The organism is Streptomyces polyasparticus (genome assembly GCF_014493765.1).
Lineage (GTDB): Bacteria > Actinomycetota > Actinomycetes > Streptomycetales > Streptomycetaceae > Streptomyces > Streptomyces polyasparticus.
Genome location: NZ_JACTVJ010000010.1, coordinates 1 through 56525, shown reverse-complemented (window position 1 = coordinate 56525; position 56525 = coordinate 1). Strand labels below are relative to the sequence as shown.

General features: G+C 71.3%; 52 protein-coding genes and 3 pseudogenes (1 of these 55 running past the window's edge). 28 read left to right on the top strand and 27 right to left on the bottom strand.

Annotated elements, in window-relative coordinates; all coding sequences use genetic code 11:
* Window positions 1–97, top strand: the 3' end of a protein-coding gene (locus H9Y04_RS19640; RefSeq protein ID WP_187815686.1) for a hypothetical protein. Its footprint begins 452 nt before the window's first position; only the last 97 of its 549 coding nucleotides appear in the window; its start codon lies beyond the left edge, outside the window; the stop codon is at window positions 95–97.
* 114 nt (window positions 98–211) lie between these two features.
* A complete protein-coding gene (locus H9Y04_RS19635) occupies window positions 212–1057 on the top strand; it encodes a DUF6234 family protein (RefSeq protein ID WP_236071116.1) in 846 nt (281 codons plus the stop codon).
* Between the two features lie 45 nt (window positions 1058–1102).
* Here H9Y04_RS19635 and H9Y04_RS19630 read toward each other — a convergent pair whose 3' ends face one another.
* Complete coding sequence (locus tag H9Y04_RS19630; protein ID WP_187815239.1) at window positions 1103–2038, bottom strand: helix-turn-helix domain-containing protein; 936 nt, start codon at window positions 2036–2038, stop codon at window positions 1103–1105.
* 129 nt (window positions 2039–2167) lie between these two features.
* Between H9Y04_RS19630 and H9Y04_RS19625 the strand changes: the two genes are divergently transcribed.
* From H9Y04_RS19625 to H9Y04_RS19610, 4 genes are all read left to right on the top strand, one after another.
* Entirely contained in the window at window positions 2168–3211 is a 1044-nt protein-coding gene (locus tag H9Y04_RS19625) for a saccharopine dehydrogenase family protein (protein WP_187815238.1), read from the top strand.
* Between the two features lie 173 nt (window positions 3212–3384).
* Complete coding sequence (locus H9Y04_RS47775) at window positions 3385–4578, top strand: cytochrome P450 family protein (RefSeq protein ID WP_187815237.1); 1194 nt, start codon at window positions 3385–3387, stop codon at window positions 4576–4578.
* Between the two features lie 54 nt (window positions 4579–4632).
* Window positions 4633–5403: a crotonase/enoyl-CoA hydratase family protein gene (locus H9Y04_RS19615; RefSeq protein WP_187815236.1), complete on the top strand. Its 771-nt coding sequence runs from the start codon at window positions 4633–4635 to the stop codon at window positions 5401–5403.
* A 108-nt stretch (window positions 5404–5511) separates the two neighbouring features.
* Window positions 5512–5856, top strand: a complete 345-nt coding sequence (locus tag H9Y04_RS19610) for an STAS domain-containing protein (RefSeq protein WP_187815235.1) — start codon at window positions 5512–5514, stop codon at window positions 5854–5856.
* A gap of 444 nt (window positions 5857–6300) precedes the next feature.
* On the opposite strand, the gene H9Y04_RS46185 is transcribed toward H9Y04_RS19610, so the two are convergent.
* The gene (locus H9Y04_RS46185; protein ID WP_214661399.1) at window positions 6301–6636 is read right to left on the bottom strand and encodes a hypothetical protein; all 336 of its coding nucleotides are present in this window, start codon (window positions 6634–6636) and stop codon (window positions 6301–6303) included.
* On the opposite strand from H9Y04_RS46185, the gene H9Y04_RS19600 reads away from it, so the two are divergent.
* A complete protein-coding gene (locus H9Y04_RS19600) occupies window positions 6605–7102 on the top strand; it encodes a LysR substrate-binding domain-containing protein (protein WP_214661398.1) in 498 nt (165 codons plus the stop codon). The genes H9Y04_RS46185 and H9Y04_RS19600 overlap by 32 nt on opposite strands.
* On the opposite strand, the gene H9Y04_RS19595 is transcribed toward H9Y04_RS19600, so the two are convergent.
* Both H9Y04_RS19595 and H9Y04_RS19590 read right to left on the bottom strand, forming a co-directional pair.
* Complete coding sequence (locus H9Y04_RS19595; protein WP_187815233.1) at window positions 7083–7628, bottom strand: dihydrofolate reductase family protein; 546 nt, start codon at window positions 7626–7628, stop codon at window positions 7083–7085. The two genes, H9Y04_RS19600 and H9Y04_RS19595, sit on opposite strands and share 20 nt — an antisense overlap.
* Before the next feature lie 92 nt (window positions 7629–7720).
* The gene (locus H9Y04_RS19590; protein ID WP_187815232.1) at window positions 7721–8371 is read right to left on the bottom strand and encodes a DUF998 domain-containing protein; all 651 of its coding nucleotides are present in this window, start codon (window positions 8369–8371) and stop codon (window positions 7721–7723) included.
* Between the two features lie 129 nt (window positions 8372–8500).
* Here H9Y04_RS19590 and H9Y04_RS19585 point away from each other — a divergent pair, with 129 nt between their 5' ends.
* From H9Y04_RS19585 to H9Y04_RS19575, 3 genes are all read left to right on the top strand, one after another.
* A complete protein-coding gene (locus H9Y04_RS19585) occupies window positions 8501–8824 on the top strand; it encodes a YciI family protein (protein ID WP_187815231.1) in 324 nt (107 codons plus the stop codon).
* A 190-nt stretch (window positions 8825–9014) separates the two neighbouring features.
* Window positions 9015–11006 (top strand): RNA polymerase sigma factor, encoded by a 1992-nt coding sequence (locus tag H9Y04_RS47770; protein WP_187815230.1) that lies wholly within the window; start codon window positions 9015–9017, stop codon window positions 11004–11006.
* Between the two features lie 343 nt (window positions 11007–11349).
* The gene (locus H9Y04_RS19575; RefSeq protein WP_308801038.1) at window positions 11350–12558 is read left to right on the top strand and encodes a serine/threonine-protein kinase; all 1209 of its coding nucleotides are present in this window, start codon (window positions 11350–11352) and stop codon (window positions 12556–12558) included.
* Between the two features lie 51 nt (window positions 12559–12609).
* Here H9Y04_RS19575 and H9Y04_RS19570 read toward each other — a convergent pair whose 3' ends face one another.
* The gene (locus H9Y04_RS19570; protein ID WP_187815229.1) at window positions 12610–13497 is read right to left on the bottom strand and encodes a helix-turn-helix transcriptional regulator; all 888 of its coding nucleotides are present in this window, start codon (window positions 13495–13497) and stop codon (window positions 12610–12612) included.
* Window positions 13498–13936: 439 nt separating this feature from the next.
* Between H9Y04_RS19570 and H9Y04_RS19565 the strand changes: the two genes are divergently transcribed.
* Window positions 13937–14689: an SMP-30/gluconolactonase/LRE family protein gene (locus H9Y04_RS19565; RefSeq protein ID WP_187815228.1), complete on the top strand. Its 753-nt coding sequence runs from the start codon at window positions 13937–13939 to the stop codon at window positions 14687–14689.
* A 47-nt stretch (window positions 14690–14736) separates the two neighbouring features.
* Here the strand turns inward: H9Y04_RS19565 and ligA are convergent, their stop codons facing one another.
* The gene (gene ligA / locus H9Y04_RS19560) at window positions 14737–16815 is read right to left on the bottom strand and encodes an NAD-dependent DNA ligase LigA (RefSeq protein ID WP_187815227.1); all 2079 of its coding nucleotides are present in this window, start codon (window positions 16813–16815) and stop codon (window positions 14737–14739) included.
* Window positions 16816–16949: 134 nt separating this feature from the next.
* Here ligA and H9Y04_RS19555 point away from each other — a divergent pair, with 134 nt between their 5' ends.
* Window positions 16950–17495 (top strand): hypothetical protein, encoded by a 546-nt coding sequence (locus H9Y04_RS19555; protein WP_187815226.1) that lies wholly within the window; start codon window positions 16950–16952, stop codon window positions 17493–17495.
* A 63-nt stretch (window positions 17496–17558) separates the two neighbouring features.
* Here H9Y04_RS19555 and H9Y04_RS19550 read toward each other — a convergent pair whose 3' ends face one another.
* Complete coding sequence (locus tag H9Y04_RS19550) at window positions 17559–18191, bottom strand: hypothetical protein (RefSeq protein WP_214661396.1); 633 nt, start codon at window positions 18189–18191, stop codon at window positions 17559–17561.
* A 349-nt stretch (window positions 18192–18540) separates the two neighbouring features.
* On the opposite strand from H9Y04_RS19550, the gene H9Y04_RS19545 reads away from it, so the two are divergent.
* Window positions 18541–19596: an ArsR/SmtB family transcription factor gene (locus tag H9Y04_RS19545; protein ID WP_187815225.1), complete on the top strand. Its 1056-nt coding sequence runs from the start codon at window positions 18541–18543 to the stop codon at window positions 19594–19596.
* Window positions 19597–19626: 30 nt separating this feature from the next.
* Here H9Y04_RS19545 and H9Y04_RS19540 read toward each other — a convergent pair whose 3' ends face one another.
* On the bottom strand, window positions 19627–20136 hold the full coding sequence (locus H9Y04_RS19540; RefSeq protein ID WP_187815224.1) for a hypothetical protein: 510 nt from the start codon (window positions 20134–20136) through the stop codon (window positions 19627–19629).
* 179 nt (window positions 20137–20315) lie between these two features.
* On the opposite strand from H9Y04_RS19540, the gene H9Y04_RS19535 reads away from it, so the two are divergent.
* Complete coding sequence (locus H9Y04_RS19535; RefSeq protein WP_187815223.1) at window positions 20316–20492, top strand: hypothetical protein; 177 nt, start codon at window positions 20316–20318, stop codon at window positions 20490–20492.
* 43 nt (window positions 20493–20535) lie between these two features.
* Here H9Y04_RS19535 and H9Y04_RS19530 read toward each other — a convergent pair whose 3' ends face one another.
* From H9Y04_RS19530 to H9Y04_RS19515, 4 genes are all read right to left on the bottom strand, one after another.
* The gene (locus tag H9Y04_RS19530; RefSeq protein WP_187815222.1) at window positions 20536–20913 is read right to left on the bottom strand and encodes a hypothetical protein; all 378 of its coding nucleotides are present in this window, start codon (window positions 20911–20913) and stop codon (window positions 20536–20538) included.
* A gap of 197 nt (window positions 20914–21110) precedes the next feature.
* On the bottom strand, window positions 21111–21449 hold the full coding sequence (locus H9Y04_RS46815) for an ATP-binding protein (RefSeq protein ID WP_438818121.1): 339 nt from the start codon (window positions 21447–21449) through the stop codon (window positions 21111–21113).
* Between the two features lie 375 nt (window positions 21450–21824).
* Window positions 21825–22439 carry a YdcF family protein gene (locus tag H9Y04_RS19520; RefSeq protein WP_187815683.1) on the bottom strand — a complete coding sequence of 205 codons (615 nt, stop codon included), beginning with the start codon at window positions 22437–22439 and terminating at the stop codon, window positions 21825–21827.
* Window positions 22440–22605: 166 nt separating this feature from the next.
* Window positions 22606–24468 carry an APC family permease gene (locus H9Y04_RS19515; RefSeq protein ID WP_187815221.1) on the bottom strand — a complete coding sequence of 621 codons (1863 nt, stop codon included), beginning with the start codon at window positions 24466–24468 and terminating at the stop codon, window positions 22606–22608.
* A 252-nt stretch (window positions 24469–24720) separates the two neighbouring features.
* Between H9Y04_RS19515 and H9Y04_RS19510 the strand changes: the two genes are divergently transcribed.
* Entirely contained in the window at window positions 24721–25284 is a 564-nt protein-coding gene (locus H9Y04_RS19510; protein ID WP_187815220.1) for a hypothetical protein, read from the top strand.
* A gap of 17 nt (window positions 25285–25301) precedes the next feature.
* Here the strand turns inward: H9Y04_RS19510 and H9Y04_RS19505 are convergent, their stop codons facing one another.
* From H9Y04_RS19505 to H9Y04_RS19480, 6 genes are all read right to left on the bottom strand, one after another.
* Window positions 25302–25472, bottom strand: coding sequence for a hypothetical protein (locus H9Y04_RS19505; protein WP_187815219.1), 171 nt, complete (start codon window positions 25470–25472; stop codon window positions 25302–25304).
* A gap of 92 nt (window positions 25473–25564) precedes the next feature.
* Complete coding sequence (locus tag H9Y04_RS19500; RefSeq protein WP_187815218.1) at window positions 25565–26008, bottom strand: PaaI family thioesterase; 444 nt, start codon at window positions 26006–26008, stop codon at window positions 25565–25567.
* Window positions 26009–26086: 78 nt separating this feature from the next.
* On the bottom strand, window positions 26087–26632 hold the full coding sequence (locus H9Y04_RS19495; protein WP_187815217.1) for a molybdopterin dinucleotide binding domain-containing protein: 546 nt from the start codon (window positions 26630–26632) through the stop codon (window positions 26087–26089).
* 94 nt (window positions 26633–26726) lie between these two features.
* Window positions 26727–27398 (bottom strand): enoyl-CoA hydratase-related protein, encoded by a 672-nt coding sequence (locus H9Y04_RS19490; RefSeq protein ID WP_187815216.1) that lies wholly within the window; start codon window positions 27396–27398, stop codon window positions 26727–26729.
* Between the two features lie 66 nt (window positions 27399–27464).
* Window positions 27465–28079, bottom strand: coding sequence for a TetR/AcrR family transcriptional regulator (locus H9Y04_RS19485; protein ID WP_368858435.1), 615 nt, complete (start codon window positions 28077–28079; stop codon window positions 27465–27467).
* 213 nt (window positions 28080–28292) lie between these two features.
* Window positions 28293–28979, bottom strand: coding sequence for a TetR/AcrR family transcriptional regulator (locus tag H9Y04_RS19480; RefSeq protein ID WP_187815215.1), 687 nt, complete (start codon window positions 28977–28979; stop codon window positions 28293–28295).
* A 147-nt stretch (window positions 28980–29126) separates the two neighbouring features.
* Here H9Y04_RS19480 and H9Y04_RS19475 point away from each other — a divergent pair, with 147 nt between their 5' ends.
* The 9 genes from H9Y04_RS19475 to H9Y04_RS46180 all read left to right on the top strand — a co-directional run bounded on the left by H9Y04_RS19475 (window position 29127) and on the right by H9Y04_RS46180 (window position 40146).
* Entirely contained in the window at window positions 29127–30410 is a 1284-nt protein-coding gene (locus tag H9Y04_RS19475) for an MFS transporter (RefSeq protein WP_187815214.1), read from the top strand.
* An 11-nt stretch (window positions 30411–30421) separates the two neighbouring features.
* A complete protein-coding gene (locus H9Y04_RS19470; protein WP_187815213.1) occupies window positions 30422–32194 on the top strand; it encodes a glycoside hydrolase family 3 protein in 1773 nt (590 codons plus the stop codon).
* Between the two features lie 99 nt (window positions 32195–32293).
* On the top strand, window positions 32294–32992 hold the full coding sequence (locus H9Y04_RS19465; RefSeq protein WP_236071113.1) for an Lsr2 family DNA-binding protein: 699 nt from the start codon (window positions 32294–32296) through the stop codon (window positions 32990–32992).
* 121 nt (window positions 32993–33113) lie between these two features.
* Complete coding sequence (locus H9Y04_RS19460; protein ID WP_308801037.1) at window positions 33114–33644, top strand: GNAT family N-acetyltransferase; 531 nt, start codon at window positions 33114–33116, stop codon at window positions 33642–33644.
* Window positions 33645–33685: 41 nt separating this feature from the next.
* A complete protein-coding gene (locus H9Y04_RS19455) occupies window positions 33686–34159 on the top strand; it encodes a MarR family winged helix-turn-helix transcriptional regulator (protein ID WP_187815211.1) in 474 nt (157 codons plus the stop codon).
* 179 nt (window positions 34160–34338) lie between these two features.
* Window positions 34339–35916 (top strand): MFS transporter, encoded by a 1578-nt coding sequence (locus H9Y04_RS19450; protein ID WP_187815210.1) that lies wholly within the window; start codon window positions 34339–34341, stop codon window positions 35914–35916.
* Window positions 35917–36005: 89 nt separating this feature from the next.
* Window positions 36006–36638, top strand: coding sequence for a TetR/AcrR family transcriptional regulator (locus tag H9Y04_RS19445; protein ID WP_187815209.1), 633 nt, complete (start codon window positions 36006–36008; stop codon window positions 36636–36638).
* 48 nt (window positions 36639–36686) lie between these two features.
* On the top strand, window positions 36687–37595 hold the full coding sequence (locus tag H9Y04_RS19440) for an alpha/beta hydrolase family protein (RefSeq protein WP_187815208.1): 909 nt from the start codon (window positions 36687–36689) through the stop codon (window positions 37593–37595).
* 166 nt (window positions 37596–37761) lie between these two features.
* Window positions 37762–40146: an eCIS core domain-containing protein gene (locus H9Y04_RS46180; protein ID WP_236071110.1), complete on the top strand. Its 2385-nt coding sequence runs from the start codon at window positions 37762–37764 to the stop codon at window positions 40144–40146.
* A 10-nt stretch (window positions 40147–40156) separates the two neighbouring features.
* Here H9Y04_RS46180 and alc read toward each other — a convergent pair.
* Together alc and H9Y04_RS19425 are read right to left on the bottom strand one after the other, a co-directional pair.
* A pseudogene (gene alc / locus H9Y04_RS19430) lies at window positions 40157–41298 on the bottom strand (allantoicase).
* A gap of 222 nt (window positions 41299–41520) precedes the next feature.
* Entirely contained in the window at window positions 41521–42354 is an 834-nt protein-coding gene (locus tag H9Y04_RS19425) for a M23 family metallopeptidase (protein WP_187815207.1), read from the bottom strand.
* A gap of 97 nt (window positions 42355–42451) precedes the next feature.
* Between H9Y04_RS19425 and H9Y04_RS19420 the strand changes: the two genes are divergently transcribed.
* Window positions 42452–42583 (top strand): hypothetical protein, encoded by a 132-nt coding sequence (locus H9Y04_RS19420; protein WP_438818120.1) that lies wholly within the window; start codon window positions 42452–42454, stop codon window positions 42581–42583.
* 33 nt (window positions 42584–42616) lie between these two features.
* On the opposite strand, the gene H9Y04_RS19415 is transcribed toward H9Y04_RS19420, so the two are convergent.
* Window positions 42617–44416, bottom strand: a complete 1800-nt coding sequence (locus tag H9Y04_RS19415) for an amidohydrolase (RefSeq protein WP_214661394.1) — start codon at window positions 44414–44416, stop codon at window positions 42617–42619.
* Between the two features lie 134 nt (window positions 44417–44550).
* On the opposite strand from H9Y04_RS19415, the gene H9Y04_RS19410 reads away from it, so the two are divergent.
* The 3 genes from H9Y04_RS19410 to H9Y04_RS19400 all read left to right on the top strand — a co-directional run bounded on the left by H9Y04_RS19410 (window position 44551) and on the right by H9Y04_RS19400 (window position 49153).
* Entirely contained in the window at window positions 44551–45510 is a 960-nt protein-coding gene (locus H9Y04_RS19410) for a LacI family DNA-binding transcriptional regulator (protein WP_308801036.1), read from the top strand.
* Between the two features lie 194 nt (window positions 45511–45704).
* Complete coding sequence (locus tag H9Y04_RS19405) at window positions 45705–47408, top strand: ABC transporter transmembrane domain-containing protein (protein ID WP_187815206.1); 1704 nt, start codon at window positions 45705–45707, stop codon at window positions 47406–47408.
* On the top strand, window positions 47405–49153 hold the full coding sequence (locus tag H9Y04_RS19400) for an ABC transporter ATP-binding protein (protein WP_187815205.1): 1749 nt from the start codon (window positions 47405–47407) through the stop codon (window positions 49151–49153). Before H9Y04_RS19405 ends, H9Y04_RS19400 begins: the two co-directional genes overlap by 4 nt.
* A 90-nt stretch (window positions 49154–49243) precedes the next feature.
* Here the strand turns inward: H9Y04_RS19400 and H9Y04_RS46175 are convergent.
* The 6 genes and pseudogenes from H9Y04_RS46175 to H9Y04_RS19375 form a co-directional block, all read right to left on the bottom strand.
* A pseudogene (locus H9Y04_RS46175) lies at window positions 49244–50002 on the bottom strand (class I SAM-dependent methyltransferase); the annotation flags it as partial.
* 138 nt (window positions 50003–50140) lie between these two features.
* Window positions 50141–51313, bottom strand: a pseudogene (locus tag H9Y04_RS46170) (GTP-binding protein); the annotation flags it as partial.
* Between the two features lie 47 nt (window positions 51314–51360).
* Window positions 51361–51531 carry a 50S ribosomal protein L32 gene (gene rpmF, locus H9Y04_RS19390; protein WP_187815203.1) on the bottom strand — a complete coding sequence of 57 codons (171 nt, stop codon included), beginning with the start codon at window positions 51529–51531 and terminating at the stop codon, window positions 51361–51363.
* A gap of 79 nt (window positions 51532–51610) precedes the next feature.
* Window positions 51611–53518, bottom strand: a complete 1908-nt coding sequence (locus H9Y04_RS19385; RefSeq protein WP_236071108.1) for an ABC transporter ATP-binding protein — start codon at window positions 53516–53518, stop codon at window positions 51611–51613.
* Window positions 53515–55254, bottom strand: a complete 1740-nt coding sequence (locus tag H9Y04_RS19380) for an ABC transporter ATP-binding protein/permease (RefSeq protein WP_187815202.1) — start codon at window positions 55252–55254, stop codon at window positions 53515–53517. The genes H9Y04_RS19385 and H9Y04_RS19380 overlap by 4 nt, the downstream gene beginning before the upstream one ends.
* Window positions 55251–56402, bottom strand: a complete 1152-nt coding sequence (locus tag H9Y04_RS19375; protein WP_187815678.1) for a nitroreductase family protein — start codon at window positions 56400–56402, stop codon at window positions 55251–55253. Before H9Y04_RS19375 ends, H9Y04_RS19380 begins: the two co-directional genes overlap by 4 nt.
* Window positions 56403–56525: the final 123 nt, after the last annotated feature.

Here is a 56525-nt window from a genome sequence, read left to right as displayed (position 1 = left end):
GCACGACGCCCTCGTCCTGACCACCATGCCGGCCGCGGGCAACACCCTCGTCCCCTTCGAGGTGCCCTCCCCTACGCCGTGCTGTGCGGACCACTGAGGGGCGGTCTCGTTCGCGGCCGCGGGGGCCTGGAACAACTCCCTCCGGCCACTTGCGGATCTCGATCCGACGACTGCGCTTCCCGTCGCGTCCGCGCGCGGTGATCCTCTCCCCATGCCTGGACCTGGACTGAGTGCCACGTTTTCGCGCGCGTTCGAGCCGGACCCGGATCGGCTCGGTTGTTTCGCGGCCTGTTTTACGGCGGTGCTTGTCCTCGTCTCCAATGCGGTCGTTGCCGTGTTCGTAGCTTTCGCGTCAGGAGTGCTCGCGCTGTTCGCCCCCGCTTACGAGGGATGCCCGAAGGGAGGGCCGTGTCCGCAGCCTCAGCCCGCCATGGACTGGGTGCCGGTCCTCGCCTTCGGAGCGCTGACTGCGGTCGCGGTGCTGTTCGCGGTGATGTTCTGGCGCTTCGGGCCCCGCAGCACCGCCCTCACACAGGCTGCCTGCGCGGTCGCTCTGTGCCTCGTGGCGGTGAACGTGACCGTGACCGAGTGGCGCGAGGCCCACCCGCAGCCGGTGTCGGCCGAGGAGAAGCTCCCGTATGACGAGAACCGCGGCCCCCGCGATCCGGCCGAGATGTCCCCGTCCTCCGAACGCGCGGCGCGGGCCGAGGCCGAGCGCATCGAACCGGTGCTCGCGCGCATGTGGGCGAAGGGAACCTGGGATGTGGTCTCCGTCCGTGAGGCGCTGTTCGAACTCGGTTACCGGCAGCAGCAGTTCACGGACGACGGCCGCTACGGCAGCGGCAACCTCATCGTCAAGGAGATCCACCGTCGGGGTTCACTGTCGGGCAGCCGGCCCGCGACCGGCCGGGCCGACACATCTGCCGGCTCGGTCATCGGCCTGCGGGTCCGCCCCGATGCCTGCGTCTCCGCCTTCGTGCAGCGCACCGACTACGAAGTGAGGGTGACCGGACCGTACCCGGAATCGGGGTGCTTCGAGCCTCCGTTCGCCCACTGACCGGCCGCGCGGCCGTACACGGTCGGGCAGCCCCCTGCTGATCCCTCACGAGCGGAACGTACGCCGATACGTGTCCGGCGGTACGCCCACCGTGCGCTGGAAGTGGCGGCGCAGGGTGGTGGCCGTGCCCATGCCCGCGGCTTCCGCGATGGTGTCCACCGTGGCGTCGGTGGTCTCCAGCAACTCCTGGGCGCGGCGGATGCGTTGGGAGTGCAGCCACTGCAGGGGTGTAGTGCCGGTGAGGTGCTTGAAGTGGCGGGCGAGATGACGTGAGCTCAGGCCGGCTCGGCGGGCGAGGTCCTCGACGGTGAGGGGCTGGTCCAGGCGCTGGATGGCCCAGGGGAAGAGCTCGCCGAGGGGATTGTTTCCCGGTTCGGGGACGGGGGTGGCGATGAACTGGGCCTGGCCGCCGTCGCGGTGCGGAGGGATGACCAGACGCCGGGCGATCCTGTTGGCGTTGATCGAGCCGTGGTCGAGGCGGACCAGGTGCAGGCACAGGTCCATGGCCGCGGCCTTGCCCGCCGAGGTGAGGACATCGCCGTTGTCGACGTAGAGGACGTCCGGATCGACCTCGGTGGCCGGGTGGCGCCGGGCCAGCTCCCCGGTGTGGGCCCAGTGCGTGGTGGCGCGCCGCCCGTCCAGCAGGCCGGCGGCTCCCAGGACGAAGGCGCCGGTGCACAACGAGGCCACCCGGGCGCCAGCCGCGTGGGCCGCGCGTACCGCGTCGACGAGTTCCGCCGGCGGTTCGCGGTCGGTGTCGGCCCACCCGGGCACGATCACCGTGTCGGCGTGCGCGAGGTGGTCGAGTCCGCGCTCGGGCTCCAGCTGGAAGCGGTCGACGCGCACCGGGGCGGATCCGCAGACGGCGAACTCGTACCAGGGGTCCACGACATGGGTCAGGTCGGCTCCGAAGATCTCCAGGGCCACGGACATCTCGTAGTGGAGCATGCCGTCGGTGACGGCCAGGGCGACGCGATGCATGTCCGAAAGTGTATGCCGGACGTCGTTTCCGACACTCGTGCGGGGTGCTGCCGGAAGGACACGATGTGGGGGTCAGGCCGCCGGCGGATGAGCCGCGCAGCGGACAACCGAAGACGGAGGAACAGTCCCATGGGGTCGAGTCAGCAGGTAGCGGTGTTCGGCGCGTACGGGCACACCGGGCGGTTCGTGGTCGCGGAGCTCATCGCGCGCGGTTTCGTGCCGGTGCTGTCCGGGCGCAACGCGCAGCCCCTGGGCAAAGTCGCCGGAGAGCACGGGCTCGAAGCCCGGGTCGCGTCGGTCGACGATCCGGATTCTCTGGACCGCGCGCTGGCCGGTACGGCGGCGGTCGTCAACGCGGCGGGACCGTTCGCCGCGACCACCGGCCCGGTGATCGAAGCCGCGCTCCGCGCCGGCATCCCGTACCTGGATGTGGCCGCCGAGCTCGAGGCCAACCTCGACACCTTCGCGCACTACCGTGAACGGGCCCGCGAGGCAGGGGCGTTGATCGTGCCGGCCATGGCGTTCTTCGGCGGCCTCGGCGACCTCCTCGCCACCGCGGCGATGGGCGACTGGACCGCGGCCGACGAGGCCCATGTCGCCTACGCACTCAGCAACTGGCACCCCACCGAGGGCACCCGGCTCTCGGGCGCCGTCTCCCGCGAGCGCCGCGGCGCGTTCCGTCTGCGCTACAGCGGCGGCCGGTGGGAGCGCCGCACCGATGCCGCACCCGCGGCGGAGTGGACGTTCCCGGAGCCGGTGGGACAGCGGGCCGTGATCGCCGAGTTCACCATGGCCGACGTCGTCACCATCCCCCAGCACCTTTCCATCCCCGACGTGACCACCTACATGAACACCGAGGCGGCCCAGGACGTCGTCGCCCCCGACACACCCGCCCCGACCGCCACCGACGAGACCGGGCGCTCCGACCAGACGTTCGTCGTCGACGCGATCGTCCGCTCGGGTGGAGCCGAACGCCGCGCCACAGCCACCGGCCAGGACATCTACGCCGTCACCGCACCCCTCGTCGTCGAGGCCCTGGACCGCGTCCTCACCGGCCGCACCAGGACCGTCGGCGTCGCCTCGGCCGGCGAGATGTTCGACGCGCCCGACTTCCTGCGTGCGCTGGCGCCCCGTATCGCCTTTGAACAGCGCCTTCAGGAGGGGCTCGCCTGAATCACGAGGGGGTGCACGGCATCACCGTCGGGTTCGTGTCGGGCTCTGCAGACTCACCGCATCTTCCGCGCAAAACGGTCGTTATCGCGGTGTCCGTTCTGGCTGTCGAACCCGGAGCTGCAGTGCCCGTTCCCCCGGTGTCCTCCCGGCCCTCTGTGTCACCCCCTTCCTCCGTGCCGTCCCCGCCGCCCGACCTGCTCGCCGTACGCGTCCAGGATCCGTATCCGTATTTCGCGTGGTTGCGGCGGCATGCGCCCGCCCATCCGGACCGCAGGACCGGGCGCCCGACCGTGTGGCAGATCTCCCGCTACGACGATGTGCGTGCCCTGCTGACCGACGGGCGGCTGAGCAAGGATCCCGGCCGGGTGCCCGGTTACGTGGCGGGGCCCGCCGGGCTGAACCGGCACCTGGTCCATGCCGATCCGCCGGATCACACCAGGCTGCGGACTCTGGTGAACAGCGCGTTCGTGCCCCGGCGCATCGCGCAGCTGGAACCCTTCATCACGGACACCGCGCACGAGCTCCTCGACCGGGTCGAGGGACACACGCACGCGGACGTGATGGGGGATTTCGCGGCGCCGCTGACCTTCCGGATGATCTGCGCGATCCTCGGTGTCCCCGCGGAACTGGACAATGCGGCAACGCGGGACACCCTGATGGCGACCATCTCGCCCGGGCCTGGCCTGGACCCCGCCCGGGTGGAAGCCGAGCTGCACGCCCTCTTGGACGTCCTGATCGCGGGCAAACGCGCGGGCGGCGAGCAGGGTGGAACGGACCTGCTGGGTGCGCTGGTGCGCGCCAGTGACGACAGCGGGGTGATGAGCGAGGAAGAGCTGCGCTCCACCGCGTATCTGCTGCTCCTCGTGGGCCACGACACCACCATGAACCTCATCGGCAACGGGCTGCACGCACTGCTCCGCAACCCCGACCAGATCGCCCGGCTCACCGCGCCACAAGCCGGCCCGGGGCTGGTCGCCACCGCCGTCGAGGAGCTGCTGCGCTACGACTCCCCGGTACGGGATGCGACGTTCCGCTGCGCCGCTGAACCGATCAGCCTGCATGGGCAGTTGATCGGCGCGGGCGACATCGTCAGTCTCCTGATCGGTTCCGCCAACCGGGACGAGGGCCACTTCGCGGACGCGGACCGGCTCGATGTGGGCCGAACTCCCAATGACCACCTGGCCCTTGGCTACGGGCCCCACTTCTGCGTCGGCGCCGCCCTCGCCCGCCTCGAAGGCACCATCGCCATCCCTCTGCTCCTCGCACGCCTCGGTCCGCTGCGGCTGGCCAAGCCGAGCGACGAACTCCCCTGGCGGCCGGCCCGGGTGATGCGCGGACTGGCCGCGCTGCCCGTCGTACGGGACTGACCGCCCCGCCCGCAACGCCCTGCCCTGTCCCTTCGCCGACCAGGAGCTCTCCCGATGGACAGCCACGAACCCGTGACCGTGACCGAGCCACGCCCCGGCGTCCTGCTCATCACCCTCAACCGACCGCACGTCCGCAATGCCGTCGATCAGGCGCTGGCCGACGCCATGGACTCCGCCCTGACCCGTCTCGACGCGGACCCCGAGCTGGGCGTCGGCATCCTCACCGGAGCGGGCGGACACTACTGCTCGGGCATGGACCTCAAAGCCTTCCCCACCGAGGGCGTTCCGATCGTCGCCGACCGCGGACTCGCGGGACTGACCCGGGCCCGCGTCCGCAAGCCGCTCATCGCGGCCGTCGAGGGTGCGGCCGTGGCCGGCGGCTTCGAACTCGCCCTGGCCTGCGACCTCATCACCGCCGCCGACACCGCGTTCTTCGCCCTGCCCGAAGTCGCCCGCGGCCTCGTCGCCGCCGAAGGCGGTGCGATCCGCCTGCCCAGCCGCCTCCCGTACCACGTGGCCATGGAGATGCTGCTCACGGCGGCACCGCTGCCCGCCGCCGACGCGGTCCGGTACGGACTGGTCAACCAGCTGACCGCCGAGGGCAAGGCCCTCGACGCGGCCCTGGAACTGGCCGACCGCATCCTGAAGCAGTCCCGCGAGGCCGTCCTCGTCACCAAGAGAATCGTGCAGGACACCCGCGGCCTCGACGACCACACCGCCTTCACCGTCCAGGACCCGCTCAGCGCCCCCGTCTTCACCACCGCCGACGCGACGGAGGGCGCCCAGGCCTTCACCGAGAAGCGCCCGCCGGCCTGGCAGCGGTAGCACCGTCGGCGACGGATCGTCTACGCCGACCGCCGTCGTCGTCCGCGTTCTTCGGGGGACTTGGGGAGAGCGCGCTGCTCACCTCCGCGTTTCTGCCAAGCTGACGGTGTGCCCGAACTGCCCGGGGAGCAATTTCGCATCGATCTTGTTGCCGGCGTCGATCCCGTACTCGTCATTCTCAGCGGCGAGTTCGACCTGCTGGCTGTGCCGAGCCTTCAGGAGACGCTCGAGCCGCTGTCGTCGCGGAGGATCGAGATCGACTGCGCCGACGTGCGGTTCCTCGACTCCAGCGGCCTGGGCGCCCTCGTCGACCAGGTCAGACGCAGTCGGCTTGCCGGCGGCCACGCAGCCGTCATCCACGTACCGCCCGCCATGCTGCAGGTCCTGGAGATCAGCGGCTGCCTGGACTTCCTGACCGACCCGCCGGACGACCCGGCGCCAGGAAATATGTAACCAACCCCCCGAAGACAGCAAGCACTTGCCGCCGCCAGGAGTAGCGTCGTGCATGCTCGCTCGCAGGACTTGATACGACGCGAAACCCGCGCGGAATCCGCCGCAGCTCCTTCGCGTCACAACGGCCGAAACGGCGCGAGGAGCGAGGCTCCCCTCGACGATTCCCCGCAAGCGCCCTCCTCGGCGAGTGGGAGGCGGGAGGTCTCCGCACGCCGGGAGGGTGGTGGCTGGGGCCGCGTTGTCGGCGGCGCGGCCCCAACACACTGCACAACGCAGCGGCGGCAGCTCAGCCCGCACCGGCGGACGATGGTCGAGGGTTACGTGCCCACCTCCTCGACGCTCGTCCACGGCGAGCGCGATGCGGTCCGCGCGGGGACCGAGCCGACTCCCGCTCCCTGTGGGGCGGAACGACCGCCGCCGAAGTCCTCGCGGAGATCCCCTCCTTCACCACCTGACGCGCTCGGCCTCGCGTCCGCGCCGGATCGCCCGTACAGCCGACGCCACAACCGCCAGGAGCAGAAGCGCGAAGAGCGTTCCCGAGATCGGGCGGGTGAAGAATCCGCCGGGGTTGCCGTCGAAGAGCAGCAGCGACCGGCGCAGCGAGCTCTTCAGAAGCGATCCGAGAACGAAGGCGAGCACCATCGGGCCGGGGTCGAATCCGAGCTTCTTCATGAGGTAGCCGAGCACACCGAAGAAGACCACGAGCCCGATGTCGAAGACGCTGTTGTTCTCTATCGAGCTGTTCGAGATGGTGACGCAGGAGCAGATCGCGGCGCTCACGGCCGAGGATCTGGACCTGGGACTCGCCCGTCCGCCGTTCGGCACCGAGCACTTCGCGTCGCGCCTCATTCTGCAGGAGGCGCTGCTCCTCGCGGTGCCCACCGGCCACCGCCTGGCCGCCCTGGACCGGCCGGCGAACGCCGACGACCTGGCCGGCGAACCGCTGATCTTCCATTCCCAAGGCAAGGCGCGGTACTTCTACGACCTGATGGTGCGCATGATCCCGCTCACCCAGGAGCGCGTGGTGCACAGTGTGAGCCAGATCCTCACCATGCTGTGGCTCGTCTCCGCCGGCCGCGGCCTCGCCTTCGTCCCGGCATCCGCGACCCTGCTCGGCATCCCCGGTGTCACATTCGTTCCGCTGGCCACCCTTACCACAGCGGGCATGCCGCACCCCGCCCACGGCGCCGGTGGCGGTGGACGGGGTGCGGTTCTGCCGGGTCCGGCTAGGCCGGCCGGTAGGTGAGGTCCACCACGCCCGTGGAGAAGATGGCCGAGCGGGCGAGGCCGAGCGGCACCTGGGCGGTGCCTTCCGGGAACAGGCGCAGCCCGGTGCCCAGCACGATCGGGTGGACCAACAGCCGCAGTTCGTCGATCAGTCCGGCCTCGAGCAGGGTGCGGGTGAGGCCGATGCTGCCGGTCAGGGTGACGGTCCCGCCCGGCTGCTGCTTGAGGTCCTTCACCGCGCCGACGACATCCCCCTCGATGAGGGCGGAGTTGTTCCAGTCGGTCGCGGTCAGGGTGGTGGACGCGACCAGCTTGCGGATGCCGTTGATGCTGTCGGCCATCTCGCCGCTCCGCTGCGGCCAGACCGCGGCGAACGACTCGTAGGTCTTACGGCCGAGCAGCAGGGTGTCGGCCCCGACGAACATCTCGCCGACCGCGGCTGCCATCTCGTCGTTCATGTACGGGAAGTGCCAGGTGTCCGGCGCCTCCACGACGCCGTCGAGCGAGATGAAAAGACCGGCCGTGATCTTGCGCTGTGTGGTCATGCGAATGCTCCTCGGTAGTTGTTACGGGGTGATGCGGGGTTTGCGTCGTGAGGTGGTCGTCCGCCTCGGCGGAATTCGTGGCGGCCGTCGGTTCAGCGGTCCCGGCGGTAGCGGGCGGCGATCACCGAGATCCACGCCATGGCGGTCATCACTCCGACCGCGAGGGTCAGCGAGCCGCCCGTACCGCCGCTCATGGCCCAGCCGTTGCCCAGCAGCAGCGTCGTGCCGGCGATGCGGGAGCCGACCGCCAGGCTCCGGTCGCCTGCCCTGCGGAAATGCCGGCCGAGCAGGAAGCAGGCCGCGATCAGGGAGAGGAAGGTGACCGAACCGGCCGCCAGGTGGGCGTAGCCGTGCCAGGACATGGCGGCCGGTGCCCCGGCCGGTGCCCCGGCAGGGAAGCCGTCGGCCGGATCCAGGACGAACACTCCGGCGGCGATCATGCCGAAGCCCGCGACCCGGACGAGGCCGGCCACCCACTTGCCGTCCACGACGCGGCGCAGCCCGGCCGCCCCGGCCACGAAGAGTGCCCCGACCAGCAGGAAGTTGGCGATCTGCACCCAGCCGAGCGAGCCGTTGCTCAGCACGCTCAGGGGGTGTCTGGTGATGTCGTACCCGTCCCGGGTGGCCGCCTGGGCAAGTGCGACGGTGGCCCAGACCGGGGTGGTCAGGACGGCGCAGCCGAGGAGGGTGCGGGTGTCGATGGTGCAGCGTCGGCGGACGGTGGGGAGCTGGGCGGTGGCCATCTGGGGTTCCTCCGGGATTCGGTTGCTTGCCGGTACGTCGCTTCATCGATGTGACAGGGAATGCCATGCGTTCCCTGTCACATCGGCCCGTTCGACGTACGGGCAGGCAACGAATCCCGGAGGAACCCCATGCGCTACTTGATGACCACCGCCGCCAACGGCTCCGCCCCCGACGAGAAGCTGTTCGCAGAGATGGGGAAGTTCATCGAGGAACTGACCGCCTCCGGTGTCCTGCTTGCCACCGGCGGTCTCGACCCGGACAGCATCCTGGTGAGCTCATCGGGCGAGGAGATCACCGTGACGGACGGGCCGTTCGCGGAGGCCAAGGAGGCCGTGGCCGGCTTCGCGCTGGTGGAGGTCCGCTCGCGGGAGGAGGCGGTCGAGCTGGCCCGCCCGTTCCGCCGGATCGTCGGTGACGGGGAGAGTCGGCTGCAGCAGGTCTTCACCTCCTGAGAGGGGATGCCGGCTGCAGCTGGTCTTCGCCCCCTGAGAAGGGGATGCCGGCTGCAGCTGGTCTTCGCCCCCTGAGAAGGGGATGCCGGCTGCAGCTGGTCTTCACCTCCCGAGGGCCGCCCGCCCCACGCCCGGCCCCACACCCGCACGCACACCCGCCCCGGCACCGAGCCGCGGCGGGTGTGCTGTCATGGTGTCCGCGCTGGATGCCCGCCGCACGATCGATGCGGTCTGGAAACTCGAGTCGGCGAAGATCGTCGCCGCTCTCGCCCGGATGGTCCGCGACATCGGCGTGGCCGAGGAACTGGCCCAGGACACCTTGGTGGCCGCGCTCGAACAGTGGCCCCGTACGGGCGTTCCCGACAACCCCGGCGCCTGGCTGACCACCATCGCCAAACGCCGCGCCGTCGATCACATCCGCCGCTCACAACTCCTGACGCGCAAGCAGGAGTTGCTGGCCCTCGAACTGGACCGGCAGCCGGAATCCGAGCCCGGGACAGAGCCCGACGACATGTTGCGGCTGATGCTGATCTCCTGTCATCCCGTGCTTCCGACCGAGGCCAGGGCCGCTCTGACCCTCCGGCTGCTCGGCGGGCTGACGGCGGAGGAGATCGCCCGTGCGTTCCTGGTCACCGGCCGGACCGTCACCCAGCGGATCGCGGATGCCAAACGGACACTGGCCGAGCAGCAGGTCTCGTTCGACCTGCCCGGGGAGGAGGAACTGGGCAGACGCCTCGCCTCCGTCCTCGAAGTGATCTACCTGATCTTCAACGAGGGTTACTCGGCCACCTCGGGTGACGATCTGATGCGCCCGGACCTGTGCCACGAGGCGCTGCGCCTCGGCCGTCTGCTGGCCGTCCTCGCGCCGCGCGAGGCAGAGGTGCACGGACTGGTGGCGCTCATGGAGATCCACGCCTCCCGCGCCGCCGCCCGTACCGGCCCGGCCGGTGAACCGGTCCAGCTGCACGCACAGAACCGGGGCCGCTGGGACCAGCTCCTGATCCGCCGCGGGTTCACTGCCATGCTCCAGGCCCGCAGGCTCGGCGGGCCGGCCGGACCGTACGTGCTGCAGGCCGCGATCGCCGTCTGCCACGCCCAGGCGCCCAGCGCCGAAGCCACCGACTGGAAGCAGATCGCCGCGCTGTACGGGGCGCTGGTCCAGGTGCTGCCGACACCGGTGGTACGGCTGAACCGCGCGGTGGCCGTCGGCAGGGCGGACGGTCCGCAGGCCGGGCTCGACCTGACCGAACCGCTCACCGCCGAGCCCGCCCTGCGGGACTACCACCTGCTGCCGAGCGTCCGGGGCGACCTGCTGGTCGGTCTCGGCCGGATCGAGGAGGCCCGGTCGGAGTTCCAGCGGGCCGCCGCACTGACCAAGAACGCCGCCGAGCGGGCCTTCCTGCTACGCCGCGCCGCCACACTCGCCGCGCCGGCCCCGGCCGGCCCCACCCTCGGTTCGCTGTCCCGCTCGTTCCTGTCCGACGCCGGACTCGACGCCGCGACGGTCCGCTCGTACGGGCAGACCCTGGGCCGGCTCGGCCGCACGCTCGGAGAGGCGCTGCCGGCGGCCGAATTGACGGCCGATCAGGTGGCCGAAATGTTCGCGGCGACCTGGGCAGGCGCGGCCGCCCGGACCTGGAACCGCCACCGGTCGGCCGTCCGCTCGTTCGGCGCCTGGGCCGAACTGCCCGGTCTGGCGGAGCAGTTGGAGCGCAGGCCCGAGCCCAGGACCCGGAGCTCGCCGCTCGACCCCTCCCGGGTCGACACGCTCTGCACCGGTCCCGGCCCGACGGTGCGCGACCGGACCCTCTGGCGGCTGCTCCATGAGTCGGGCGCCGGGGTGAAAGCGGTCCTGGCCCTGGACGTCGAGGACCTGGACCTGGACGACCGCTGCTCCCGGACGGGCATCACCTGGGGTCCGGCCACGGCCCTGCTGCTCCCTCAGCTGCTGGCCGGCCGCACCCGGGGGCCGCTCTTCCTCACCGAGCGCCGCCCGGGCCCGGCCCGCCTCCCCACCGCGGACCTCTGCCCGGACACCGGCCGCGCCCGGCTCTCCTACGAACGGGCCGAGTACCTCTTCAAGCAGGCCAGCGGCGGCCTCACCCTCCGGCAACTCAAGCCCCGCTCCGCGCCACCCGCCCCCGCGCCGAGCCGCCCGCCCTTCACTGCACGTAGCCTCTGACCTTCGCAGCCACGTCAAGGCCTTAAGAGAACGCGGGCCCCTGCGGCGGCTCCGCGCGGGAACACTTCAAGACCGATCAGACGCCACGCACCTCGGTTCGGCGCTCTTCTACGCCGCCACCGCTCTCCCGGCCGCCGGTACGGATGCGAGCCGAGACGCCGGCATGCGCCCCATCGCGGTCGCATCGGAATACCTCCCGAAGGCCCTGCTGGAGTTCGCCTGGGCTGGAGAGATCACCACGTAAGTACGTTCACAACCGTCCCCAGGACTGCCGGCCCGCCAGTGGGCCGCGTCCTGGGAAGTGGGTACCCGTGCGCCATCCGACAGGGGGAGGTGGCCACACGTGGTGCTGGCTGAGCGCTACTGCCTGCAGGAACTGATCGGCCGAGGCGGCATGGGTGAGGTCTGGCGGGGCTGGGACCGGATGCTCGAGCGGCCGGTCGCGCTCAAGTTGCTGCCCCGGCCGGACGACGCGGAGTCGCTCATACGGCTGCGCAGCGAGGCTCGGGCCGCCGCCCGGCTCAACCATCCCGGCGTGGTGGCGGTCTACGACCTCGAAGACCGCGGTGAACAGCCCTGCCTGGTCATGGAATACGTATCGGGGCAGAGCCTGGCGCAACTCCTGACCTCTCGCGGACCGCAACGTCCCTCCCGCAGCGCCGACTTGGCCGCCCAGACAGCCGCCGGGCTGGCCGCCGCCCACCGGCAGGGCGTGGTGCACCGTGACGTCAAGCCGGGGAACCTGCTCCTGAGCAGCGACGGCCCGGTGAAGGTCTGCGACTTCGGCATCGCCCGATACACCGATGCGACCACCGCCGTGACACGCACCGGCCACCTGATCGGCACCACCGGCTATCTCGCTCCCGAGCGCGCCCGGGGCGAATCCGCCACTCCGGCCAGCGATGTCTACAGTCTCGGATGCGTGCTGTACGAACTGCTCACGGGACGGCCGCCGTTCACGGCCGACACCTCCTTGGCCGTGTTGCACCAGCACGTCGCCACCGCTCCGCTGCCGCCTCGGCGCCACCGCCCCGAGATCCCCGAGGCCCTCGACGCCTACGTCCAACGGATGCTGAGCAAAGACCCCGCGCAGCGCCCCACCGCCGAGCAGGCCGCCCGTTGGTTCACCTCCACCGCCTGGCAGAACACCCACTCGCAGGCGCCCGTTTCCTCCCGCACCGAACCGACGCCCACACCCGCCACTCCACCTCACTCGAACCGTCGCTCCCGCCGGGCGCTGGTCGCCGCCGCCGCTGTCACCGCAGTCTCCCTCGCACTGGCTGCCGGCCTGCCGCTCGCGCTCTCCGGTGACCAGAACGGTCCGCGCACGTCCCCGCCCCGCTCCCCCACCTCGAACGTGACGGTCACGGTCACCGCGACCGCACCGCCGCGCGCACAGAAGGACGAGGGCACGCAGCGCGAGACACAGGAGGCGCAGGAGAAGGAGCGGAAGGGCCGAGAGGAGGAAGGGAAGCACAAGGACGAGGACGGCAAGCACTCGAAGGAGCGCGAGGGCAACAAGCAGGGGAAGAGCGGGAAGAAGGGTGCATGACCTGGGCTGTTCACAAGTGACGCGCCACGTAGGCCACGTGGACCGCCCGGGTCACACGCCGTCGACGGACGTCCGGTCGGGGCTGATGTGCACGCCCTTTGTGTCTTGGCCGTGCCAGCTGTTCAGCAGGTGCAGGCGTTCCTCGTCCGGTGACCCTTGCACGGCGCTGTAGACGATGAGGAATTGCTCGGAGTCGTCGGGCAGGTGCAGGGTCTCGTAGTTCAGGGTCAGCCGGCCGACGACGGGATGCGCGAAGCGCTTGTAGCCGTGTGACTTGCTCTTGACGGTGTGCCTCGACCAGTGGCGGCGGAACTCCTCGCTGTTCAGGGACAGTTCGCCCACCAAAGCCGCCAGCTTCGGGTCGTCGGGGTGGAGCCCGGCGTCCAGGCGCAGGTGGCCGACGGTTTCCTTGGCGACGAACTCCCGGTCCGGGTAGAGGCGTACGACGTCGTCGTCGAGCAGGAGAAGGCGGGCGAGGTTGCGGTGCTGCGGCGGTAACGCGTCGAAGTCGGCGATCAGGGCACAGGCCAGCCGGTTCCAGGCCAGGACGTCCATGCGCCGGCCGAAGACGAACGCGGGCGTGCTGTCGCCCACGGCTCGCAGCAGTTGCAGCATGCCGGGCCTGACCTGCTGTGTCTGCGGACGGCGTGGCCGCACGGCGGGGCGGCGGGCCAGTCGGTGGAGATGGGCGCGTTCGTCCTCGTCGAGCCGCAGCACGTCGGCGACCGCGCCGAGGACGGCGTCCGAGACGTTGGGGGTCCGGCCCTGCTCGAGGCGTACGTAGTACTCGACGCTGATCCCGGCGAGAAAGGCGAGCTCTTCGCGGCGCAGTCCGGGCACGCGCCGCAGCCCGCCGCCCGGGGCGAGGCCGACGTCCGCGGGGCGCAGCCGTGCCCGGCGCGAGGACAGGAACTCTCCGAGATCTGCACGACGAGGCATGACCACATCATCGTCGACGCGGCCGCCGTGTGGGTGGTCCTGCCAGTCCCCTGGAACGACAGAGCGACGGAAGCCGGCTGCCTGCCGGGACACGATGATCCGGCGCGCACCGGCCGGCCCGGACCGTGGCCGGCCCCGACGAGACGGAGCATTCGATGGGACAACACCCCCTGTCACGGCGGACGTTGATGACCGCCGCCTTCGGCACAGCTGCCGCCGTGTCCACGGCCGCCTGGACCGGGCCGACGCAGGCCGCCGCACAGGCCGTCGGCGATCCGCCACCCGGTGCGGGCCGGCTGCCGACGGCGTACGTGCTGCCCGGGGACCGCGCCTTCCCCACCGGGCACGCGTACGACGCACGTACCGGACACATCTATGTCGGCAGCGCCGCGGACGGCACCCTCTATCGCGGCCATCTGACCCGGTCCGCGGTGCGCCCGTGGTCGGCCGACGGCACCGACGGCCGCAGCACCACGTCCGGGATGGCGGTCGACTCCGCAGGACGGCTCCTGGTCGGCGGCGCGGACACCGGCACCTTGCGGGTGTACGACCCGGTACGCGGCGCCCTGTTGGCGCTGCTGCATGGCGTGGACGGCGGGTCGTCAACGAGATCGCCGTCGCACCGGACGGCAGCGCGTACGCGACCGACTCCTTCCGGCCCGTCGTCTACCGGCTTGCCGATTCCGCCGGTGAGTGGCGCCTCGAACGCTGGCTCGACGTCACCGCCACCCCCATCGAGTGGATCGACGGCCGTCACAACCTCAACGGCATCACCTGCGTCGGCGGTCATCTGCTGACCGTCAACAGCTCCACCGGCCGGCTGTGGCGTATCGACCGGAACACCCGGCAGGTGCTCCAGGTCGACCTCGGCGGTCACCAACTGCCCAACGGAGACGGGCTGGCCTATCGCGACGGGCTCCTTTACGTGGTCCAGGGCAACATCAACAACGTCCCGGGCCTCACGCCCCAGGTGACCGTGATCGCCCTGTCCCCCGATCTGTCCCGCGGCCGCTACACGAGCCGGCTGCTCGCACCCGGCGGCTTCCACCACCCCAGCTCCATCTCCCTCGCCCGCAACCGGGCGCTGGTCGTCAACAGCCAGTACAACCGCTGGATCAACGGACTCCTGCCCGAGGTCCTCCCCTTCACCCTCTCCGCCGTACCCCTGGACTCGGCCGTACCAGCGGCTTAGCGCCACCTCGCCGTCAGGCGAGCAGATCGCCCCGCATCTCCTCGCTGTCAGGCGAGCAGTTCGCCCAGCATCTCGGCGAACTCGTCCGGCGTGAGCAGGCGCACGCCGAGGTCCTCGGCCTTGGTCCGCTTCGAACCGGCGCCTTCGCCGGCCACCACCAGGCTGGTGCGCTTGGAGACGCTGGAGGAGGACTTGCCGCCGGCCCGCTCGATGAGTTCGTTCATCTGGTTGCGGCTCAGTGCCTCGAGGGCACCGGTCATCGCGCCGGTGACCACGACGGTCATGCCGTCGAGCGGGCCCGCGGCGGGGGCGTCGGCGGTCTCGCCCTGGGGCGCGGGGCCGGTGGCGCCCGGTTCGGTCATGTTCACACCTGCCGCGACGAGCTTGTCGATGACAGGGGCGAGCTCGGCCAACTCCGCGACGATCACCGGGGACTTCTCCGGGCCGATGCCCTCCACCTCCTGGATCGCCGCCTCGTCGGCCGCGCGAATGGCGTCCATGGTGGCGAAGTGCCGTGCGATACGGCGGGACATCGAGCGGCCGGTACCGCGTACGCCGAGCGCGCACAGCACCCGCGACAGCGGCTGGGTCTTCGCCCGCTCGATCGCCGCCAGGAGATTGTCCGTGCTGGTCGCGCCCATCCGGTCCAGGGCGAGCAGTTCATCGCGGGTGAGCGTGAACAGGTCGGCGAGGTCGGTGACGAGACCCGCGTCGACGAGCTGGACGATGCGTGAGGCACCGAGCCCTTCGATGTCGAGCTGGTCGCGGCCGGCCGCGTACGAGAGGGAGGCGACCAAGTGGCAGTTGCGGCCGCGTTCGCAACGCCAGCGCTGCTCGCTGGTGTCGATGCCGGAGCCGCACTGCGGGCACACCTCGGGAAAGACGATCGGCTGCTCGTCCCCGGTGCGCAGGTGGGCGACGGGGGCTTCGATACGGGGGATGATGTCGCCCGCCTTGTAGACCATCACCTGGTCACCGAGCCGCAGATCACGCCGTGTGATGTCGGCGGGGTTGTGCAAGGTGGCGTACGTGACGGTGGAACCGTCGATCTCGACCGGCTCGAGCTGGGCGCGCGGGGCGATCACACCGGTGCGCCCCACATTCCACTCGACGCCGACCAGCTTGGTGATCTTCTCGACGGCGGGCAGCTTGTAGGCGATCGCCCAGCGCGGGGCACGCGTGCCGAAGCCGGCGGCCTGCTGGTCCGCGGCGAGATCGGCCTTGATGACGACACCGTCGATCCCGAACGGCAGCTCGGCGCGCAGCGCCCCGATCTCCTCGATCCGCTGCTGCACCTCTTCCACGGTGGCCACCACCCGGCCCGGCACCTCGGTGGCGTCGGCCGTGTGCACGCCGAGGGCGGCGACCTTCGTCATGAGCTCGCCGTGCGGCAGCGTGCGCAGCTGCTCGGCGAGATCCTCGGCGGTGTGCTCCGTGGGGATCACGCCATAGCCGAAGAACAACATCCGCACCTTGTACGCCCGGTCCTTCGCGCGCAGGCTGCCGGCAGCTGCGCTGCGCGCATTCGCGAACGGCTCACCGCCGTGCGCCGTCCGTGCCTCGTTGGCTTCCTCGAACTGGGCGGTGGTCATGAGGACTTCGCCGCGGATCTCCAGCGTGTACGGCTCGGCGAGCTCGGCCGGCAGGCCCTCGATGCTGGTGATGCCGTGCGAGACGTCCTCGCCGGCGGTGCCGTCGCCGCGGGTGATGAGGCGGGTGAGGCGGCCGTTCACATAGCGGGCCGCGATCGCCAGACCGTCCAGCTTCGGCTCCACGCTCCACTGCGTGACCTCGCGGCCGATCCTGCGATCCACCCCGGCCGCCCACGCGGAGAACTGCTCGGCCGAGAACACGTTGTCCAGCGAGAGCATCGGAATCGTGTGCGGCACGTCGCCCACCGCCGCGCCACCCGCGACCTTGCCGGTCGGCGAGTCGGCGAGGATCTCGTCGGGGTGCTCGCTCTCGTACGCCTCGATCGCCCGGACGAGACGGTCATAGCTGTCGTCGTCCAAGGCGCTGCCGCCGTCGGCGTAGTAGGCGGCGGCCGCCTTGGTGGCGGTGGCCACCGCGTCGGCGTAGGCGGCAGCATCGGCGAGAACAGCAGGAGTCGTCGTCATGTGCTCCATCCTGCCTCTGACCACTGACAATCCGGAGCGTGAACCTCCGCCGACGGGCGTAGGACGACCATCCCCGGATGGCCGGCGCTCGCAGCCACCCCGCGGTGGGAGGCTAGGGCGACATCCGACGCATAGGAGCGCACGTGCCCCTCAGTCACAGCGAGATGGCAAGGCGCCTGCTCGGCGCCGACCCCCGGTATGCCGCCGCACAGTTCCGCACCGTCTTCGCCGACGGGGAGGTCGGCGAGACGGGCTCGCTCCTGTACGCCTCACACGGCCGCTGGATCGTCGACACCGAGCACGGCGGACGCGTCCTGCGCACCCCGCAGCAGACGGGGCACGAAGAGCAGGACGGCAGCCGGCACACGCTTCCAGGTCCGTCCTCGCCCAGCGCCACCTCCCCCATCGCGCTGCTGCTCCCCCGCTATGCGAGCATCCACGGCAGGCCGGAAGACGACTGGGTCATCGACGATCGCGAACCCATCCGGACCGACTCGGAGGGCTGCCTCAACGTCACCTTCCGACGGACGGAGGACCACCGCTACGTCGCGACGGCTCGCGTCCACCCCGCGGAGTACTGCATCAGGTCCTTCACCACTCCCGTCGCCACCGCGGAACTCATCGGGCTGCGCTTCGATCTCATGCCGGCGGAGGCGGACTTGGTGCGCACCCTGCTGGGAGACACCTGACGGTTACGCCTCGTACCCGACGTGCGACGTGCGGATGGGCCTGCTGCCGTCTCGGTTCCGGGGTCAGGCGCGCCACACCTCGGCCGTGGCGAGGAAGGCCGACGACGACGGGCGGTTCGGCGTTCCGCCCAGGCTGATCTCGCCGGGCTGCACACGGCCGTCGACGCGTGCCTGGGCGCGTCCGCACGGGCCGATCACCAGGCTCAAACTGTGTTCCACGTCGGCCAGCGGGAACTGGTCGGTGGCGAAGGCGCGCCGGTCGAGCACGTCGGCCATGCGCACCTCGATGCCTCCGCCCCGCGCCTGCAGCCCGGAGGCGAGGTCGAGGCGAACCTGGACCGGGGAGCGGTGGAACTTGGGGGCGGACCAGGGCAGTCCGTCGAGTTCCGGGAAATGACGGACGAAGTGATCGGCCAGCCAGAGGGCGAGGTGCGGGTCCTCCCCGACGACCCGCACTCCGTCCGGCCGCCAGAGCACGAGGGCGTTCCCCGCGCCATGGGTGGACCACTCCACCTGCCAGGTGGAGAGGTAGGCCGTACACGAGCCCGACGTGTCGAAGAGCTGCAGACCCGGATTGGCGCCCACGAGAATCGGCTTGCGCAGTGCGGGATCGGTGGCCGCGGCGGTAGTGCCGTCGGCGGCCGACGCCGGGGTGGCGGTGGCCAGCAGACCCATCGCTCCGAGGGCGGTGCCCATGCGCATGATGCCGCGTCGACTGACGGCGGTGGCGGGACGGTTGCGGTCGGAATGCGCAAGTGACCGGCCGGAGTTCGCAGGCGATCGGTCAAAGCTCACACGTGTTCGGTCGGGGCTCAAGGTGTCTCCTCGATCGTGGTCGGACGGTCGTGGATCACCATCGGCTGGGGGCGGCTCCGAGTGCCATGGATTCGAGGGCCTTCGAATCCACCGCCCGATCCCGACCATTCGAGTCCCTTCGAATCCTTCGGCCCGTCGCCGACGGCGATGGGAGACTCGCGGGATGGCGATGAGGGTGCAGCTGGACGCACGGGCATGGAGCAGATCGCGGTTTGCCACGTCTGCGGCCATGGAGGTTCTCGGCGTGCTGCGGCACCGCGGCCGGCATCCGGCCGCTCACGCACGGCAGTGGTACGCCGATGCCCGACGGGCCCTCCCACCGGGGCAGTTGGCGCTCCTCGAGGCTCTGGTGCCCACCGATCACAGCAACGCCCCGGATTTCCTGACACCTGTGCCGCGCCACGGCGAGTCCCTGCAGGAGGTGGCGGCGCGCATCGCGGCGACCCCTGCCGAAGAGGCCGACTACCAACTCGACATCGCGATCCGCGGCAGGCGCGTGTGGCCCCACGTACGCGCGCTGCATGAGAGCGAGGCGGCGTACGAGCGGTGGCGGCGGCCGATGCCGCCCGCGCTCGAGAGCGTGGCGCGCGACGGAGGTGCCGCCGTGGTGTCGGCTGCCGCGACGGCGATGGCGACCCTGTTCGAGAACGTACTGGCACCGGACTGGCCTCGGGTGCGGACCGTTCTGGATGCCGACATCAGCAACCGTGCCGACCGGATGGCCGCGTACGGCGCGGCGGCGGTGCTCGACGATCTCGGCGAGCGGATGCAGTGGACGGGCACGGAGCTCGTCCTTGAGCGCCCCTACTCCGGGGTCATCGACTGGGCTGACGAAGGAGTGCTCTTCGTGCCGGCCACGACGCATGTCGGCCCGGTGCTGTTCGCTGCCGAACATCCGCACCCGCCGTTGCTGATCTACCGGGCCCGCGGCATCGCCGCCCTCGGGGAGCGTCCGGCGGGCGCGGCGGAATCGGCCCTCGCGGGACTCGTCGGTGTGACCAGGGCCGCGCTGCTGACCACGCTCGACACGCCTGCTTCCACCGTCGAGTTGAGCCGGCGGACCGGCTGGAGCAGCGCGACCGTCTCGTACCACCTCGGCATTCTGCTGCGGGCCGGACTGGTCGACCGAAGCCGCCGAGGTCGCGTCGTCCGCTATGCGAGGACCGGCCTCGGGACGGCGCTCGCGACGTCCTCGGCGGAGGAGCAGGCACCGCGTCCGGCCGCCGTCGGCGGGCTGCAGCGACCGTTCGACGGCCGGCGGGGCTCGCCGGAGCGGGCGGGCTGAGAGGTTGTTCCGGCGGGGAACGGCCGGACCTCACCGCGTCAGCGGCTCTCCCTTTTCGACGGGTGCGTTGTCGACGGGTGCATTGTTGACGTCGAAGATGCTGCGTTCGGCGCACGGGTGGTGGGTGAACCGGGAGGACGCTCCTCCGCCCAGACTCACCTTGTCGCCCTCTCGCGCGAACACCTTGCCTTCCTCGTCGTAGACGACGGCCATGCCGTCCTCGATCTTGGCCGTCCATCCATGGCCCCAGCTGAGGGCGGCGTTCTCCCCGGTGATGTCGGATTGCGCGCCGATGCAGTTCTTGCCCGTGACGACGAGCGTTCCCGTGAAGGCTCCCAGCAGGCTTGCCACGGGATCGTCCTTCCCGCGGAGGATCATCCGGGGCGGCGTATCGGGGTTCTTCAGGGTGCCGGCCGCCTCCCCCTTGGCGGGTGCCGCCGTGGAGGCCTGACCGGCCAGGGATGCGTCGGAGACCGCCCCGCAACCGGTGACTCCGGTCAGCAGCAGGACTCCTGCGACGACCGCTGCGCCACGGTGCACGGTCCTTCTCCTCCCTATGCCGAACCGATCTGCCATCACCTCATCAACTCAGCTGTACCGTACGGAGGTTCAGGCCGCGAGCCCACCCAGGCGCAGTTCCGCGCGAGCCATGGGGCTACCTGAGGCCGCCGCCGCTACGCTCAGCCCACATGCTGATCCGAGGACCTCGGAGGCGCTCCATGGAGTTGATCGTCGGGATATTGATCGTCATCGTGGGAGTGCCCCTCCTCGGAGTCGTGGCAACCAAGTTCATGAACAGGCACGGTCCGATGGCGCACACCGGCCGCTTCCTGTGGATCCTGGGCTCACCAGTACTGCTCGTCCTCGGCGGCTGGTTGATCTATCGGGGTCTGTGAGTTCGCGCCGTCCTCCGGGGCCGACCACGGCCTGCGGAAGGGTTCAGCCCGGCAGCTGCTCCCAACGACCGTCACGGCACTGGTGAGTCGGCTCGTTCCGCTGGAAGAACTGCTGCCCCTCCACCGGGCAGCTGCTCCCGGCTTCGGGCGGCTCCCAGACCAGCAGCACCCAGTGTGCGTCATGGCATCGGAACCGGTCGTCCCCCGGACCGACACCGAACGCGCCCTCCTTCTCGCACGGCTGCCCCTTCGCCACGTCGTCCTGCTCGGCGATCTCGAATGACCCACTGCTGAAAACGAACTCCTCGCCGCCGCCACGGCTGTCCGACGTAGGTGCCGGAATCACGCTCGTATACGGGTCCGGTGACTCGCCGCCGGGCAGGGCGCCGCATCCGCCCAGCGCGAGGACCGCGGCAGCCAAGGCAATCCGATGCGCTCTGACGCGTCGCAACATGGCCGGACCGCAACGGCTGCTGCCCCAGGAGGGAAGCCACCATCACCTCGGCACTCCGGATCCCACTGTGGCCGGGCCCGACGGCCATCACTGCCAGCCAAGCAAAGCCGCGTCCCGGCGGTTGGGCGCACCGGGCGGGACGCGACCGTTCTCGGGCCGGGTGCTCAGGGGCCGGGTGGCTCGCTGAGGTCGGCGCAGTGCAGTTCGAACCAGACGGTCTTGCCGCCTGGCTGTGGGATGCAGCCCCAGCGCAGGGACAGCGCCTCGACGAGGTGGAGGCCTCGGCCTGTCTCGTCCTCGGGGGTCGTGGCCCGCGGGCCGGGCAGGTGGTTGCGGCCGCGGTCGGTGACCTCGCCGCGGAGCAGGCGGCAGGCGGCAGGTGGCGTCCAGGGACAGGCAGAGGCTGACCGGACCGCGCGCGTGCAGAGACCGGGGTCCTCTAGACCGGCCAGCGGCGCGCACCAGACCCCGTCCGGGAACGCGCGCGACCTGGCGGGCCACATGCGCCGCGAGACGCGACTTCCCCACGCCGCCCGGCCCGGTCAGGGTCAGCAACCGGGCAGCAGAGAGCAGCCGTTTGGCTTCGGCCGTCTCCGCACGCCGGTCGACGAAGCTGGTCAGCTCCGCAGGGAACCCGCGAGTGAGCCGCGACACTGATCCGCCCACGATCGGTCACGCCTTGGTTTGGTCATGATCCTGCTGTTGCTCTGCCAAGGGGCAGGCTAGGAGCGGCTCCGCCCGGCAGGGGGAGGCTTTTCCGAGTTTCCGCCCGATTGAGGCGGGATGCCTTGCGCGGTCGGGCGGGGCGGGTGTAGCCGCAGCCGGGCCCACCAACCTCCGTACGGGATAAGACAGTTCGGCGTCCGGTCCGCCGTGGCTCACACCCCGCCCGGCGACGTCTTCCGTTCATCGGCGGTGAGCCCGCGGAGTGTCACCAGCCCGTACAGAGCCAGCAGGGGTTTGGCGAACAGCCACTCGCCCAGGTGGTAGTCATCCGCGCGCACGAGCCGCTCGGCCAGATCAGGGCGCTGCCGCCGCAAGTACGCGCGGGCCTTGAGCGCATGCGCCGGCTGCGACACGATCTTGATGCGGTCCACGTCTTCGAGCAGCGGGATCACGTTCGTGATGTTCTCCCAGGTCGACCTGCTCTCCTCCTCAAGGATCACTGCGCCGTCGAATCCGAGCACCGACTTCGCGTAGTCGGCCATCAACTGGGCCTCCGCAGCACCGTTGCTGGTGGTCGCACCGCCGCTGAAGATCACGCGCGTGCCGGCCGCGCCGTCCGCGGTCACCGAGCGAAGTCCCGCACGCACGCGCCAGCGGTTGACGAAGTTGGCCGTCGCCTGCGGGTTCCGGTATCCCAGCACGACCACGCCCTCGGCGCCTCCGCCTCCGTCCCCCACGAGCGCGCGGGACCAGCGCCAGTTCATCCACTCACCCCAAGCCAGGATTGCCGCCCCGGCTGTCGCCACTCCGGTCACCACTGGTCGCATGCGGCGACTGTAGAACACCTCACCATCGGGCAACGCAGGCACCATCTCCGCCATCAACCGCGCTCTCGGTGCCGCGAAGATGAGTGCACCCCGGCGAAGCCGAACGAAACCCCTCCCACACGAGTACGACGGCCGCTCCGAGCCCACGGGGCCTTCCCGAGCCGGCTCAACGCTTGCGGAAGCCGGCGGACGGAAGCCGGAGGCGCAGGCGGCAGATCGCCGCGTCCGTGTCGCGGCGCACCGCGTGGGCGACGACCGCGCCGCGCTGGTTCTGCAGCATCCGCTGCCAGAGCCGGGACGGCTCGACCTCGGGGATCAGGACCGTGACGCGGGTGCCCGGACGCTGGTCGCGGATCCTGCGGACGTACGCGGCGACAGGGCGGCCCACGGTTCGGTTCTCGGATGTCAGCTCCACGAGGTCGACGCCCGGGTTCCAGAGTTCCCAGTCCCGGCGCAGCGCGGCGGCGGCCTCGCGGTCCTCGGCGTCCAGATGGGTGACGGTGACGGCCCGTACCTCGTCGCCCAGCGACACGGCCGCGTTCAGGGCCTCGGAGGTGAGCTTCGACAGCCCGGAGACCGGGACGATCACCAACGAGCGTTCGCGGTACGGGACTTCGGGGACCTGGCCGATGCCGAGCCGCTCGCCGATCCCCTCGTACGCCCGGTGCACGGCCTCGAAGGAGAGGACGAGCAGCGGAAGGGCGACGACGATCAGCCAGGCTCCGTCGTGGAACTTGGTGGCGGTTACGACGATCGCGCTGACGCCGGTGAGCAGGGCGCCGAGACCGTTGAGGGAGGCCTTGCCGGCCCAGCGGGGGCCTCGCTCGCGGCTCCAGTGCAGAACCATGCCGGTCTGGGCGACGGTGAAGCCGACGAAGACACCGATGGCGAACAGGGGGACAAGGGTGTTGGTGTCGCCGCCGGAGAACAGGAGCAGCACCGCCGATACGCCGGCGAGCGCAAATACTCCGTGGCGGTGCACCTGGCGGTCCGCCTTCAACGCGAAGACATGCGGCAGGTAGTTGTCGCGGGCGAGCAGCTTCAGGAGCACGGGCAGGCCGCCGAAGGACGTGTTCGCGGAGAGTGCGAGCAGGACCATGGTGGCGAACTGGATCACGTAGAAAGCCCAGTTGTGTCCGAGCGAGGCGTCCGCGAGCTGCGCGAGGACGGTGACGCCCTCGACCGGCTGCAGGCCGAAGCGGGAGATGAGCACGGCGAGACCGATGAGCATCACCCCCAGCAGACCGCCGAGCGCGATCTCCGCACGCTGCGCCCGCTTGGCGTGCGGCGCCCGAAAGGACGGGACCGCGTTCGCGATGGCCTCGACGCCGGTGAGTGCCGAACAGCCCGAGGCGAAGGCCTTGAGCATAAGCAGCGCACCCACGCTGGCGGCGTCGTCCCCGAGGACGGAGGCGTGACCGGCGGCGGCCTCGGTCGACACCGGGCCGTCCCGGAGCAGACCGACGGCTATCAGCGCGAAGATCGCGGCCACGAAGACCGCGGTCGGGGCGATGAACACCCGCGCGGACTCGACGATGCCGCGCAGATTGACCGCGGTGATCAGCGCGAGCACCCCCAGGCAGAGCCACAGCCGCTCGCCGTACAGCTCTGGGAAGGCGGAGGTCAGCGCGGCGACACCGGCCGTCACGGCGACCGCGACATTGAGCACGTAGTCGAGGACGAGGGAAGCGGCAGCCACCAGGCTCGTACGCCGTCCCAAGTGACGCTTCGCCACGGCATAGGAGCCGCCGCCGTCCGGGAACGCGGCGATCACCTGCCGGTACGAGGCGACCAGGACCGCGAGCAGCACGGCGATCGCCAGCGTCACCGGCAGTGTGAAGCCCAGGCCGTGGCCGCCCGCCGCGGCCAGCACGAGGACGATCGCCTCGGGCCCGTACGCCACCGATGCCATGGCGTCCAGGGACAGTGCGGCCAGACCCGTGAGGGCGGTGAGGCGGTGGCGTTCACCGATATCCGGCGGCTCCCCGGCGGTGGGGGCGGCACCGGATACGGCGGTCAGGACGGACATGCGCGTGCTCCTTCAGCTGCTTCGCGCTGCCTGTGGGCAGGTCCGCTCAGGTTCCGGCCGCTCGCGGGCCGTCGTGTACGTCCCTTGCGCGTTCTTCGCGCCGAAGGGCCCGGTCTTCACGCGTACTTGACGCGTGTGCCCCGAGGGGAGCGAGGATCCGTCCGGATCAGGGCGTCAAGGTTCGATCGTCATGGCATCAGAGCCCCGTCAACGGACGTGGCGCGGGACTCGCCGGTCTCTACGTTCATCCGTATGGAATCTCGTATCGAAACCACCGGAGCCGGCGCGGAACCTCCGGATCCCGCAGCGCGCTCCACCCCTGCCGTCCACGATCGCCGCTGGTCCGGCGATCTGCGCGACGCCGCCCTCTGCTCCGGCTCACTCCTCGCGCTGCTGTCGTTGGTGGACGGAGCCGACGGCGGACTGACGTTGCCGCGCGCCGGCGCCTGGGCGGCCCTGGCCGGGCTCCTCTTCGTGGTGCTGCTGCCGCCCAGGGTCACGGCGGGCCACGGCTGGCTCGCATCGCGGAACCTGCTGCGCACCAAGCGCGTACGTACGGACCGCCTCGTCTCCGTACGCTGGATCGACGGGGTCTCGCAGCGGCTGCTTCTGCGCGATCTGTACGGGAAGCGCGTCGAGGTGGACCCCGAGGTCCTGACAGCGAACCCGGATCTATGGGCCCTGGTCGCCCAAGGCGCCCGCACCTCCGGCGAGTTGGGGCTGCTGACCTGCGGCGACACCGCGCTGCGTCAGCTGTCCCGGCGGATCGACAGCGATACGGCGCATCTGCTGTTCAAGATCTCCGGGATGAAGTAGCCCTGCGGGCACCGCCGTCAGCTCCACCACTCGTTGCCGGTGTGCCAGTGGCGCGCCCATTCCTCGAAGCCCCGTGCCCGGTCGCCGGGCCCCGGGACGGCGCCGACGTCGGCGACCATCCACTCCTCGCCACGGCCGGGGGGATCGATGGTGGCCTCCACGGGACGCTGATCACGTATCTCTGTCACGGCAGCATGCCGGCACAGGCAACTGACAAGCCCACGCGGCCGGGCCGGCGAAGCGAGCACGGCGTCGGGCCGGGCGTTCCTGATCGTACGGCTCAGAAAATCATGCAGGTCGTCGTGGCATGGGCGATCAGCTTGCCCTGCTCGTCGAGGACCTTGCCTTCGGCGGTGGCGGTGCGGCGGCCGGCGTGCATCACGGTGCCTTCTGCCGTCAAGGTCTGGCCGTCGGTGCGGGCCGCGCGAATGTAGTTCACCTTGAGTTCGAGGGTGGTGTAGCCGGCGCCGGCGGGGAGCGTGGTGTGCACGGCGCAGCCCATCGCGGAGTCGAGCAGGGTGGCCGCGATGCCGCCGTGGACGGTGCCGAGGGGGTTGGCGAAGTCGGGCCGGGTGTCGAGGGAGACGACGATGCGGCCGTGGTCGACTTCGTCGAAGCGCATGCCGAGCAGGCGGCCGATGGAGGGGATGTCGGTGGGGCGTTCGGTCTGTACCCAGCGCATCAGTTCCAGGCCGGTCATGGCGGTGAAGTCGGTGGTGGTCACGGTCGTTCTCCTTGCGTGGTGCCGGTGGCGCCGCGGCGATGAGCTGCGTGCGTCGTCAGGTTTGAAAGGTCAGGTGGGTCAGATGGAAAGGGGCTCGATGCGCGCAGGCACGTGTTTGTGCCAGGGCGTGCCGGCGATCGGATCGCGCCAGGTGCGGTCGGTGAGGGTGTTCAGGGCGACTCCGGTACGTTCGGTCGCGCCGTCTCCGGTGGGCAGGTCGAGGCCGAAGCCGTTGGGCAGGACCGCATGCCCGGGCTGCAGACGGTCGTCGATCTCGACGACCGCCCGGGCGGTGCCGCGCGAGGTGGTGATCCGGGCGAATGCGCCGCCGTGGGTGTCACGTTCAGCCTTGAGCCGGGCGGCGATCTCGCGGAGTGCGGTGTCCCAGTCGACCGGCGTGAAGCTGCCGTCGGCCTCGCGGCGCAGCGGCGTCGTCAGGCGGGCTCCGCCGTTTTGGTAGTGGTCCAGACGCAGGGCCTTGTTGCAGGTGTAACCGGCGGTGGCCACGTGCTCCTTGTCGCCGCGGATCTTGATGAAGCGGCGGCCTTCGGTCTGGATCTGGATGCCGCAGTTGTTCTCGCACAGGATGCACGCGCTTTTGTGCCAGGCGGCGTCGGCTGTCATCGGCGTTCTCTCCTTGTACGGGAGGTCGGTTGAGGCAGCCCGCGCCCCAGGGCGGAGGCTCCGGGGCGGGGCCGGTGCGTGCGCGTGGTGCCGGTCAGCCGAGCGGGTCGGTGGTGTCGCGCAGGGTGGCCAGGGCCGGTGCGTACATGCGGGCCTTGATGGTGCCGAGGGTGTCGCCGGCCTTGTTCACCTGTGCCTGGGCGATCTCGATCGCGGTGGCGCGTACGGCGTCCTCGCCGACGGCCCGGTCGACGATGCCGGCGGCCGCGGCATCGGTGCCGCCGTAGCGGCGCGCGGTGACCATTGCCTCGTGGGCGGTCCCCGGCGCAAGGCGGGACTGGATCAGGGCGGACATGCCGGGCGTGAAGGGGATGTTGATGTCCGCTTCGGGCAGGCACCAGAAGCCGCGGTCGGCGCGCATGACGCGGAAGTCGTGGGCGAGGGAGAACATCGCGCCGGCGGCGAAGGTGTGCCCCTGCAGTGCGGCCACCGTGACGACCGGCAGCGACAGCATCCGCGCGAACAGCTCGTGGACGGAGATGACGTAGTCCCGGTGCTGGTCGGCGTGCGCGAACAGCCAGTCCAGATCAAGGCCGTTGGAGTAGAACCTGCCGGTGGCGGCGGTGACCAGGGCACGCGGGCCCTCGGCCTTCTCCACCTCGTCGAGCGCGGCGCCGACCGCGGCGAGCCAGTCGGGGTGGAAGCGGTTCTCACCGTCTCCGAGGTCGAGGACGAAGACGTTGTCCTGACAGTCGAGCGAGGGCATGGCGACTCCTTCAAGTGATGTGGCCGGAGTTCAAGTGAGGGGGTGGAGCGTCGGAGCGGCTGCGCGCTACGGCCGGGGACCGGACTGCTCGGCACCGGGACGGTCGCGCAGGGCGTACAGGAGCAGGTCGTGGATCTCCGCTGCGGCCGCCTCGATCGGGGCAGTGCTCCGCTCGGCCCGGCACATGATCACTGCGCCTTCGACCGCGGCGATGATGAAGGCGCCGAGTCTGCGACTGCGTTCCTCGCTGAGTCCGTGCCGCAGGAAGAGGGCCGCGAGGGCTTCCTGCCAGCGGGCGAAGACGGCCGCGGCGGAGCGGGCGAGTTGGGGTGCGTCGTCGTTGGTCTCGACGGCCACCGCCACGATCGGGCAGCCGGCCCGGAAGCCGCTTTCCACGAGGCGGTCGCGCCACAGGACGAAGAACGCGTCGACGGCCTGCACCGGGTCGTCCGCCTGCATGGCGGCGTCGATCAGGCCCGCAATGAAGTCCCCGGCCAGCGCCACCGCTTCGTCGATGAGCTGCGCGCGCCCGCCCGGGAAGTGGTGGTACACCGAGCCTCGCGGGGCTCCGCTGTGTGCGAGGACGCGGTCGATGCTGGTCGCGCTCGCCCCGTATTCGCGCAGCAGGGCAGCGGCGCTGAGGATCATCCGGTCCCGGCTGTCGCTCTTGCGGGGGCTCACCCACCCACCGTCCCTCCGACGTCGAGGCGACCCACCAAGGGCTACCTGTCGGTAACTTATGGGGTACGCCATAGAACATGCAAGAGGGATGCCGGGGATGGTTCATACGGCTTCGACGGACGCCACCGGGGCGAGGCGGGGCGACCGGAACAACGATGTCGGCGCCGGCCGAGCGGACCGCCCGACGGCGAACAAGGGCCCCCTCGCGTCCGGTTACGCGCCCACCGCGCCCGCCGCCCCCGCCACACGCTCCGGCAGCCCCGACCCGTCGACGGTGATCGACCGCACCAGGCGGTCCGCATAGGCGTACAGCCGGGCGGGCATGTCGACCGACTTCGGGGCGAGGGCCCACTGCAGCTGGAGTCCGTCCATGACGGCGGCGATCTCCGCGGCAAGGGCCTCGCAGTCGGTGTCCGGCTTCAGGGCTCCGCGCTCGACGTCGGTACGGAGCGCGCCGGCCGTCTTCTCGATGACCATGCGGTAGCGGTCGGCGAAGTACGTGTGCGCAGGGTGTCCGACCTGGCCCGCTTCCGCCGCGAGCATGTTGAACATCTGGGTGCGGCCGGGCCTCGCCGCGTTGTACGCCGCCAGGTCCGCGAGCGTCCGGAAGAGCTGCGCCACACCGTCGACTTCCTTCGCGAAGAACCGCTCCACGTCCTGCCGGTCGGTGTGCTCCAGGACGGAGACGAGCAGGTCCTCCTTGGAACGGAAGTGGTGCAGCAGACCGCCTTGAGTGATGCCGACGTCCTTGGCGATGCGCGCGAGCGAAGAGGCATGGAAGCCCCACTGCGCGTAGTGCTCGACGGCCACGCCGAGGATCTTCGCGCGCCGTTCGTCGCCGACGGCGTAGGTCCCCTTGGCCGATTTCGTACGGGACTTCCGACCCTCATTCCGCTCCATGGCCGTCACTGTAATCGGCGTGCCGGGGGCTTTCGACGCTGTGATCCACGCCACTCCCAAAAAACCTACTACCCACTCGGTTTTTGCATTTACGCTGGCCACGCAGGCCGGCAAGGAAGCCGTCCCCCGTCCCTCAGGAGAGCCGTCATGGCTGTCATCCACGACACCGCGGTGCAGGACCCGGACAGAGGCACACCGTCCGCTCCCCTCGCGAGTGCTCCCGGCAGGCTCATATTCGGCCTCGCCTTCGCCCAGTTCGGCGTCATGGTCACCCTGCTCACTCCGGTGATGGTGACCCTCGCGCTGCGGGTGGCCCAGATCGTGCCCGAGGCCGACCGCGGGGCCGCGCTCGGCCAGGTCCTCTCGCTCGGCGCGGTGCTCGCGATAATCGCGAACCCTGTCGTCGGCGGCCTGTCCGACCGCACCACCTCGCGGTTCGGTCGCCGACGGCCCTGGCTGATCGGCGGCATGCTGGCCGCCTTCGCGGGTCTGCTGGTCATCGCGCTCGGCGGCAGTGTGCTCACCCTGATGGCCGGCTGGACGCTGGCCCAGATCGGCGGCAACGCGGCCCTGACCGCGGTCACCGCCGGCATCCCCGACTTCGTACCCGAGCATCAGCGGGCCCGCGTCTCCGGAGTCGTCGGCATGATGACCTCCCTCTCGATGATCGCGGGCACCGGACTCGCCAACGCCTTCAGCTCCCAGCTCGCCCTCGCCTTCCTCGTGCCCGGGCTGCTCGGCCTCGCGGGCGTGGTGACCCTGTGCGTGGTGATGAAGGACCGTCCGGCCGCGCCTGGCGCGTTCGCCCCGTACTCCGTGAAGGAGTTCGGCCGCAGCTTCTGGGTCTCCCCGCGCAAGCACCCCGACTTCGCCTGGAACTTCGCCGGCCGCTTCCTGGTCTTCGTCGGCATCTCCTGTGTGACCTCGTACCAGGCGTACTTCCTCATGGACCGTCTCGGCTACGACGGCGACGAGGTCGCGAACAAGCTGTTCCTCGGCACCCTCGTCATGGTGGTCGCGGTCGTCGCGGGTTCGCTGCTCGGCGGACAGCTGTCCGACCGCTCCGGACGCCGCAAGCCGTATGTGCTCGGCGCCTCGCTGGTGCTCGGCGCGGGCCTGGCCCTGATCGCCTTCGCCCACTCCTTCCCGATGTTCCTCCTGGCTCTGGTGGTCTTCGGCTTCGGCGAGGGCCTGTACCTCTCGGTCGACGTGGCGCTCGCCGCGGCCGTGCTGCCCGACCCCGAACAGGCCGCGAAGGACATGGGCGTTCTGAACATCGGCAATGCGCTCCCGCAGTCCCTGGTGCCGATCATCGCCCCGGCGATCCTCGGCCTCGGCGGAGGCGGCAACTACGGCGCGCTCTTCCTCTTCGGCGGCATCGCGTGCGCACTCGGCGCGTTCGCCGTCCAGTTCATCCGCTCCGTCAAGTGAGGCCACAGGCAATGAAGTTCACGGTTCGCAACGAAGGCCACCCCTACCAGAACGCCGAACTCCCGGTGGCACAGCGGGTGGAGGACCTCCTGGCCCGTATGACGCTCGCGGAGAAGGCCGGCCAGCTCTTCCACACCATGCTCGCCATGCAGCCGGACGGCTCCACGGTCGAGAAGGGCGACGCGAGCATGGTGCCGCTGGACACGAGCGGCATGCTGCAGGCCCAGTACATGACCCACTTCAACCTCATGGGCACGTACGAACCGGCCGCCATGGCCCGCTGGCAGAACACGCTGCAGCAGATGGCCGCCGACACCCGCCTCGGCATCCCCGTCACGCTCTCGACGGACCCGCGGCACGCGTTCACCGACAACATCGGCGCGTCGTTCAACGCCGGCGCGTTCTCCGCCTGGCCCGAACCGCTCGGCCTCGCCGCGCTCCGCGATCCCCAACTGGTGTATGAGTACGCCGACACGGTCCGCCGCGAGTACCTGGCCGTGGGCTTCCGTGTCGCGCTGCACCCGCAGATCGACCTGGCCACCGAGCCTCGCTGGTCCCGCCAGAACGGCACGTTCGGATCGGACGCCGCTCTGACCTCCGAGCTGGTCCGCGCGTACATCCGCGGTCTGCAGGGCGACGAGCTGGGTCGCGACTCGGTCTCGGCGATGGTCAAGCACTTCCCGGGCGGCGGCCCACAGAAGGACGGCGAGGACCCGCATTTCGCGCACGGCAAGGAGCAGATCTACCCCGGTGGCATGCGCGATCTGCACCTCGAACCCTTCAAGGCGGCCATCGCGGCCGGCTGCGCCCAGATGATGCCGTACTACGGACAGCCCATCGGCACCGACTGGGAAGAGGTCGGCTTCGGCCTCAACAAGGGTGTGGTGCAGGGTCTGTTGAGGGACAAGCTCGGCTTCGACGGCATCGTCTGCACCGACTGGGGACTGATCACCGACGCCGAGATCTTCGGCGAGATGCACGAGGCCCGCGCCTGGGGCCTCGAGTCCCTCACCGAGCTGGAGCGTGCGGCCCGTGTCCTGGACGCCGGCTGCGACCAGTTCGGCGGCGAGGCGCGCACGGACCTGATCATCGAGCTGGTCGAGTCGGGCCGCATACCGGAGTACCGCCTGGACCAGTCGCTGCGCCGCATCCTGCGCGAGAAGTTCGTCCTCGGCCTCTTCGACGACCCGTACGTCGACGAGCAGCTCGCCGCCGAGACGGTCGGCCGCGCCGACTTCGCGGAGGCGGGCGAGCGGGCCCAGCGCCGCTCGCTCACGCTGCTCACCAACTCCGCGCGCACTCTGCCGGTTTCGGGCAAGCGGAAGCTGTACGTGCAGAACGTGGACGCCGCCGTCGCCGCGGAGTACGGCGAAGTCGTGGCCGAGCCCGCACAGGCCGACCTGGCGGTGCTGCGGCTGCGGACGCCGTACGAGCCGCGCGAGAACACGTTCGAGTCGTTCTTCCACTCGGGCACGCTCGCGTTCACGCCCGATGAACTGAAGCCGATCCTCGACCTGTTGGACGCGGTCCCGACGATCGTCTGCATCAACCTGGAGCGGGCGGCGGTCATCCCGGAGATCGCCGAGCGGGCCGCGGCCCTCGTCGCGGACTTCGGCGCGAGCGACGCCGCGCTCCTGGACGTGGCCTTCGCCCGCGCGAAGCCGGAGGGCCGCCTGCCCTTCGAACTCCCCCGCTCGATGGACGCGGTCCGCGCCTCGCGCCCGGACGTACCCAACGACACGGAGAACCCGGTCTTTCCGTATGGGGCGGGCCTGTCCCTGTAGGGGGCGGGTCGGCCGGGGCCCGGGGGTTGCGTGGGGGCAGCTCCCGGGCTTCGGTGTGTGGGGTGCTGTAGTGGCCCCCTCCCCTAGCCGAGGAAGCTGATGACGGCCTTCGCCGACCTGGCAACCCTGTGCCCGTCCCCGACCAGCACCCCCACTGCGCCCGACTGGTCAGGAGTCGAAGACACCCTGGGCATGGGCCTGCCCACGGACTACAAGGAGCTCGTCGCCGCCTACGGACCGGGATCGTTCTGTGACTTCCTCACCCTCTTCCTCCCTGGCGCCCCGCATGAATCCACGGATCTGACGGGCCCGCTCCCCGCGCGGCTGCGGGAGTGGATCTCACAGGCCCGGCGGGCAGACCCGCGCCCCGGGCCACTGCCCGGGCCGGCGGAGCAGCTTCTCGTCATGGCGGTCACCGGCAACGGCGACTACCTGTTCTGGGTCGCCCAGCCCTCCGACTGCCCCGAGGACTGGACCGTCGCCGTCAACTCCCGCCTGGAACGCGAGTGGTTCCCCTTCGATGGCGGACTCGCCGAGTTCCTCCTCGCCGTACTGAACGGGACCGCGGCCGTCCCCCAGTTCCCGGCAGACCTGCTCGAGCACGGCGCCGGGTTCACTCCACGGACACACCGCACTCCCCCGTCCGGCACGACACCCGGTCCGGCTTCCGGCCACCGCTCGATGAACTTGCGCGAGGTCAGGGAGTGGGCCCGGGCCAACGGCTACAACCTGCCCGACCGCGGACGCATCCCCAGCGCCGTCGTCGAGGCATGGCAGCGGGCGCATCCCGACGCGTGAGCGGATCCCCATCGGCGACAGCGTCGGCCGATCGGTTCCAAGAGCGGTTGGTGGTCGCCGAGCGCAGGTGCGGACCGGTCCAAAACCACGGCAGGATGAGCGGATGGAGCAACCTCTTGACGTGCCCGAACTCGCCGCTGGTGGTGGATTCACGCTTCGGCCTTGGCGCCTTGCGGACCTGCCGCTTGTCCGTGAGGCGTCGGAAGACGACCACATTCCGTTGATCACCACGGTGCCGTCGCCCTATTCCGAGCCGGCAGGCATCGCGTTCATCGAACGGCAGTGGAGCAGGGCGACCACGAGGGCTGGGTACACGTTCGTCATCGTGACCTCTGACGGCCGGCCGGTCGGCCAGGTGGGGCTGTGGCTGAAGGACCTCGACGAGGGCCGTGCGTCGCTGGGCTACTGGGTCGTCAAGTCGGCGCGTGGACAAGGCGCCGCCGCTGCCGCCGTCGACGCCGTGGTCGGCTGGGCCTTGCGTGATCTGCGGATTCCCCGGCTCGAACTGTGGGTGGAACCGTGGAACACGGCCTCCGTGCGCACAGCGGAGCGTTCGGGGTTCCAACGTGAGGGCCTGCTGCGCGGATGGCAACAGGTGGGGAACGAACGCCGCGACATGTTCATGTACGCGCGGCTGAATGACGAGCAATGAGTATGTTGACATAGCTATTCGTGCATAGCTACTCTGGCGGCATGCCCGAGAACAGCGCATCCGTACGGGATGTGGACCAGGTGGCCGCGGCGCTCGCCATGTGTCTCCCTGCGCTGTCGCGGGCAGTCGAGCGGCAGGTGGACCGCGAGTTCACGCGTCCGAAGCCGTCCGAGGCTCAGCTCGCCTTGCTGCGGCATGTCGAGGCCCACGACGGAGTCACCGTGCGCGAGGCCGCCGATGCACTCCTGATGAAGCCGAACAACGTCAGCGCACTCGTACGGCAGCTGACCGGCCTCGGGCTGCTCGAGCGCCGCCAGGACGCCACCGACAAGCGCGTCGCGCATCTGCACCTCACCTCGACCGCGCAGCGGGAGATCGCCGAGGTCGAGCAGTTGATGGGCAACCATGTGGCGCGGGCGCTCCGCTCCCTCACCGAAGGTGAACTGGACGCCATCGGCTCCGCGTTGGGTGCGCTGAACGCACTCGGCGAGCAGCTGCGCCGCGCCGCTCACTGATCGCTCGCGCGCCGCGGCGCACCTGTCTCACACGTTCCTGCGCGCTCTTCCCTTCACGCGCGCCTCGCGCACGCCACTCACGCACACCGCTCACACGCGCCTCGCGCACGCCACTCACGCGTGCCGCTCACGCACGCCCGCGTGCCCACTCACCATCCGTAAGGACAAGAAGCACACTCATGCCCGCCCTCGCACCTTCCTCCGCCCCGCCGACGCCCGCACCCGCCGCTCACCGACAGCGCGGCGTACGGGCCAATCCCTGGCTGACCCTGGCCGCGGTCGCCTTCGGACTGTTCATGGTCGGCCTCGACGGCTCGGTCGTCTCGATCGCCAATCCCGAGATCGGCCGGGACCTGGGCGCCTCCACCACCGATCTGCAGTGGGTCACCAACTCCTACCTGCTGGCCCTCGCGGCGGCCCTGATCCTCGGCGGCAAGCTCGGCGACCGGTTCGGCCGGCGTACCTTCTACCTCGTCGGCGTGGCCGGTTTCACCCTCTCCTCCGTGGCCATCGGCCTGGCCGGATCGATCGAGGGCGTCATCGCCTTCCGGGCCGTACAGGGCTTCTTCGGCGCCCTGTTGATGCCCAACACCCTCGCCCTGCTGCGTGCCGTGTTCCCGCCGAGGAAGTTCGGTATGGCGGTCGGCATCTGGGCCATGGTCTCCTCGGTCTCCACGGCACTCGGCCCCATCGTCGGCGGTCTGCTCGTCGAGCACGTCAACTGGGAGTCCGTCTTCTACATCAACGCACCCATCGGGATCGTCGCGCTCGTCTTCAGCGCCCTCGTCCTGCCGCAGAGCAAGAACGCCGATGCCGCACACGAGAAGTTCGACCTGCTCGGTGTCGTCCTCCTCGCTCTGGGACTGCTCGCCGTCGTCTTCGGTGTCGTCAAGGGCGAGACCTGGGGCTGGACTTCGGCCGGGACGCTCAGCTCGATCGGTGCGGGCCTGGTCGTCCTGCTGCTCTTCGGCTGGTGGGAGTCCCGCGTCGCCTCGCCCTTGCTGCCCATGCGTCTGTTCCGCAACCGCGCGCTGACCATCGGCACCTTCATCACGGCGCTCAACTTCTTCGTCCTGCTCGGCGTGATCTTCTTCGTCATGATCTACCTGCAGAACGTACGGGGACTCAGCCCCGTCGAGGCCGGCGTGCGGACCCTGCCGCTGAGCCTGGCCTCGGTCGTCGCCTCCCCGCTGGGCGCTGCGCTCACGGACCGCCACGGGCCGCGGCTGACCATGCCTCTCGGCATGGCGCTCCAGGCCGTCGCCTGTTTCGCCATGCTCGCCTGGGACACCGACTCGTCCTCTGTCGTGATGTGGCCGCCCTTCGTCGCTCTCGGTCTGGGCGTAGGCATGGTCATGGCCTCCTCCTCCGACGCCATCGTCGGCAACGCGCCCGTCGAGGACGGTGGCGTGGCCGGCGGCCTCCAGGCGACGGCGCTGCAGATCGGCGGGGCGCTGGGCACATCCGTCCTCGTCTCGCTGATCAGCAGCCGCGTCGGCTCCACCCTGCCCGGGGAATTGACAACCGCCCAGGTCCCCGCGCGGATGGCCGAGAGCCTGTCCGAGGCGAAGGACGCGGTCGCCATGGGCATCGCGCCGGTCTCCGGCGACATGCCGCGACAGCTCAAGGAGGCCGTGGTGCACGGCAGTCACCAGGCGTTCATGAACGGCGTCCACTCCGCGGTCCTCACCGCCGGCGCGCTGTGCGTGATCGGGGCTCTGCTCGCCGCGGTGAGCGTACGGAAGTCCGTGCGCTGATCGGGAACTTGGGCGCTTGAACCCGCAGACCGGGAACTTGGACACTCGTCCCTGTAGACAGTGTCTACTCCAGGGAGTAGACACTGTCCATGAATCAACAGGCCGCGCTTCGCGAGCGGTTGATCGACGCGGGGGTCGACCTGGTGCTGACCGAGGGCTCCGCCTCCGTGGGCCTGCGGGAGATCGCCCGCCGCGCCGGGGTGTCGCACGGAGCACCCCGGCGCTACTTCCCCACGCACGCCGCGCTGCTGTCGGCCGTCGCCCGTCGTGGTTTCGCTGACCTCGGCGCCCGGTTCGAGGCCGCGGCCGCCGGTACGACAGCCCCACGCGGCCGGCTGCACGCCGTGGCGCACGCGTACGTGCGGTATGCGCTGGAGCGCCGCGGCATGTTCGAGCTGATGTTCCGGCAAGATCTGCTCGACAGCGCAGCCTCGGCATCGGAACTGCCGAGGCTGCGCGAGTCGGCCCTCCCGTTGTTCGAGCACATCGTCGAGCTCGTCGCCCAGTGCCGTTCGGAGGCATCGGACGAGGCGGCGCCCGCGCCCGCGGTGACCGCCGCCGCCCTGTGGTCGAACCTCCACGGGATCGCCCAGCTGTGGACCTGGGGCAGCCTCCAAGTCGCCCTCGGAGCCGTGCCGTTGGAGAGCCGGTCCGGCGACCCTCGGTGCGACGAGCTCATCACGGCGGCTCTGGACGCCCATGTGGGGCCGGAGCGCTCATGACTGCCACCTCGAGCACCCATGCGATGCAACGAGAGGACGTACACGACCATGACGGATGAGCGGCGGGACGACACCGCCGAGGAGCATTTCCGGGTCCGGACGTCAGGTGACGCGGAGCTCGTGGTCCGGCTCCGGCGCGCGGAGCAGCCCGACGCGCCGGCGGTGCTCGTGCTGCCGGCGATGGGGGTGCAGGCCAAGTACTACGCCCCGTTCGCCCGTGGGCTGCACCGGACCGGTCTGCATGTGGCGGTCGCGGACCTCCGCGGTCAGGGCGAGAGCACCCCGGCGGCCGGCCGCGGAATTGCGTGCGGATACCGGGAGCTCGTCCACGACGACCTGCCCGCGGTCGTCCGCGCGGTGTCCTCGGCCTTCCCTGCCTCCCCCGTGATCCTCGTCGGGCACAGCCTCGGCGGCCAGATCGCGCTGCTCAGCAGCGCAACGGCCCTCACCGGCGTACACGCAGTCGTGCTCACCGCGGCCGGCTCGGTGTGGTGGCGCGGGTTCGGCCCGCTGCGAGGACTCCGCAACCTGGTCGGCAGCCAGCTCTTGGCCGCCCTCGCCACGGTGTTCGGCTACTGGCCCGGTACACGGTTCGGCTTCGGCGGCACCCAGAGCACCGGTGTGATGCGCGACTGGGCGCGGCAGGCGCGCACCGGCCACTACACCGTGCGGGGCAGCGCGATCGACTACGAAGCGGCACTCGCCCGGCTGACGCTTCCCGTCCTCGCCGTCGGCGTGGAGAACGACACGCTGGCACCGCCCGGCGCAACGGACCATCTGCTGCGGAAGGTTCCGGCCGCGCAGGTGAGCCGGTGGCACTATGCGGAGGCGCTCGCCGGGGGCCGGCCGTTGGACCACTTCCGTTGGGTCCGGCACAGCGACGGCCTCAGCGCTCGTATCAAGGAGTGGATCACCACCGTTGCGCCCACGCGGCAGGAGAATCCCGTGGGCGACTGAGCACACAGCGGTCGGCAACGCCCCCATGGACGGGCACATGGGCACGAGCAGAGGAGGGCCCGGCGGCTCCTGCGGGAGCCCTGGCCGACCGCCCGCCCTCGACGAAAAGGCTGCGCGTGACAGGCGAGTGACGGCGTGGTGACGGATGCGGCAGACCCTGCTGCTCATGAAGAGCCGGGTACACCGTGCGAGCGAGACGCGGCGGTACGAGCCGGTGATCCCGTCCGGCGGCACGCCTGTCGACACCGGGGTGCGCAGGGTGATGGAGGGGCGGCTGCAGTACGACTTCAGTGCCGTACGGGTGCACACCGACTCCGCGGCCCACGAATCCGCCGCTGCCGCCGGAGCCCGTGCCTTCACTTCGGGACGGGACATCGTCTTCGGTGCCGGTCACTACGCCCCGCAGAGCGCGGCCGGTCGGCGATTGCTGGCACATGAACTCGCGCATGTCGTCCAGCAGTCCGGCCGGCCTGGGACACGTCAGGGGCGAGCCGGCGCGGAGACCGAGGCCCACGAGGCGGCCGCCGGCCGAGCGGGCCCCGTCACCGGGCGCGTGGAGAGCGGTCCGATGCAGGCCGACGACGATCCCGTGGAGCTGCGGCGGCAACTGCACGCTCTGGAGCGGCAGGCGGCGGCTCCGGTGCACCTCTCGCCGGACGAACTGGCGACTCTGGCTGCCCGCCGCAGCGAGCTGCAGGCACGCCTCGCCGCAGCGGTACGGGCGGCGGCGCACCTCGGCCGCACCGCACCTTCGGTGTCGCGGCCGACCGGGGAGCAGTCGCCCGGACAGCAGTCGGTCGGGGAGCCGTCGGCCGGACAGCAGTCGGTCGGCGAGAGCCCTACGCCGGAGAGCATGGTGCGGTTGGTGGTCGACCAGCGGCACTTCGGTGTTGCCAGGCGGACCCCCGAGGGTGAGGCACAGCCCATCCCCGACTCAGCGCTGGTCAAGGGCGTCAGGGGGAAGGCAGCCGGTCCCGGCTACCAGACCAATGCCGCCGTCCAGTTGATCGACGCACAGGGCCGGCAGGTCGCCTTCGTGCTGGCCCAGTACGCATGCAGCTCCCAGCCGCACGCCGAGGCCCAGGCCGTGGCCGGGCTCCGGCTCCGGCTGGCCGGGCGGAACTTCACGGGCGGGAAATTGATCGTCGCGGTCGACCAGCTCGCGTGCGAGGGGTGCCAGGCCCGGCTGCGGTACCTCGCCACCGATCTTCGCCTTTCGTCCTACGAGGTCTGGGCGCCCACGGCTCAGGAAGGCCGGACCGCCGGTCCGAAGTGGACGGCACGGACCGCCGCCACCCTCTCGGCACGGCCTGCTCCCGACCCGGTCTCCGAGACGCCGGGCGGTGCGGCGTACCGCTACGAACCGCGCATGATCCAGGGCGAGATGCTCGCACCAGGGCCGTCGGGGCCACCGACGTCACCGGCCCCGACCACGACGCCCGCGACTCCCCCTGCTTCCGCGGCTTCCGCCACTTCCGCCACTTCCACGACTCCCGCCACCCGCGCCGCGCCCGCCGAGAAGACCCTCGCGCCTGCCACGAAACCCCTCACGTCTGCGGTCAAGCCGCCCGCAGCGCCCGAACCGGCCTCGGCCAAGCGGCCCGGCGCCACGCCACCGGAGTCCGCCGGGATTCCGCGCGGCAGTCCCGGCTCCGTCGAACTGATCGGCCAAGCCCACGCAGGAGCCACTGGTGCCCTGATGAGCCAGGCGACGACGCGGCTCAACGAGCTCGCCCGGGAACACCCGGACGACAAGGATCTGGCCAGGACCGTCGACGCCGTCAACGCCGTCCTGGATGCCGAGAGTTTCATCAAGGATCCGAAGAGCTTCGTGGCCGGCGAGATCAAGGCGGGAATCCTCAACGCCGTCTTCAGTCACTTCAGCGAGAAGCTCGCGACGAACAGGCAGTCGTTCGACGACCGGTTCCCGGCGCTCGCGCAGATCCAGAAGGACCCGATCGGCACAGGCCTGAGTCTGGAGTCGTACCGGAAGGACTACGAGGCGTCCCGAGCGCGGCTCCGCGCCCCGGACGCCGGCCGAGCGCTCCTCTACGCGTGGGTGGCCCTGTCCGCCGGCAAGGACGACCCGCCCGAGGTGATCCGGCAACGCCTGCACGAGGTCGACGAGGCGGTCGCCAAGGCATACGACACCCAGGACTTTTTCGCGCACTACAAGTGGCAGCACTCCCGCTACCAGTTGGCGCTGTTCCTTCTCACCGGCCGCCTGGAGCAGCTGTCCGTCGAGTACGCCGACCTGCCGAGCGGCATGGCCGAGGATCTCCGTACTCGCGGCCGGACCGTGCACCGGGCCGCCGACGTCTTCCGCGACACACGCGACTCGCTGTGGAACAGCAGGCTGGTCGTCTTCGCCCCGGTGCTCGGGTTCGCCCAGGATATGGAAACGGTGGCCGACGGACTGGACGCGATCGCCCGTCAGCTCGAGTCCTTCGCGGCCGCCGTCGGCAGCCGCTCGGCCGACTACGACCGCGAGGTCCGGCGGCTGCGGGCCGAGACAGCGAGAGCCTCCGAACGGCCGCTCTTCGGACGGTGAGCCGCCGCCGTCAATTTCCCGGTCGCGTCGCGCCGGCCACGCGGGCGGCGAGGGCCGCGGCGCCGGCCTGGGTGAGATTGCCGTGCAGGCGCAGGCGGGCCAGGCCTCCGTCGGGGTGGACGTCCAGGCGGGCATGGGTGGCGGTGGCGGGCACGGTCAGGGGAAGGCGATGCAGACTGTCGGGCTGGAGCGCGGTCCTGGGCAGGACCTCGGTCCAGTCGGCGGCGTCGCCGTCCTTCACCGACAGGGACACCCAGCCTGCGGCGTTGCCCTTGAGATTGGCCGTGTCGACTTCCACCGCGCGGATCTCGCTCTGGGCGGCGAGCCGGTACTCGATCCAGTCGTTGCCCTTGTCGCGCCGGCGCCTGGTCTCCCAGCCGTCGTCCTGCTCTGCGAGAGTCCCGGCATGATGGTGTTGCCCGGCGAGGAGTAGAAGCCGTCCGACGCGTCCGTCACACTGCCGTCGTTGGCGACGCAGGCCACGTCGAAGGTGCCGAGCAGATCCAGCCACGCCGGGTCGGGGACGACTTCGCCGTGGACGCGGAGGCGGGCGATGCCGCCGTCGGGGTGCTGGTTGATCCGCAGGTGCGTCCAGCGGCGGTCCGAGTCGACGGTGAGGGCGTTGGCGGCGTGGCCGCGGACGGGGGTGCGGGGCAGGATGACCTCCCACGCGCCGTCGTTCTCCAGGCGTTCGGCGACGGAGGGCGTGCCGTCGAACGCGGCGGCCTCGACGCTGACCTGCTGGGGGAAGTTGCCCCGGAAGTGGGCGGTGTCCACGATGATGCCGCGGATGACCCCGGGGGCGCCGAGGCGGATCAGGGCCCAGTCGTGGTCGTCGCCCGCCGGGAACGGGTGGTGGGCATCGGACCCGCGGCGACGGCGCGTCTCCCAGCCGTCCATGACCTTGCCCTTGTGGCCGTAGTCGTGGACGTCGAAGACGGCGGGGGTGCGGGCGAGAAGGTTCTCGCGCTCCGCGAAGAACTCGTCGTCGGCCGCGACAACACCCGCTCCGAGCCGGCGATCGGCCAGATCGGTCAGCCGCGTGAAGTCGGCGTCGCTGCCGCGGTAGTCGGCGTACGGGTCGCCGGAGACGTACGGAGCGGCGTACGCGGACTCGGCGGAGACGGGGTGGCCGGCGGGGGAAGAGGTCATGTTCGAGGACGCCTCTCTGCTTTGTCTGCAAGGGAGTTGGGGTGACACGAACAACCCTCGCAGCCAGCGATCACTCACGTCCGTCGATTGTTTTCGACTGATCCATTCAGTAGAACTGAAGGGTTTGCCCGCACGCGTGGCCCCCCTCGGCGCCACTCGGCTGGGCACGTACGCCCGTCGCCCTGCCGGTTGCTCCTCCGCCGGTTGCACGGGTTGGCGGTGTCAGACCTGCCGTTGAGCCTCCGTCGCATGCGCGCTGAAGTGCGTGCCGTCCTCCGGTACGCCGGTGTGTTCGGCCCCGTCGTCGTCGACGTACCGCCAGGTGAAGGGCACGCCGTGGGCGAGTTCGGAGTCGGGGCCGGACATGAGCTGGAAGTGCAGGTGCGGCTCGGACGTGTTTCCGGAGTTGCCGCACTCGGCCAGAGTCCGACCGGACCTGACCCGGTCCCCCACGGCCACGCGCAGAGAGCCACGCTTGAGGTGGGCGAAGCCGGCGTACGTGCCTTGGTCCAGCTTCAGCACAAGGTGGTTCCCCCACAGGTGGCGGGGCCATCCCAGGCTGCGTACGAAGCCTTCCAGGTAGAGGTGGACGATGCCGGGCAGAGACGTACGCGCCAGATGGTCGCGTTGACGGTGACCGGCAGCCACGATCACGCCGTCACCCGGCGCGAGGACAGGCGCACCGAAGGCGGGGTAGGACTCCGGGCGGCGGCCGAAGGGCCAGAGCCGGCGGGGCTCCGGTGCGGTGCGCGCGTGCGGGCGGTGGATGAGGTCGATGGCGTAGGTCTGCGCATGGCTGTGCGTGTGGCTCGGGATCTTGGTGGCCGGCCCGTTGAGGGCCTGCCAGCGTCCCGCGACAGGCACAGCGACCTGCACCGGTTCCTGCCCCTGCGGTGGACGCTGCCTGCGCCACAGGTCCCAGCGCAACAGCCCGCCGAGCGCCAGCAGCAGGACACCCGCATACCAGAGCGGCCCCAGGCCCTGGCTGTTCACGACGATGCACACGGCACCGGCAGCGAAGTACAGACCGTGGCGTTTGCGCAGGGACGTCAGCAAGGGGGCACCTCGTCGGTCGGGGAACGCGCGTCAGAACCAACGTAGTTGGGGCGTTCCTTGCCCCTCAGCGCACCCCCTCCCCCAGCGCGCCGCCACCGTGACGCCGGCCCTGCACGCCGCACTCCCGCACCTGGCGATGGAGGGACCCGCCACACAGGCGGCGGCCGGCCTCGACGACCTCGACGCGTTCGTCAACGGCCTCTTGGAGACGGTGTACGGCATCGCATAGAGGCGCCGGGGGTCCGACCCCGCCGAACCACCCCTAGCCGGCCACCCCCTCGAAGTTCCCGTGCACCGGCTTCCCCCCGACGAGCGTCAGCAGGACGCGCGTCGAGCCGATGTCGTCCGCCGGGATCTGGAGGATGTTGCGGTCCAGGACGATCAGGTCCGCGAGCTTTCCCGGCTCGATCGAGCCGGTGCGGTGGTCCTGGCGGAGCTGGTAGGCGGCGTTGAAGGTCGCGGCGCGGATCGCGGTGCGGCGCAGGAGGCGCTGGCTCGGTGTCATGACGCCGTAGCGCGCGTACGGGCTGCCCGCCGCGGCCGTGCGCATGATGACCACCCGCAGGGCTTCCCAGTGGTTGAGGGGGTCGACTGGCCAGTCGGAGCCGAGGGACACCGTGCCGCCGGAGCGGAAGATGGCGCCCTCGGGTTCGTAGCCGGCGAAGCGTTCCGGGCCGAGGAAGGGCTCGACGGAGTCCGTGGAGTCGGGTGCGGGCTTGGCCCAGTGGAAGCCCATCGAGGCGATCGCGCCCAGCCGTTGGAAGCGGGGGATGTCCGCGGGCGAGACGAGTTCCGCGTGGGCGACCGTCGGGCGGGTCGTGCGGTGGCCGGCCCGGCGGACCGCCTGGAAGCCGTCGAGTGCGGCGCGGACCGCGCGGTCGCCGATGGCGTGGGTGTGCGGGTCGAATCCGGCGGCCGCCGCGGCGATCAGGAACGCGTCCAAGTCCTTCTGCGGCCAGTACACCTGGCCCTTGTGCGTGCCCGGGATCATATGGCCGTGACCGTCGTCCACGAGGTACGGCTCTAGTACGGCGGCGGTCTGCGCCGGCGCCTGCAGCACTCCGTCCAGGAACAGCTTGATGTTGTGCACATGGACGTCGGCGCGGGCCTTGACGGCGCCGCTGTCGTAGCGGCGACGCAGTCGCTTCAGCTCGGGCAGCGGGTCGTCCTCGGCTTCGGCGAGTTCGACCATCAGCGCGATATGGGCGCGGGCGGTCAGCTGACCGCGTTCGGACAGTGCGGAGTAGACGCGCAGCGTGTCCTCGCCGGCGCCCGCTTCCATGAAGGTGGTGACGCCCTGCTCGGCGAGTGCGGACAAGGCGGCCTGGGCGTAGCGGGTGTTGTCGGCGTCGGTGGGCGGCGGGATCAGAGCGAGGACCAGGCCGGAGGCGTTGTCCTGGAGCACGCCCGTCGGCTCACCCGACGCGTCCCGTTCGATGATCCCGCCCGTGGGGTCGGGGGTGTCGCGGGTGATCCCGGCCAGGGCGAGCGCGCGGCTGTTGACCACGGTGGTGTGTCCGTCGCTTGAGGTGATGGCGACGGGCCGGCGGGTGTCGAGCTGGTCGAGGTCCTTGCGCGTGACGACGACGCCCTTCGGCTGCATCGCCTGTTGGTACCAGTTCTGGCCGGTGACCCAGCCGTCGGGCTCCTCGGCGGAGGTCTGCGCGAGGTGGTCGCCGATCACCTGCAGGAACTCGGGAATCGTCAGCGCGGCGTACGCGAAGTTCAGGCCGACCAGTCCGCTGCCGCCGCCGAGGCTGTGCAGGTGCCCGTCGTGCAGCCCGGGCATCAGCATTCTGCCGCCCAGATCGACGACTTGGGTGCGCTTGCCGACGTACCGCAGGGCGCCCTTGTCCGTACCGACGTAGACGATGCGTCCGCCGCGGACCGCGACGGCCCTGCGGATGCTGTCGCGGTCGTCGACGGTCCAGACGAAGCCGTTGTGCAGGACCAGATCGGCCGCGCCGGCCGCCTGAGCGGGGTCGGCGAACGCCAGCGCCGAGGTGACGGTGCCGGCGGCCATGCCGGCCAGTACGGAGCGGCGCGCGAGCTGCTTCTCCACGGGGTCTCCCGGTGTGTCCTCGGGGGTCAGGGACGGCCGATCCTTCGTGGTTGCCCGCGCAACCACAAGCGCGCCGATTCCACGGATTTCGTTGAGAAACCCCGGCGAAACAATGGATCCCCTAGGGTGCGGCCGTGCAGAAGGTGCGCATCATCGATGTGGCGGCAGCGGCCGAGGTCTCCCGCGCGACCGTCACCAACGCGCTCAACGGCACCGGCCGGATGAGCATCGGAACCCGCGTGCGGGTACGGGCGATCGCCGCGCAGCTGGGGTACCGGGTGCCGGTGCGCACGCTCGCGCTCGGTGTGTCGACGCCGGACGCGCAGCCGTGGGACGTGCTGGGGGTGCCGTACTACGCGACGGCGATCGACTCGGCGATGGCGGCGGCGCATCGGAAGGGCTATGGGCTGACCGTGCTGCCCGCGGGGAGCGCCGGCTGGGAGGCGGTGGCCGCCGACGGCGTGCTCATCCTCGACCCGCTGCTCGACGACCCGCTGACGGAGGAGGCCGCGCGGGCGGGGCTTCCGGTGGTGCACCTCGGGCGGCCGGTCGCCCCGACTGCCGCGCGTACCTGCTGGGTCGACAACGATCACGAGGTGGGCACCCGGGTCGTCCTCGACCATCTCGCGGCCCTGGGCGCCCGCCGCATCACGCTGATCGCCGGGGACACCACCGACCACTACACGCGCAGTTCGGTCGCCGCGTACGAGGCGTGGTGCCGCGCCAACGACCGTGCCGCACACGTCGTGGAGTGGGAGCTGGGCGGCGCCGACCCGGCGGAGGAGGCACTGGCGGCACGCCCCGACGCCGTCTACGGAATCTACGAGAACCTCGGCCTGCCGCTCCTGCGTGCGGCGCACCGGCACGGCCTGCGCGTACCGGACGATCTGCTCGTCGTCTGCTTCTCCGAGGACGCGGGCTACGCCGCCATCGAGCCGGCCGTGACGACGGTCTCGCATCGTGTGGCGACGGGCGCCCGGCTTGCGGTCGAGGCCCTGGTCACAGCCCTGGAGGGACAGGGCCGGCCGCCCGCGGTCGTCGTGCCGGGGCGGCTGGACATCCGTGCCTCTACGGTGGGGGCGCGGCGGGGCTGAGCTCAACTGGCCCTGCCCGAGCCCGGAACCGGCCGAGCGCGCCGGACGGTCCGGCCGGCGAGGCGCGCACATACCGGTCACCGCGGCCCATGGCCGGCCAGTCCTGACGCAGACGCCCTCCCCCGGCCTCCGCATCCCACCCCCACCGGTAACCCCGTCGCCGACCGCAGCCGTCAGCTCATAGGGTCCTGTGCATGCCGCCTGCACCTATATCCGTCGAGTCCGAGCCCGAGTCCGTGTCCCCGGCACCGCTGTCGCCCGCCCGCTACCTGATCTGGCTGGCCACCAGCCAGTGGCCGCGGATCATGGCCGCGGCCGTGCTCGGTTCGAGCTGGATGATCGCGCTGGCCGTGCCGCCGTATCTGATCGCGCGCTCGGTGGACAGCGGGCTCGACACCCGCTGGTGCCTGGCGCTGCTCGTCTCCGGTGTCGCGATCGCCTCGCTCGGCGTGCTGCGGCACCGCACCATGACCAAGATCCGGATGGACGCCAACTTCCGTACCGTACGGACGGTTTCCGCGCACGCCGTCCGGCTCGGCTCCGCGCTGCAGCGGCAGGCCTCCACCAGTGAGGTGGTGACCATCGGCGTCGGCGACGTGCAGACCGTCGCGCAGACGCTGACCGTGACCGGGCCCGGCCTCGGCGCGGTCGTGGCGTACATGGTGGTCGCCTCCGTGCTGTTCTCCATGTCCGTGCTGCTCGGCGCCGTCCTGGTGATCGGGGTCCCGGTGATCGGCATGATCCTCGGCCTGCTCGTGCGCCGGCTGACCGGCGCCCTCACCGGCTACCGCGAACGCGAGGGCGCCCTGGTCGCCCGCCTCGTCGACCTGGTCGGCGGACTGCGCGTGCTCAGCGGCCTGGGCGGCAAGGAGGTCTTCGCGGCCCGCTACCGCGCCGACTCCGCCGAACTCCTCACCGAGGGCTACCGGGTGGCGAAGGTGATGAGCTGGGTGCAGGCGCTCGCCGTCGGCGTGCCGTCGCTCTTCGTCGCCGCCGTGACCTGGCTGGCCGCCCGCACGGCCGCCACCGGCGAGATCAGTGCGGGAGAGCTCGTCGCGGTGTTCGGCTACGCGGCCGTCCTCGTCGTCCCCACCATCTTCCTGATCGAGGGCGGCTACGACATCGGCCGCGGCCTGGTCGCCGCCCGCAAGGTCACCGCCTTCCTGCGCCTGCGGCCCGACCCGGTGGGCAACCTGCCCTGTCCTCCGCCCGGTTCCGCCCTGCACGACCCCGATTCCGGTACGGAGATCGCTCCCGGCCTGCTCACCGCTGTCGTCTCCGCCCGCCTGCCCGACGCCGCCGCGCTCGCCGACCGGCTCGCCGGGATCGGTCCGACCGCCGCCACCTGGGGCTCTGTGCCGCTCGCCGACCTGGACAGGACCGCGCTCCGCGCCCGCGTCCTGCTCTGCGACAACGACTCCGCACTCTTCCCCGGCACCCTCCGCGAGGTCGTCACCGGCGGCCGCACCACCACGCGGCCGACCGACGAGGAACTGGCCGAAGCCCTGTCCGCCGCGATGGCCGTGGACCTCGCCGGCGGCCTCGACGCCCCCGTCCACGCGGACGGCGCCAACCTCTCCGGCGGCCAGCGCCAGCGCGTCCGGCTGGCCCGCGCGCTCGCCGCGGATCCGGAGATCCTGTTCGCCGTCGAGCCGACCTCGGCCCTGGACGCCCACACCGAGGCCGCGGTCGCCGGCCGTCTCAAGGCGGCGAGGTCCGGCCGTACGACGGTCGTCACCACCACATCCCCGCTCCTGCTCGAACAGGCCGATGCGGTCTGCTTCCTCGCCGACGGCAAGCTCGCCGCCACCGGCACCCACCACACCCTGATGCGCGACCGGCCCGAGTACCGCGCCCTGGTGGGCCGCTCGGCCGACGAGGAGGAAGTCACCGCATGAGCACCACGACTCCCGAGAGCGCCGCTCTCCCGATCGCCGACCGGCCCGCCACCCGCCGCGCCATGGTCCGTCATCTGCGGCGCGACCCGCGCACCTTCCTCGCCCTGCTCGCCGTCACCTCGCTCGCCGCGGCCTCGGGCCTGGTGGCTCCCTGGCTGCTCGGCCGGATCGTGGACGAGGTCCAGGCCGGCACCACCGTCTCTGCCGTCGACCAACTCGCGCTCGCCATCGGCGTGTTCGCCGCCGTCGAGATCCTGCTCACCCGCTGGGCCCGGCTGATCGGCTTCCGCTTCGGCGAACGCGCCCTCGCCCGTATCCGCGAGGAGTTCACCGACCGCGCCCTCGCCCTGCCCACCTCCACCGTCGAGCGGGCCGGGACCGGCGATCTCACCGCCCGCGGCACCACCGATGTCACCGCTGTCGGCAAGACGCTGCGCGAGGCCGCTCCCGATCTGTTCATCGCGGGCGTCCAGACCGCCTTCCTGATCGCCGCGTCGCTCGCCCTCGATCCGCTCCTGGGCCTGGCCGGCCTGCTCGGCCTGGCGGGCATCGTGCCCGCCGTGCGCTGGTACCTGCGCCGCGCCCGCCCCGCCTACCTCACCGAGGGCGAGGCCAACTCCCAGGTCGCCGAAGCACTTTCGGCCACCGCCGCGGGCGCTCGCACCATCGAGCTGTACGGTCTGGCCGGCCACCGCACCACCGTCACCGAGAACGAACTCACCGCTTCCCGCACGGCCCGCCTGCGCACCCTCGGGCTGCGCAGCGTCCTCTTCCCCAGCGTCGAACTGTCCTACTGCATGCCGGCCGTCGTCGTCCTGTTCGCCGGGTCCTTCCTGTACGCGGCCGACGCCGTGACGCTCGGCACCGTGGTCGCCGCGGCCACCTACTTCCGGCAGCTGGTCACCCCGCTCGACACGATCCTTCAGCACGTCGAGCAACTCCAGTCCAGCGGCGCCTCGCTGGCCCGCGTCGAGGGCCTGGCCGCCGTCCGCGAGGAAATCCCGGCCGATCGACTCGTCCCCGACGGTGACCGCATCGAACTCCGCACGGCCCGCTTCTCGTACGACACATCCTCACCGGAGGTCCTGCACGGCGTCGATCTCACCGTCCGCCCCGGCGAACGCCTTGCCGTGGTCGGGCCGTCCGGTGCCGGCAAGTCCACCCTGGCCCGCCTGCTTGCCGGCATCGAGCCGCCGACCGGCGGCGAGGTCACCGTCGGCGGCGTTCCGATCGCCGGACTCGCCCCGGACACCCTTCGCCGCCATATCGCCCTGGTCACCCAGGAACACCACATCTTCCTCGGCACCGTCCGCGACAACCTCCGCATCGCCGCCCCCGACGCCGACGACGGCCGCCTGCGCTCCGCCCTGGCCGCCGTCGGCGCCGACGACTGGCTCGACGATCTGCTCGACGGCCTGGACACCGATCTCGCCTCCAACCTGAACGGCACCCAGGCCCAGCAACTCGCCCTGGCCCGCGTGGTCCTGGCCGATCCCCACACCCTCATCCTCGACGAGGCCACGGCCCTCCTCGATCCCCGCACGGCCCGCCACACCGAACGCGCCCTCGCCGCCGTCCTCACCGACCGCACCGTCATCGCCATCGCCCACCGCCTGCACACCGCCCATGACGCCGACCGGGTCGCCGTCATGGAGGGCGGCCGGATCACCGAACTCGGCACCCACGACGAGCTGGTCGCGGCGGCCGGACCGTACGCGGCGCTGTGGCGGTCGTGGACGGCCTGAGGTCACCCCGCCGGTCGGCGGGGTGGTTCCGGTGCAGGGCGGCATGCCCCCGAGGAGCCGCCCCGCACCGGCGCGCAACCAGCCTTCACCTCACGGCAGTTGGAGCAGGTTCATCCGGTACGCATCGACCTGCGGCAGCCGCAGATCGGCAAGTCCGGCGAGCATCTCCTGGGAGGCGCGGGGCAGGGCGTCGACCATCGGCTGCGGCAGTGTGGTCATGGTGTGGGAAGCGAGCAGTCGCGTCCCGGGCTGCCACTTCTGGAGCTCGGCGGGGTCGGCGCAGGCCCAGCGCATCTTGGCCTCGACCTTGCTCAGGGCGTCGTGCTGGTCCTGGGTGGTGATGAACTCGGGCCCCGCGGTATCCAGGGCGAGCAGAGAACCGGGGAAGCGCCCGGCGATCATGTCGACCACCCCGCGTACGTCCTGCTCCTCCAGGAACGGCAGTACGGCTTCGGCACTGAAGAAGTACGGGCCTCCGGCGAGCCCGGCCACGGTGTCGGCCCAGGACGTGTCCGTCACCGACGCGGCGATCATGCGCCGCCTCGTGGTGTCGCCGAAGAAGGCGCGGCGCAGCTCGATGACGTCGGGCAGATCGAGTTCGAACCAGCGGGCCCTGCCGTTGTCGACGCGCTCGTAGCGGGTGTTGAGGCCGGTGCCGAGTTCGACGACGGTGCCGTCGGGGTGGGCCTCGAGGAACTCGCGTACCCAGCGGTCGTAGAGCGCGGTGCGCAGCACCGTACCGTGCAGGCTGGGCAGTTCGTCGAAGCGGGTGAAGTCGTAGTCGATCGCGGCGGCGATCTCCGCGGCCCGCGGATCGCGCAGCGCCGGTTCCGGCTTGCGGTTCTCGACCGCGCGCCCGTACAGCGGAATGAGCAGGGTCTCCTGGACTACGCCGAGCTGCACACCGTGACGTGTCATGGTTGCCTCCGTCGTCGGGATCCGTTGCGTTGCGGTCTCGTGCTCGTGCTCGTGCTCGTGCTCGTGCAGCGGTCCGTGCTCGTGGTCGCAGGCGTCGTCGAAGCCCGGTGCGTCCCAGGCCGGGAACGGATCGACCGGTGGCAGTGGTTCCCCCTCGGCCATGAGGCAGTTCGCCACGGCAGCCCGCAGCGCCTCGGCGCGCAGTCCGGCGCCGATGAACACCAGCTCCTGCCCCTCTGCGGCCCCCGGTTCGCGCACACCGGACGGTTCGAAGCGTGCCACGGAACCGGCCTGCGACCACACCCCGGTCACCTGCGGACGGCTCGCCAGCCAGAAGAAGCCCTTCGAGCGCAGGATCCGGCCGTACGCCCCGCTCTCCAGGCCTTCGGTCACCAGGGACCACAACCGGCCCGGATGGAAGGGCAGTCCGGAACGGAAAACGATGCTGGAGATGCCGTACTCCTCGGTCTCCGGCACATGATCCCCGTTGAGCTCCCTCACCCAGCCCGGGGCCTGCTGCGCCCGCTCCAGGTCGAACAGCCCCGTACCGAGCACTTCGCGCAGATCCACACGGCCGAGGGTCGCCGGGACGATGCGGGCCACCGGGTTGAGCCGGGTCAGCGTGGCGCGCAGCCGTTCCGCGGTCGGCGCGTCGACGAGGTCGAGCTTGGTGAGCACGAGGACATCGGCGAACTCCACCTGATCGATGAGGAGATCGCTCACCGTGCGCTCATCGTCCTCGTACGGGGCGAGGCCGCGCTCGGCCAGTTCGTGGCCACGCGCGAGCTCCGGCAGGAAGCCCACCGCGTCGACGACCGTGACCATGGTGTCGAGCCGCGCCAGGTCGCCGAGGGTGGCGCCGTCGTCGCGCGGGAAGGCGAACGTGGCCGCCACGGGCATCGGTTCGGAGATTCCGCTGGACTCGATGAGCAGATGGTCGAAGCGGCCCTCGCGGGCGAGGCGGTCGATCTCCTCCAGGAGGTCGTCGCGCAAGGTGCAGCAGATGCAGCCGTTGGTCATCTCGACGAGGCGCTCCTCGGTGCGCGACAGGGCTGCTTCGCCGCCGCGTACCAGCGCCGCGTCGATGTTGACCTCGCTCATGTCGTTGACGACGACCGCGACGCGCAGCCCTTCGCGGTTGGCGAGGACATGGTTGAGCAGGGTGGTCTTGCCCGCGCCGAGGAAGCCGGAGAGCACCGTCACCGGCAGCCGGCCGTCGACGGCAACTGCCGTGTCCGTCATGCCGCTCAGCCCTCCGGGCATCTCGCTCGGACCGCCGGGCATACCGCTCAGCCTTCCGGGCGCAGCAGGCCGCGCTCGTAGGCCTTCACCAGGCGCTGCGGCACGAGGTAGGACGCGCCGTCCACGGTGACGGGGACGAGCTGCGCCGTCGTGGCCTTCCACTGGGAGCGGCGGTGACGGGTATTGCTGCGGGACATCTTCCGCTTGGGGACAGCCATGACGAACTCCTGGTCTCGAGCTTGCGGGCTTGCGGGCTTGCGGGCTTGCGGGCATCACGCTACATAAAAACGATTCCCATTAACAACTGTCGGGCGCGAGCGCGAGCACACGCGCAAGGGCCCCGTCGGGCCGGCCGGAGAGCTCCTCCCACGTCCCCTCCTCGACGATGCGGCCGCCTTCGAGCACGGCGATACGGTCCGCGCGCCGGATGGTGGCGGGGCGGTGGGCGATGACGAGGGTGGTGCGGTGGTCGCTCGCGAGGAGCGCCCCCAGTTCGGCGTCGCCCACGTTGTCCAGGTGGGCGGTGGTCTCGTCCAGGACCAGGACCCTCGGCCGGGCGAGGAGGGCGCGGGCCAGCGCGATACGGGCACGCTGGCCGCCGGAGAGCGTGGCGCCCCGCTCGCCGACGTGCGTGTCCAGCGGCGCGATGCGGTCGAGGCCGCACAACTGGGCGGTCCGGGCGACGAGTTGGTCGTCGGCGCCTGGTGCGGACAGACGCAGGTTCTCCGCGAGGGTGCCGTGGAAGAGAGGCGTCTCCTGGCCGACCACGGCAACGGCAGCGCGGAGATCGGTGTCGGCGAGGTCGCGCAAGTCGACCGGTTCGCCGTGGTCCGGGACGAGGTGGACCGTGCCGGCAGAGGGATCCCAGAAGCGGGCGAGCAGATGGGCGCAGGTCGACTTGCCCGCGCCCGAGGCGCCGACGAGGGCGAGGGCCCTTCCGGCGGGGACCGTCAAGTCGAGGTCCCGCAGCACCGGTTGCGACCCGTAGGCGAAGCTCACCTCCCGCAGGCGGATGCCGAGGGGGCCGGCCGGCAGGGGCCGGGGGCGGGCGGGCGGCGGGGCGAGTGTGGGCGCCTTGATACCCGCGTCGACACGGGCCGCGGCGGCGCGCAGGCCCATGGCCTGGCTCAGCGCCCTGGCGGACTCCGCGACCGGGCCGAGCAGGGACAGGGCGAGCGCCATCGCTGCCGGGGCCCACGCACCGTACAGCCGCCCGGCGGTGACGGCCTGCGCGGCGCAGGCCACGACCCCGAGGACGGCGAGCACGATCAGCAGATCGCGCACGGCCGCGGCCACGGCCTCCCGACCGACCTCGGCGCCTTGCGCCTGACCCAACTCCTCTCCTGCGCGGGCGAGTCGGCCACGTCGTCCGGCCAGGCCGCCGAAGGCGAGCAGTTCCCGCAGGCCGCCGACGGTCTCCACGGTGTCGGCCGACAGGGCGGCAGCCGCTTCGCGGGTACGTGACCCGCGTGCGGTCCGTCCGCGCGCTTCCGCGAAGGGGGCCCCGACCAGCAGCGCGGCGACCGGCAGCACGGCCACGAGCAGCCAGGGCTCCACGGCGGCCAGGAGCACGGCGCCGCCGGTGAACACCGTCCCGGATGCGAGCAGTTGGGCCGTGGTGTGGGCGTAGAAGAACTCCAGCGCCTCCACGTCGGCCATGGCCGTCGCGGCCAGGTCACCGCTGCGTTTGCCGGCGACCCGGGCCGGGGCGCTGCGCGCGAGCCCGTCGAAGACCCGTACCCGCAACTCGGCCAGGACCCGGTACGCCAGGTCGTGCGACAGGTCCATCTCCCGCCAGGTCATCAGGGCGCGCAGCAGCACGAGTCCGACGAGGGCGGCCACGGTGCCGGCCGAGGGCGCGCGCCCGGAGATGACGGCGGCGCCGACGGTGTGCGCGGCGAGCGTGGCCAGCGTGACCAGCGCGGCCTGCTCGACGAGGGCGGCCGCACAGGTACGGGCCATCATGGGGCGGTGACCGGCGAGGGCGGGGAGCAGGGAGCGCAGTGAACCTCGTCCGGATGCCGGGGTGTTGGCCGCATCCGCACGGGCGGTCGCGCCTGCACGGACGGTCGTGTCTGCGCTCTCGGCGGCGATGCTGTCCGTGGCAGCCGTGGAGCCGGTGCCGTCCATGGCAGCCGTGGAGCTGCTGTCAGCAGCAGTCACAGTGCCGTCAGCGGCGGTCGCGTTGCTCTCGGTGGTCGTCATGCGGCGAGTCCCCCTTGGTGTGTACGGCCCGCCTCGACAAGCTCGGCGTACACGCCGCCCGCGGCGACGAGTGCGGTGTGGTCGCCCTGCGCGTCCACCCGGCCGCCGTCCAGGACGACGATGTGGTCGGCGTGCCGGACGGCCGCGAGCCGGTGGGCGACGACCAGGACGGTGCGGTTGCCCGCGGCGGCCAGGAGTTCCCGCACGATGTCCGCCTCGCGGCGCTCGTCGACGGCGCTGGTGGCCTCGTCGAGGATGAGCACGGGCGCATCGGACAGCAGGGCGCGGGCGAGCGCGAGCCGCTGCCGCTGCCCGCCGGAGAGGGTGGCGCCGCGCTCGCCGAGGACGGTGGCGTAACCGTCGGGCAGAGCGGCGATTTCGTCGTGAACACCGGCGGCGCGCGTGGCCCGCTCCAGGTCCTCGTCCGTGGCGTCGGCGCGGGCGAGGCGCAGGTTGTCGGCGATGGTGGCGTGAAAGAGGTAGGTCTCCTGGGAGACGACGGCGATGCCCCGGCGCAGTGCGCTCAGCGCATACGAGGACGCGTCCCGGCCATCGACAAGAACCCGGCCACGCCGGGGGTCGTGGTGGCGCAGGAGCAGTCCGACGAGGGTGGACTTGCCCGCCCCCGACGGCCCGACGATCGCCGTGGTGCGCCCGGCCGGGGCAGTGAAGCGGACACCTCGCAACGCGGCTCCCCCAGCACCAGGATAGGTGAACTCGACCTCCTCGAAGGTGAGTTCGGGCGGCGTGCGCCACTCGGCCGCCAGCTTGCCGTTGTCGGCGACGGCCGGTGCGGCGGTGCGCAGGGCCGCGATGCCGTCGGCGGCCGACACCCCCAGGTACCCGGCGTGCCATTCACGCGACAGGTCGCGCACGGGCCGGAAGCACTCCCCCGCGAGCAGCAGCACCAGATACGTCGCGGTCGCGGTGGTCGCGCCGGACGCCGCGGCCCAGCAGGCCAGCAGCGCGGCGGCCGCGGTGCCGCCCTGGATGGCCAGGTCGGTGATACCGGTGTCGACGAGCGAGATACGGAGCTTCGCGACGGTCGCCCGGTGCAGCTGGGCCGACCGGTCCTCCAGGCGTTGCCGGCTGCGTCCGACGGCTCCGGCGGCGCGCAGCGCGGGCATGCCCTGCAGCGCCTCCAGGTAGTCGGCGCCCAGCGCCTCGTATGTGTCCCAGTGCTCCTTGCCGCGCCGGGCGAGCAGGCGGTCCCAGGCGCGCGGCCCGGCGAGGGCGAGCAGCAGGGCCGGGACCAGTCCGGTCAGTGCCCGCGGCTCGATCAGTGCCACGGCGGCGAGGAGCAGGGGCGGCGCCGCGAGTGTGACGATCAGCTGGGGCAGGTAGCGGGACACATACGCGTCGACGCCCTCCACTCCGTCGACGACGGTGGTGCGGACGGCCCCGGCGCGGGCTTCGGTCAGATACGCGGGGCCGAGCCTGCCGAGATGGGCGACGAGTTCGTCCCGCAGCCGCACCCTCACCAGCGCGCCCGCCCGTGCGGCGGTGCGCCGCTGATGCCAGGCGAGGCCGGCACGGGCGGCGACCACGGCCACAACTCCCGTGAGCAGCCACGGTAGTTGGCCCGTGTCTCCGTGGGCGATCGCGGCGAGCGCGAAGGCGAGCAGCACGGCCTGCGCCAGCCAGCTCAGGGTGACGGCCCCTTGCAGGAGGGTGGCGGCGAGCAGTGTGCGGTGCGCGTGGCGTGCGGCGCGGCGCAGCTCCGGGTGGACGATCACTTGGCTCCCTCTTCCGGTCGGCCCAGGGCCAGACCGTGGACGATCCAGTCGTGTGCGGGGCGGCGGCCCAGGGCCGCGCCCAGGTCGGCCTGCTGCCAGGAACCGACGGGCCGGGCGGCCAGGCCTCGCGCGGTGGCGGTGAGGTGTGCGCGGCCGACGGCGAATCCCGCACGCAGGTGGGTACGTCGGATCTGCCAGGCGTCGGCATCCGCAGGGCAGCCGTATCCGAGCAGCACGGCGCCCGCGTCCGCGATCCAGGCCTGGCCCGCGGCCCATGCGGCGAGCGTGGAGCGGGCATCCCCGGTGGCGAGGCGTCGCAGTGTGCCGTCCGGCTGCCGCTCGACGATCTCGGGCTCGGGCTCATCGACGGCCGCGCACCAGCGCACCGCGCCGCCGCTCGCCTCCTGCGCGGTGGCGAGGACGGCGCGCAACTCGTCGCGTGCGAGGGTGCCCTTCAGCGGGAGTGGGGCGCTGCGCCGGGTGAGCAGGTCGCGTGGCGTCGGATAGCCCGGTGTCCGCTCACTCCCCGGAGACGCCGAGGCAGTCGCACCGTCCGCCGCATGTTCCCGTACGTGATCGTGCACTGCGGCAGGCACAAGGTGCACGGTGGCGAGGGCGCGTTCACCCGCCCTCCGAGGGTCTCTGTCCAGCGGATGCGCCTCTCCCCCGTCGAGGTCCACCATCAGGGAGCGGACACCCAGCGCCCGCCCCGCCAGCCACAGCGCCGCGACCGCGTGGCCCACGTCGAGGAGCAGCAGCGGCCAGGCGCGGTGGCCGTAGTGGGAGACGGTGCGCTGCGGCGTCACGGACAGCTCGATACGCGCCCCGGGAGGCGGGCCGTCCGGCGTGGGACCGAGGTGGTGCACGCGGTGGCGCAAGGGGTCGTAGCCGTAACTCCCGGGCGGCAGCGGACAGTCGGCGCCCACCGTGAGCCGGACGTCCACCGGGTGGAGCGCACCCGCGGAGGCCGTGGGGCGCAGCCGCCCGCCAGGATCGTGCGCGGCGAGCGACAGGCGCAGCAGTCCGTCCAGGTCGAGCTGCCCGGCCCCGCCCTGCGGCAGCGCGCCACCGGGTCCCGGCCAGTCGGGCACGGCGGGTCCCGGCGAGGCATCGGGGCCGGGACGTTCGGACGTACGGGCGCGGGCGATGGCCGCGACGAGATCCGCAGAGTCGGCGACGGATGAGACGGGATTCGGAGAGCCGGCGACGGCTGGGACCGGATTCGAAGAGCCGGCGACGGCTGGGACCGGATTCGAAGAGCCGGCGACGGC

Excerpts from the sequence above, each read along its gene's own strand:
- H9Y04_RS19635 (WP_236071116.1), top strand. The coding sequence starts at position 212 with ATGCCTGGACCTGGACTGAGTGCCACGTTTTCGCGCGCGTTCGAGCCG.
- H9Y04_RS19630 (WP_187815239.1), bottom strand. The coding sequence starts at position 2,038 with ATGCATCGCGTCGCCCTGGCCGTCACCGACGGCATGCTCCACTACGAG.
- H9Y04_RS19625 (WP_187815238.1), top strand. The coding sequence starts at position 2,168 with ATGGGGTCGAGTCAGCAGGTAGCGGTGTTCGGCGCGTACGGGCACACC.
- H9Y04_RS19615 (WP_187815236.1), top strand. The coding sequence starts at position 4,633 with ATGGACAGCCACGAACCCGTGACCGTGACCGAGCCACGCCCCGGCGTC.
- H9Y04_RS19600 (WP_214661398.1), top strand. The coding sequence starts at position 6,605 with ATGGTGACGCAGGAGCAGATCGCGGCGCTCACGGCCGAGGATCTGGAC.
- H9Y04_RS19595 (WP_187815233.1), bottom strand. The coding sequence starts at position 7,628 with ATGACCACACAGCGCAAGATCACGGCCGGTCTTTTCATCTCGCTCGAC.
- H9Y04_RS19590 (WP_187815232.1), bottom strand. The coding sequence starts at position 8,371 with ATGGCCACCGCCCAGCTCCCCACCGTCCGCCGACGCTGCACCATCGAC.
- H9Y04_RS19585 (WP_187815231.1), top strand. The coding sequence starts at position 8,501 with ATGCGCTACTTGATGACCACCGCCGCCAACGGCTCCGCCCCCGACGAG.
- H9Y04_RS47770 (WP_187815230.1), top strand. The coding sequence starts at position 9,015 with ATGGTGTCCGCGCTGGATGCCCGCCGCACGATCGATGCGGTCTGGAAA.
- H9Y04_RS19570 (WP_187815229.1), bottom strand. The coding sequence starts at position 13,497 with ATGCCTCGTCGTGCAGATCTCGGAGAGTTCCTGTCCTCGCGCCGGGCA.
- ligA (WP_187815227.1), bottom strand. The coding sequence starts at position 16,815 with ATGGAGCACATGACGACGACTCCTGCTGTTCTCGCCGATGCTGCCGCC.
- H9Y04_RS19550 (WP_214661396.1), bottom strand. The coding sequence starts at position 18,191 with ATGGGCACCGCCCTCGGAGCGATGGGTCTGCTGGCCACCGCCACCCCG.
- H9Y04_RS19545 (WP_187815225.1), top strand. The coding sequence starts at position 18,541 with ATGGAGGTTCTCGGCGTGCTGCGGCACCGCGGCCGGCATCCGGCCGCT.
- H9Y04_RS19535 (WP_187815223.1), top strand. The coding sequence starts at position 20,316 with ATGGAGTTGATCGTCGGGATATTGATCGTCATCGTGGGAGTGCCCCTC.
- H9Y04_RS46815 (WP_438818121.1), bottom strand. The coding sequence starts at position 21,449 with ATGTGGCCCGCCAGGTCGCGCGCGTTCCCGGACGGGGTCTGGTGCGCG.
- H9Y04_RS19520 (WP_187815683.1), bottom strand. The coding sequence starts at position 22,439 with ATGCGACCAGTGGTGACCGGAGTGGCGACAGCCGGGGCGGCAATCCTG.
- H9Y04_RS19515 (WP_187815221.1), bottom strand. The coding sequence starts at position 24,468 with ATGTCCGTCCTGACCGCCGTATCCGGTGCCGCCCCCACCGCCGGGGAG.
- H9Y04_RS19510 (WP_187815220.1), top strand. The coding sequence starts at position 24,721 with ATGGAATCTCGTATCGAAACCACCGGAGCCGGCGCGGAACCTCCGGAT.
- H9Y04_RS19495 (WP_187815217.1), bottom strand. The coding sequence starts at position 26,632 with ATGACAGCCGACGCCGCCTGGCACAAAAGCGCGTGCATCCTGTGCGAG.
- H9Y04_RS19490 (WP_187815216.1), bottom strand. The coding sequence starts at position 27,398 with ATGCCCTCGCTCGACTGTCAGGACAACGTCTTCGTCCTCGACCTCGGA.
- H9Y04_RS19480 (WP_187815215.1), bottom strand. The coding sequence starts at position 28,979 with ATGGAGCGGAATGAGGGTCGGAAGTCCCGTACGAAATCGGCCAAGGGG.
- H9Y04_RS19475 (WP_187815214.1), top strand. The coding sequence starts at position 29,127 with ATGGCTGTCATCCACGACACCGCGGTGCAGGACCCGGACAGAGGCACA.
- H9Y04_RS19470 (WP_187815213.1), top strand. The coding sequence starts at position 30,422 with ATGAAGTTCACGGTTCGCAACGAAGGCCACCCCTACCAGAACGCCGAA.
- H9Y04_RS19465 (WP_236071113.1), top strand. The coding sequence starts at position 32,294 with ATGACGGCCTTCGCCGACCTGGCAACCCTGTGCCCGTCCCCGACCAGC.
- H9Y04_RS19455 (WP_187815211.1), top strand. The coding sequence starts at position 33,686 with ATGCCCGAGAACAGCGCATCCGTACGGGATGTGGACCAGGTGGCCGCG.
- H9Y04_RS19450 (WP_187815210.1), top strand. The coding sequence starts at position 34,339 with ATGCCCGCCCTCGCACCTTCCTCCGCCCCGCCGACGCCCGCACCCGCC.
- H9Y04_RS19445 (WP_187815209.1), top strand. The coding sequence starts at position 36,006 with ATGAATCAACAGGCCGCGCTTCGCGAGCGGTTGATCGACGCGGGGGTC.
- H9Y04_RS19440 (WP_187815208.1), top strand. The coding sequence starts at position 36,687 with ATGACGGATGAGCGGCGGGACGACACCGCCGAGGAGCATTTCCGGGTC.
- H9Y04_RS46180 (WP_236071110.1), top strand. The coding sequence starts at position 37,762 with ATGAAGAGCCGGGTACACCGTGCGAGCGAGACGCGGCGGTACGAGCCG.
- H9Y04_RS19405 (WP_187815206.1), top strand. The coding sequence starts at position 45,705 with ATGCCGCCTGCACCTATATCCGTCGAGTCCGAGCCCGAGTCCGTGTCC.
- H9Y04_RS19400 (WP_187815205.1), top strand. The coding sequence starts at position 47,405 with ATGAGCACCACGACTCCCGAGAGCGCCGCTCTCCCGATCGCCGACCGG.
- rpmF (WP_187815203.1), bottom strand. The coding sequence starts at position 51,531 with ATGGCTGTCCCCAAGCGGAAGATGTCCCGCAGCAATACCCGTCACCGC.
- H9Y04_RS19385 (WP_236071108.1), bottom strand. The coding sequence starts at position 53,518 with ATGACGACCACCGAGAGCAACGCGACCGCCGCTGACGGCACTGTGACT.